This is a genomic window from Streptosporangium sp. NPDC020145, assembly GCF_040631275.1.
Classification (GTDB): Bacteria; Actinomycetota; Actinomycetes; order Streptosporangiales; family Streptosporangiaceae; genus Streptosporangium.
On sequence record NZ_JBEXZT010000019.1, the window covers coordinates 55,735 to 112,843 of the forward strand.

General features: G+C 69.6%; 52 protein-coding genes, 1 tRNA gene and 3 pseudogenes (1 of these 56 cut by a window edge). 27 read left to right on the forward strand and 29 right to left on the reverse strand.

The genetic code is table 11. The features are described 5' to 3' along the window. Nucleotides 1–266 precede the first annotated feature (266 nt). Entirely contained in the window at nt 267–1,313 is a 1,047-nt protein-coding gene (locus ABZ463_RS28330) for a methyltransferase (RefSeq protein WP_362780675.1), read from the reverse strand. Nucleotides 1,314–1,563: 250 nt separating this feature from the next. Here ABZ463_RS28330 and ABZ463_RS28335 point away from each other — a divergent pair, with 250 nt between their 5' ends. Together ABZ463_RS28335 and ABZ463_RS28340 are read left to right on the forward strand one after the other, a co-directional pair. Continuing rightward, nucleotides 1,564–1,794: a transposase gene (locus ABZ463_RS28335; RefSeq protein ID WP_362780678.1), complete on the forward strand. Its 231-nt coding sequence runs from the start codon at nt 1,564–1,566 to the stop codon at nt 1,792–1,794. A gap of 260 nt (nt 1,795–2,054) precedes the next feature. Next, on the forward strand, nt 2,055–2,408 hold the full coding sequence (locus ABZ463_RS28340) for a DUF6355 family natural product biosynthesis protein (RefSeq protein ID WP_362780681.1): 354 nt from the start codon (nt 2,055–2,057) through the stop codon (nt 2,406–2,408). 292 nt (nt 2,409–2,700) lie between these two features. Here the strand turns inward: ABZ463_RS28340 and ABZ463_RS28345 are convergent. From ABZ463_RS28345 to ABZ463_RS28355, 3 genes and pseudogenes are all read right to left on the reverse strand, one after another. Further along, a pseudogene (locus ABZ463_RS28345) lies at nt 2,701–2,829 on the reverse strand (transposase); the annotation flags it as partial. Continuing rightward, nucleotides 2,781–3,230 carry a transposase gene (locus tag ABZ463_RS28350; protein WP_362780683.1) on the reverse strand — a complete coding sequence of 150 codons (450 nt, stop codon included), beginning with the start codon at nt 3,228–3,230 and terminating at the stop codon, nt 2,781–2,783. The gene ABZ463_RS28350 and the pseudogene ABZ463_RS28345, both read right to left, overlap by 49 nt. A 77-nt stretch (nt 3,231–3,307) precedes the next feature. Beyond that, a pseudogene (locus ABZ463_RS28355) lies at nt 3,308–3,454 on the reverse strand (transposase); the annotation flags it as partial. Between the two features lie 307 nt (nt 3,455–3,761). Here ABZ463_RS28355 and ABZ463_RS28360 point away from each other — a divergent pair. Further along, nucleotides 3,762–4,181: a hypothetical protein gene (locus ABZ463_RS28360; RefSeq protein ID WP_362780685.1), complete on the forward strand. Its 420-nt coding sequence runs from the start codon at nt 3,762–3,764 to the stop codon at nt 4,179–4,181. Between the two features lie 234 nt (nt 4,182–4,415). Here ABZ463_RS28360 and ABZ463_RS28365 read toward each other — a convergent pair. Continuing rightward, nucleotides 4,416–4,500: transfer RNA gene (locus ABZ463_RS28365), tRNA-Tyr, on the reverse strand. A gap of 278 nt (nt 4,501–4,778) precedes the next feature. Here ABZ463_RS28365 and ABZ463_RS28370 point away from each other — a divergent pair. After that, entirely contained in the window at nt 4,779–5,273 is a 495-nt protein-coding gene (locus tag ABZ463_RS28370) for a YajQ family cyclic di-GMP-binding protein (protein ID WP_352010809.1), read from the forward strand. A 461-nt stretch (nt 5,274–5,734) separates the two neighbouring features. Here the strand turns inward: ABZ463_RS28370 and ABZ463_RS28375 are convergent, their stop codons facing one another. After that, a complete protein-coding gene (locus ABZ463_RS28375; RefSeq protein WP_362780688.1) occupies nt 5,735–6,130 on the reverse strand; it encodes a cupin domain-containing protein in 396 nt (131 codons plus the stop codon). A 330-nt stretch (nt 6,131–6,460) separates the two neighbouring features. Here ABZ463_RS28375 and ABZ463_RS28380 point away from each other — a divergent pair, with 330 nt between their 5' ends. From ABZ463_RS28380 to ABZ463_RS28395, 4 genes are all read left to right on the forward strand, one after another. Next, on the forward strand, nt 6,461–7,423 hold the full coding sequence (locus ABZ463_RS28380; RefSeq protein WP_352010811.1) for a helix-turn-helix domain-containing protein: 963 nt from the start codon (nt 6,461–6,463) through the stop codon (nt 7,421–7,423). 60 nt (nt 7,424–7,483) lie between these two features. After that, a complete protein-coding gene (locus tag ABZ463_RS28385) occupies nt 7,484–8,491 on the forward strand; it encodes a hypothetical protein (protein WP_362780690.1) in 1,008 nt (335 codons plus the stop codon). A 138-nt stretch (nt 8,492–8,629) separates the two neighbouring features. Continuing rightward, entirely contained in the window at nt 8,630–9,205 is a 576-nt protein-coding gene (locus ABZ463_RS28390; protein ID WP_362780693.1) for a pyridoxamine 5'-phosphate oxidase family protein, read from the forward strand. A gap of 79 nt (nt 9,206–9,284) precedes the next feature. Next, a complete protein-coding gene (locus ABZ463_RS28395) occupies nt 9,285–10,154 on the forward strand; it encodes a metallophosphoesterase (RefSeq protein ID WP_362780695.1) in 870 nt (289 codons plus the stop codon). Here the strand turns inward: ABZ463_RS28395 and ABZ463_RS28400 are convergent. Next, entirely contained in the window at nt 10,126–10,845 is a 720-nt protein-coding gene (locus ABZ463_RS28400; RefSeq protein ID WP_362780698.1) for a GntR family transcriptional regulator, read from the reverse strand. The genes ABZ463_RS28395 and ABZ463_RS28400 overlap by 29 nt on opposite strands. Nucleotides 10,846–10,968: 123 nt before the next feature. Between ABZ463_RS28400 and ABZ463_RS28405 the strand changes: the two genes are divergently transcribed. Together ABZ463_RS28405 and ABZ463_RS28410 are read left to right on the forward strand one after the other, a co-directional pair. Next, nucleotides 10,969–11,772 carry a tyrosine-protein phosphatase gene (locus tag ABZ463_RS28405; RefSeq protein WP_362780700.1) on the forward strand — a complete coding sequence of 268 codons (804 nt, stop codon included), beginning with the start codon at nt 10,969–10,971 and terminating at the stop codon, nt 11,770–11,772. Nucleotides 11,773–11,788: 16 nt separating this feature from the next. Next, nucleotides 11,789–13,057 (forward strand): MFS transporter, encoded by a 1,269-nt coding sequence (locus tag ABZ463_RS28410; protein ID WP_352010817.1) that lies wholly within the window; start codon nt 11,789–11,791, stop codon nt 13,055–13,057. Nucleotides 13,058–13,113: 56 nt separating this feature from the next. Here the strand turns inward: ABZ463_RS28410 and htpX are convergent, their stop codons facing one another. The 7 genes and pseudogenes from htpX to ABZ463_RS28445 form a co-directional block, all read right to left on the reverse strand. Beyond that, nucleotides 13,114–13,965 (reverse strand): zinc metalloprotease HtpX, encoded by an 852-nt coding sequence (gene htpX / locus ABZ463_RS28415; RefSeq protein WP_352010818.1) that lies wholly within the window; start codon nt 13,963–13,965, stop codon nt 13,114–13,116. A gap of 75 nt (nt 13,966–14,040) precedes the next feature. Beyond that, nucleotides 14,041–15,837: an NADH-quinone oxidoreductase subunit N gene (locus tag ABZ463_RS28420; protein ID WP_362780704.1), complete on the reverse strand. Its 1,797-nt coding sequence runs from the start codon at nt 15,835–15,837 to the stop codon at nt 14,041–14,043. Beyond that, on the reverse strand, nt 15,834–17,612 hold the full coding sequence (locus ABZ463_RS28425; RefSeq protein WP_362780707.1) for an NADH-quinone oxidoreductase subunit M: 1,779 nt from the start codon (nt 17,610–17,612) through the stop codon (nt 15,834–15,836). Before ABZ463_RS28425 ends, ABZ463_RS28420 begins: the two co-directional genes overlap by 4 nt. Before the next feature lie 187 nt (nt 17,613–17,799). After that, on the reverse strand, nt 17,800–19,683 hold the full coding sequence (locus ABZ463_RS28430; protein WP_362780709.1) for an NADH-quinone oxidoreductase subunit L: 1,884 nt from the start codon (nt 19,681–19,683) through the stop codon (nt 17,800–17,802). Between the two features lie 161 nt (nt 19,684–19,844). Beyond that, nucleotides 19,845–20,129 (reverse strand): annotated as a pseudogene (gene nuoK, locus ABZ463_RS28435) (NADH-quinone oxidoreductase subunit NuoK); the annotation flags it as partial. Between the two features lies 1 nt (nt 20,130). Beyond that, nucleotides 20,131–20,667: an NADH-quinone oxidoreductase subunit J gene (locus tag ABZ463_RS28440; RefSeq protein WP_352010822.1), complete on the reverse strand. Its 537-nt coding sequence runs from the start codon at nt 20,665–20,667 to the stop codon at nt 20,131–20,133. Between the two features lie 8 nt (nt 20,668–20,675). Then, nucleotides 20,676–21,710 (reverse strand): 4Fe-4S binding protein, encoded by a 1,035-nt coding sequence (locus tag ABZ463_RS28445; RefSeq protein ID WP_362780711.1) that lies wholly within the window; start codon nt 21,708–21,710, stop codon nt 20,676–20,678. 324 nt (nt 21,711–22,034) lie between these two features. Between ABZ463_RS28445 and ABZ463_RS28450 the strand changes: the two genes are divergently transcribed. Next, on the forward strand, nt 22,035–23,318 hold the full coding sequence (locus ABZ463_RS28450) for a protein kinase (protein WP_362780714.1): 1,284 nt from the start codon (nt 22,035–22,037) through the stop codon (nt 23,316–23,318). Nucleotides 23,319–23,414: 96 nt separating this feature from the next. Next, nucleotides 23,415–25,373, forward strand: a complete 1,959-nt coding sequence (locus ABZ463_RS28455; protein WP_362780716.1) for an AarF/UbiB family protein — start codon at nt 23,415–23,417, stop codon at nt 25,371–25,373. Nucleotides 25,374–25,386: 13 nt separating this feature from the next. Here the strand turns inward: ABZ463_RS28455 and nuoH are convergent, their stop codons facing one another. From nuoH to ndhC, 4 genes are all read right to left on the reverse strand, one after another. Continuing rightward, nucleotides 25,387–26,334, reverse strand: a complete 948-nt coding sequence (nuoH, locus tag ABZ463_RS28460; protein WP_362780719.1) for an NADH-quinone oxidoreductase subunit NuoH — start codon at nt 26,332–26,334, stop codon at nt 25,387–25,389. Beyond that, nucleotides 26,327–26,863, reverse strand: a complete 537-nt coding sequence (locus ABZ463_RS28465) for an NADH-quinone oxidoreductase subunit C (RefSeq protein ID WP_352010826.1) — start codon at nt 26,861–26,863, stop codon at nt 26,327–26,329. Before ABZ463_RS28465 ends, nuoH begins: the two co-directional genes overlap by 8 nt. Next, nucleotides 26,856–27,296: an NADH-quinone oxidoreductase subunit B family protein gene (locus ABZ463_RS28470; RefSeq protein ID WP_352011275.1), complete on the reverse strand. Its 441-nt coding sequence runs from the start codon at nt 27,294–27,296 to the stop codon at nt 26,856–26,858. Before ABZ463_RS28470 ends, ABZ463_RS28465 begins: the two co-directional genes overlap by 8 nt. 102 nt (nt 27,297–27,398) lie before the next feature. Continuing rightward, nucleotides 27,399–27,770 carry an NADH-quinone oxidoreductase subunit A gene (gene ndhC, locus ABZ463_RS28475; RefSeq protein WP_362780722.1) on the reverse strand — a complete coding sequence of 124 codons (372 nt, stop codon included), beginning with the start codon at nt 27,768–27,770 and terminating at the stop codon, nt 27,399–27,401. Between the two features lie 302 nt (nt 27,771–28,072). Here ndhC and ABZ463_RS28480 point away from each other — a divergent pair, with 302 nt between their 5' ends. From ABZ463_RS28480 to ABZ463_RS28530, 11 genes are all read left to right on the forward strand, one after another. Continuing rightward, entirely contained in the window at nt 28,073–29,443 is a 1,371-nt protein-coding gene (locus ABZ463_RS28480; RefSeq protein WP_362780725.1) for a polysaccharide deacetylase family protein, read from the forward strand. Nucleotides 29,444–29,588: 145 nt separating this feature from the next. Continuing rightward, on the forward strand, nt 29,589–29,678 hold the full coding sequence (locus ABZ463_RS28485; protein ID WP_352001834.1) for a putative leader peptide: 90 nt from the start codon (nt 29,589–29,591) through the stop codon (nt 29,676–29,678). A gap of 208 nt (nt 29,679–29,886) precedes the next feature. Continuing rightward, on the forward strand, nt 29,887–31,740 hold the full coding sequence (locus ABZ463_RS28490) for a 2-oxoacid:acceptor oxidoreductase subunit alpha (RefSeq protein WP_352010829.1): 1,854 nt from the start codon (nt 29,887–29,889) through the stop codon (nt 31,738–31,740). Next, a complete protein-coding gene (locus ABZ463_RS28495) occupies nt 31,733–32,779 on the forward strand; it encodes a 2-oxoacid:ferredoxin oxidoreductase subunit beta (RefSeq protein WP_352010830.1) in 1,047 nt (348 codons plus the stop codon). The genes ABZ463_RS28490 and ABZ463_RS28495 overlap by 8 nt, the downstream gene beginning before the upstream one ends. Before the next feature lie 292 nt (nt 32,780–33,071). Then, entirely contained in the window at nt 33,072–34,034 is a 963-nt protein-coding gene (locus tag ABZ463_RS28500) for an NAD(P)-dependent oxidoreductase (RefSeq protein WP_352010831.1), read from the forward strand. A gap of 93 nt (nt 34,035–34,127) precedes the next feature. Continuing rightward, a complete protein-coding gene (locus ABZ463_RS28505) occupies nt 34,128–34,793 on the forward strand; it encodes a polysaccharide deacetylase family protein (protein WP_352010832.1) in 666 nt (221 codons plus the stop codon). 153 nt (nt 34,794–34,946) lie between these two features. After that, nucleotides 34,947–35,870 carry a glycosyltransferase family 2 protein gene (locus ABZ463_RS28510; RefSeq protein ID WP_362780731.1) on the forward strand — a complete coding sequence of 308 codons (924 nt, stop codon included), beginning with the start codon at nt 34,947–34,949 and terminating at the stop codon, nt 35,868–35,870. A 35-nt stretch (nt 35,871–35,905) separates the two neighbouring features. After that, nucleotides 35,906–36,991, forward strand: a complete 1,086-nt coding sequence (locus ABZ463_RS28515) for a GNAT family N-acetyltransferase (protein WP_362780734.1) — start codon at nt 35,906–35,908, stop codon at nt 36,989–36,991. A 147-nt stretch (nt 36,992–37,138) separates the two neighbouring features. Further along, on the forward strand, nt 37,139–38,455 hold the full coding sequence (locus ABZ463_RS28520) for a nucleotide sugar dehydrogenase (protein ID WP_362780736.1): 1,317 nt from the start codon (nt 37,139–37,141) through the stop codon (nt 38,453–38,455). Next, nucleotides 38,445–39,623 (forward strand): glycosyltransferase family 4 protein, encoded by a 1,179-nt coding sequence (locus tag ABZ463_RS28525; RefSeq protein WP_352010836.1) that lies wholly within the window; start codon nt 38,445–38,447, stop codon nt 39,621–39,623. The genes ABZ463_RS28520 and ABZ463_RS28525 overlap by 11 nt, the downstream gene beginning before the upstream one ends. Nucleotides 39,624–39,657: 34 nt before the next feature. Continuing rightward, nucleotides 39,658–40,437, forward strand: a complete 780-nt coding sequence (locus ABZ463_RS28530; RefSeq protein ID WP_352010837.1) for a methyltransferase domain-containing protein — start codon at nt 39,658–39,660, stop codon at nt 40,435–40,437. 34 nt (nt 40,438–40,471) lie between these two features. Here the strand turns inward: ABZ463_RS28530 and ABZ463_RS28535 are convergent, their stop codons facing one another. Beyond that, on the reverse strand, nt 40,472–41,332 hold the full coding sequence (locus tag ABZ463_RS28535) for a glycosyltransferase (protein ID WP_362780739.1): 861 nt from the start codon (nt 41,330–41,332) through the stop codon (nt 40,472–40,474). A gap of 35 nt (nt 41,333–41,367) precedes the next feature. Between ABZ463_RS28535 and ABZ463_RS28540 the strand changes: the two genes are divergently transcribed. From ABZ463_RS28540 to ABZ463_RS28550, 3 genes are all read left to right on the forward strand, one after another. Continuing rightward, nucleotides 41,368–41,943 carry a dTDP-4-dehydrorhamnose 3,5-epimerase family protein gene (locus ABZ463_RS28540; RefSeq protein ID WP_352010839.1) on the forward strand — a complete coding sequence of 192 codons (576 nt, stop codon included), beginning with the start codon at nt 41,368–41,370 and terminating at the stop codon, nt 41,941–41,943. Between the two features lie 2 nt (nt 41,944–41,945). Further along, on the forward strand, nt 41,946–42,839 hold the full coding sequence (locus ABZ463_RS28545; RefSeq protein WP_352010840.1) for a hypothetical protein: 894 nt from the start codon (nt 41,946–41,948) through the stop codon (nt 42,837–42,839). Nucleotides 42,840–43,112: 273 nt separating this feature from the next. Further along, on the forward strand, nt 43,113–44,972 hold the full coding sequence (locus tag ABZ463_RS28550) for a DUF4082 domain-containing protein (RefSeq protein WP_362780743.1): 1,860 nt from the start codon (nt 43,113–43,115) through the stop codon (nt 44,970–44,972). Nucleotides 44,973–45,060: 88 nt separating this feature from the next. Here the strand turns inward: ABZ463_RS28550 and ABZ463_RS28555 are convergent, their stop codons facing one another. The 3 genes from ABZ463_RS28555 to ABZ463_RS28565 form a co-directional block, all read right to left on the reverse strand. Further along, the gene (locus ABZ463_RS28555; RefSeq protein WP_362780746.1) at nt 45,061–46,503 is read right to left on the reverse strand and encodes an O-antigen ligase family protein; all 1,443 of its coding nucleotides are present in this window, start codon (nt 46,501–46,503) and stop codon (nt 45,061–45,063) included. A gap of 3 nt (nt 46,504–46,506) precedes the next feature. Next, entirely contained in the window at nt 46,507–47,298 is a 792-nt protein-coding gene (locus tag ABZ463_RS28560) for a hypothetical protein (RefSeq protein WP_362780749.1), read from the reverse strand. Between the two features lie 122 nt (nt 47,299–47,420). Continuing rightward, on the reverse strand, nt 47,421–48,353 hold the full coding sequence (locus ABZ463_RS28565) for a hypothetical protein (RefSeq protein ID WP_362780751.1): 933 nt from the start codon (nt 48,351–48,353) through the stop codon (nt 47,421–47,423). Nucleotides 48,354–48,660: 307 nt separating this feature from the next. Between ABZ463_RS28565 and ABZ463_RS28570 the strand changes: the two genes are divergently transcribed. Continuing rightward, complete coding sequence (locus ABZ463_RS28570; protein ID WP_352011276.1) at nt 48,661–49,770, forward strand: acyltransferase; 1,110 nt, start codon at nt 48,661–48,663, stop codon at nt 49,768–49,770. A 28-nt stretch (nt 49,771–49,798) separates the two neighbouring features. Here the strand turns inward: ABZ463_RS28570 and ABZ463_RS28575 are convergent, their stop codons facing one another. From ABZ463_RS28575 to ABZ463_RS28605, 7 genes are all read right to left on the reverse strand, one after another. Beyond that, on the reverse strand, nt 49,799–50,695 hold the full coding sequence (locus ABZ463_RS28575) for a hypothetical protein (RefSeq protein ID WP_352010845.1): 897 nt from the start codon (nt 50,693–50,695) through the stop codon (nt 49,799–49,801). A 66-nt stretch (nt 50,696–50,761) separates the two neighbouring features. Then, nucleotides 50,762–51,661, reverse strand: coding sequence for a glycosyltransferase family 2 protein (locus tag ABZ463_RS28580; protein ID WP_352010846.1), 900 nt, complete (start codon nt 51,659–51,661; stop codon nt 50,762–50,764). Nucleotides 51,662–51,678: 17 nt separating this feature from the next. Further along, nucleotides 51,679–53,226, reverse strand: a complete 1,548-nt coding sequence (locus ABZ463_RS28585) for an oligosaccharide flippase family protein (protein WP_362780754.1) — start codon at nt 53,224–53,226, stop codon at nt 51,679–51,681. Nucleotides 53,227–53,282: 56 nt separating this feature from the next. Continuing rightward, entirely contained in the window at nt 53,283–54,323 is a 1,041-nt protein-coding gene (locus ABZ463_RS28590; RefSeq protein WP_352010848.1) for a hypothetical protein, read from the reverse strand. Nucleotides 54,324–54,328: 5 nt separating this feature from the next. Beyond that, nucleotides 54,329–55,642, reverse strand: a complete 1,314-nt coding sequence (locus ABZ463_RS28595) for a DUF4910 domain-containing protein (RefSeq protein WP_362780758.1) — start codon at nt 55,640–55,642, stop codon at nt 54,329–54,331. Then, on the reverse strand, nt 55,632–56,675 hold the full coding sequence (locus ABZ463_RS28600; RefSeq protein ID WP_352010850.1) for an SDR family oxidoreductase: 1,044 nt from the start codon (nt 56,673–56,675) through the stop codon (nt 55,632–55,634). Before ABZ463_RS28600 ends, ABZ463_RS28595 begins: the two co-directional genes overlap by 11 nt. Nucleotides 56,676–56,680: 5 nt before the next feature. Continuing rightward, nucleotides 56,681–57,109: the 3' portion of a PIG-L family deacetylase gene (locus tag ABZ463_RS28605; RefSeq protein ID WP_362780761.1), read on the reverse strand. The gene runs 222 nt beyond the window's last position; 429 of the gene's 651 nt are visible here — the last part of the coding sequence; its start codon lies off the right edge, out of view; it ends in the stop codon at nt 56,681–56,683.

The following is a 57,109-nucleotide window of genomic DNA, read 5'->3' on the forward strand; positions in this document are numbered from 1 at the left end:
GTTGAAACCTGGGACGGCCCGGAGCGCTTCGAGCACCACCCTCTCCCCGCGACGTGCGGGATCCGGGAGAAGCTCGCTGACCGCTCCCGCCTGCCGGGAGACGGACCGACCGCCCCCCTGTCCGTACGACGGAGACACCTGGAACGCGCGCCGGTGCCCGTTGACGTCGTCGCTCAGGCAGATCGACTCGACCCCGCGGGGCGGTGGCGGCGGGCAGCCGCACAGGAGTTCTCACCCGCTCGCCGGAGGCTCGGCGCGGGCCGGGATCAGCCGTCCGGGTCCTTCGGAGTCGCCTCCACGACGGACAGGACGGTACCGGTGGGGACGACGCGGGACAGCTGCAGATCGGCCGCCTCGAAAAGCTGTGAGAACTCCTGCGCCGTGCGCTCACGACCGACGAGAGAGGCCATCAGCAGAAGGTCGACGAGCTTCGCCTGGTGCGGGGCGTTGCCGGGGGGAACGACCGCGTCGATGACCAGGATCCGCCCGCCCGGCCGCATCGCCGTACGGCAGTTGCGCAGAATGGCCACGCACTGGTCGTCCTCCCAGTCGTGCAGGATGCGCTTCAGCAGGTAGACGTCTCCTTTGGGGACCTCGGTGAAGAAGTCCCCCATGGCCAGTTCCCAGCGGCCACGGGTCTCCGCCACGTCCAGCAGGTGGTCTCGCAGGACGTGCTCGGCGTCGAAGAGCACGCCCCGCAGGCCGTCCCTCCGGCCCAGCACCTCCCGCAGCAGCCCGCCCTGGCCACCACCGACGTCGACGACGACTCCCGATTCGGGGAATTCGCAGGCCGCGGCGATCGGCGCGTTCTCCTGGGCGGACATGGCCGCCATCCCATGGTGGAAGATCGCCGCCGTCGCCTGATCTTGTGCGAAATGGTCGAAGAACGGCATGCCGAAGATGTCGTCGAACGCCGGACCGCCCTGCTGCAGGCAGCGTTCCATCTCGCCGGCGGGCCGCCACATCGACTGGTCCGTGAGCATCAGTACGGCCGACCGCGCCGACAAAGGCGCGTCCGTGCGCAGCGCGTCCCCCGCAGGGGTGAGGCGGAACCGGCCGTCGTCCAACTCCTCGAAGATCCCGCGGGTCGCCGACACCCGCAGGGCCCGGTACAGGCTCCGCGCGTTGACACCCGTACGCCGGGCCAGGTCTTCGACGGTACGCGGACCGTCCGCGAGATGATCTGCCACGCCGGTCGCGGCCACGGCCCGCAGGGCGGCCGGGTAATAGAACATGAGCGCTTCGTCGATCAGGAAGGACGCCGACGTTCGGCCGTCGGCGGTCGCACTGTCCTGTTCGTGGCGGCCTTCCATCGAGGTGCCTCCCCTGGTGGGATCTGCGTGTCCTTCGCCGGCGCGGCGGAACACGCCGTCCGCCGACGCTGCGGTGTGGGACCTCGTTCGAGCCTATGGGCCTGCCGGATCTTCAACCATTGGTCCGGGGGGCGATATACGGCTGCACCACGAGTGAGCATAGTGTCGCGCGAGTCACCGTGGGTGCTCAACGATTTCCAGACAGTCAGGCGCATAACCTGACAGAGAGCCTGGAAGAGATAGGCACGCGATGCGACGTCGCAGGCGGTTCTCGCCCGAGTTCAAGGAGGAAGCCGCCCACATGATGCTGGACGGCCCCCGCACGGTCGCCTCAGCGGCCCGCGAGTCCGGCATGAACCCCACCACCCTCGGTAGCCGGGTCAACATGCACAAAACCATCCACCCCTCGGCCGGCCGCACCGGCGTCCGCTGCGACAACGCGATGGCCGAATCGTTCTTCACCGCGATCAAAACCGAGTAGCCGGACCGGTTTGTCTTCTTAAAGACCAGCACCGACCGGCAAACCGCACATCGGCGACGGCTCCACCGTTGGCGCCGAGACAGGAACAGGCACCGATACCCGGTGAACGCCCTCATTGCCTGGGATGCCGTCAAGCGAACCACCGCTCCGAAGACGTTAGTTCTCACAGGGCAGGGGCAACACGGCCGAGGGACTTTGGCAGAAAACCTTGACTGTTTGGCAGGAATCACGGTGGAGCAACCCAAATCCCACTGGATACTGTGGATGAAATTACGCACGACGCGAAGGGAAGTGAAATACGAATGCTTACCCGGATCCTCAAGACGGTTGGCGGCACGCTAGCCGCCCTGGCACTGACCACTGCTCCGGTATACGCCAACGCCATCACGACCGCCGGCGAATCGGGCGGCGCGGGGGCGCTCGTCGAATGCGGTTACGACGAGGTCGGCGGGAGTGCCTACTACACCCACTGCAACTCAGATGTCAATGTCCTTATCCGCGTCGAACGGCACTGGGAACTGCCCGGATACGACCAGTGCGTACGTCCGGGGTCAACCTTCCTTGGCCTTACATACGAGATCAAGTTCGCGTGGTACAAGGGCGTTCTTTGCTGAACCGGTCATTGAGGTGATCTCAGCGAAATAGCTCGAACGACTGGATTTATTGGACGCGGACTTCCGGCCTTCGAGAGGTATTACCGAAGGCCGGAAACAGGTACGGAGCCCGAGTCAGAAGAGGGTCGTCTTCACTGCTGCCCGGTTGATGACGGCCTTGGAACGCATCGCCCCACTCGTACGCCTTGTCCACGTCGATGCCGTAGTTCTGGGCGACGATCACTGGGTGTTCGAAAAGTCATGATCGCTGTGTTCCGAGGCGGTGTAGGAGCAGCATGCAGGTGGCTGTGATCAGGTACTCGTAGTCGCGTGACAGCCGCCGATAGCGGCCCAGCCAGACGAAGGTTCGCTCCACGACCCAGCGGCGCGGGATCACCCGATGCGCGGTACCTCGCGTGGCGGTGGGTCGTTCCTGGCCCAGGTGGAGCGCATGCCGCCGTCGCGGCGCACCATGATCTGCACGGCCACGTCGAGCGCCTCCTGCGCCCAGCCGATGAACCGGATTCCGCGATAGCCCTGATCGGCCCACACATGATGCAGCCGCGGGAAACGGTCGATGCTGCGCGACAGCACCGCCATCGCGCCGTCCCGGTCATCAGCGTTGGCCGGGCTCACACAGGCGCCCAGCACGATGCCGAGCGTGTCGACCAGCAGGTGCCGCTTGACGCCCAGGACCTTCTTGGCGCCGTCGTAGCCGTGCAGACCGCCGCGTTCGGTACCGCGCACGCTCTGACTGTCGATGACCCCGGCGCTTGGTGTGGGATCGCGGCCCTGGCCGAGTCTTTTCTGCTCCCGTAGCCTGGCCAGGACGTCTTCCCACAAGTCGGCGATCCGCCATTGGCGCCAGTAGTGATAGACCGTCTGCCACGGCGGGAAGTCGTGCGGCAGCAGCCGGCCCGCAGCCAGTAGGAGATGGCGTTCACGATCTCCCGGCGCGGGTGCACCGCTGGGCGTCCGTTGTGCTTAGGGGCTGGAATCAGCGGCTCCAGCAGCGCCCACTCAGCGTCGGTGAGATCGGTTGGATAAGGGCGTCGGGGGTCGGGCATGGGGCCGGCAACGCGCACCGACAGACCACCGGACAGTTACGCGAACGCCAGCTTTCAGACACCCTCTGAGACCGTTGACCCTCGCGTGGCGGTCAATCCGCGGCGGGCTCAGGAACTCCTGACCATGGTCACCCACGTGGGCGGTCGCGGCCGGGGTCGGCGGCTCATGGCGCTGTTCGCGTACATGTGTTACGCGGCCCTGCGCCCGGCCGAGGGCGGTCGGCCTGCGAGTGCAGGGCTGCCACCTCCCGCTCAAGGGCTGGGGGCGGCTGACGGTCGACGTCTCCCGTCCCGAGGTCGACACGCGGTGGACCGACAGCGGGGACTCAAGCATCGAGGGCGTGACGACGTACGGCCGGTGCCGATCCCGCCGACGCTGGTCGAGATCCTCCGGGAGCACATCGCCGAGTACGGCACCGGCCAGGACGGGCGGCTCTTCCGGAGTGAGCGCGGCGGGGTGGTCGCCTCGACGGCCTACACCGAGGTCTGGCAGGAGGCCAGGAAGCTTGCTCTCACTCCTGCCCAGGTGGCCTCTCCCCTGGCTCGCAGGCCGTACGACCTGCGGCACGCGGCGGTGTCGCTGTGGCTCAACGCGGGTGTCCCCGCTCCCGAGGTGGCCGAGCGGGCCGGGCACAGCGTGGACGTCCTGCTGCAGGTCTACGCCAAGTGCCTCGGCGGGCAGAAGGACGTGGCCAACCGGCGGATAGACGACGCGCTGGCCGCGTGAGCCGCATGCCGTACGACCAGGACCCCGGAGACCCCGGGGTCCCTTGGCGTTTCCGGAGGCCGGTTCCCGTCCCCGCATCGCCCGGAAACCCCGGCTCCACCTGGGGAAACACCTTCAAGATCATTGCACGTATGTCGGTGGAGCGGTGACATACGGCTGCTCCTGGCCGCGTACGACCGCATGTCCCGGAAAAGCAAAAGAGCCCCTCGCGGGGCTCTGAGCTGCCGTTTTGGCTGGTGGCAGGTGCAGGACTTGAACCTGCGTAGGCTGAGCCGACGGTTTTACAGACCGCTCCCTTTGACCACTCGGGCAACCTGCCTTGTCCTCCGCCTGCGGCGGCGACAGGAAGAAGAATAGCGGACTTCCGGGTGTGACGTGACATCGGCGGAGACTGCCTACCGAAAGCCCGCCGTACCAGGACTTTTGCCGCCCGCGCCATGGGGGTACCGGCTGGGAACGAAGGGGATGACGGTTCACGTGGGGTGCCGGGCCCGGCCGTTTTCGACACCGTTGTCGTGGTGTTGGTGGTCACGTTCATCATGAGCCGACAGGTGAGGCGCTAGGGTCGGCAGGAGAGCTAGAGAGGACAGTCGACGCATGGCCGACAGCAGTTTTGACATCGTCAGCAAGATCGACCACCAGGAGGCCGACAACGCGCTGAACCAGACGGTCAAGGAGGTCGGGCACCGGTTTGACTTCAAGGGCACCGGCGCGACCATCGCTTGGTCGGGCGGGCAGAAAGCCATCGAGATCAAGGCCAACAGCGAGGAGCGCGCCAACGCCGTCCTTGACGTGTTCAAGGACAAGTTGATCAAGCGGGGGCTCTCCCTCAAGATCCTGGACGCCGGTGAGCCGAAGCTGTCCGGCAAGGAGTACCGGCTTGTGGTCACCCTCAAGGAGGGCATCGACCAGGAGTACGCCAAGAAGATCTCGAAGATCATCCGGGATGAGGGCCCCAAGGGCGTCAAGGCCCAGATCCAAGGTGACGAACTGCGGGTGAGCTCCAAGAAGAGGGACGAGCTCCAGGAGGTCATCGCCCTCCTCAAGGGCAAGGACCTGGAGATCGCGCTGCAGTTCACGAACTACCGATAGCGCCAACGGGTATGCCAGGGGCACATGGCCGAAGGCCTGTGCCCTGACCCGACGAAATCTCCGATCCGGCAGAACTCCGGCCCCACGGAGCCCCGCTTCGGCAAACCCCGGTCCGGCGGACCGGGACGCGCCCATCTGGACCGGTGTACGGCCTCAGCCGCGGGGAGATGGTGGCGCAGCCTCCACGCATTTCCTCCGGAAAGAAACCCGGCACGCCCGAAGAGAGGCCGCCGCGCCCTAAAGAGGTGTGGTGTGCGTCCACGATGACGAGGCCCCCGTACGGCGACCGTGTCCGTTCCCGGGAAGAAACCGCCCGACGAGAAGCCTGGCGTGCGTCCACGGCGACGAGGCCCGAAGTGGAGCCCCGTACGGCACCCCGCCCTCCCCACGACGGCGGCCGTGTCCGTGTGATGCCGGCCCCCGAAGGTTGGCGGTGCTGTGCGGCATCACGGGTCTTCTGGTCAGGTGCCGAGGGGGTGGCCCGTCGTGGCGTCGATGTGGGCGGGGATCTCGGTTGGCCGGTCACCGACCGACGAGGTCCCGGTCGGCTCGAACATGAGGATCGCGGCGCCGGTGGGTGCCGACGGCCGGTGCTCCGTGCCACGGGGGACGGTGAACACCGAGCCGCGCGGGAGCCGTACCGTGCGTTCTCCGGTGGATTCGCGCAGGCCGATGGTCAGTTCCCCGTCGAGCACCAGGAAGAACTCGTCGGTTTCCTGGTGGACGTGCCAGATGTGCTCGCCTTCGACCTTGGCGATCCGAACGTCGTAGTCGTTGACGTGCGTGACGACGCGGGGACTCCAGAGGGCGTCGAACGAGGTCAGGGCCTCGTCGAGGGCGATGGGTTCGTTGCTCACAGGTGAATCCTGGCCCACCGGTACGGCCGGGGCGAGTGCTAGGAATAGCACATGGCGCAAGAATCCTCGCACGCAGAGCAGCCAGCACGCACAACCTGCGAAGCGCACACAGAACGGGTGGCGCACACGGTTCGAGAAGCGCGCACGGAACAGGCGGTGCATACGGCCCGCGAAGCGCATACGGAGCAGACAGCGCGCGCAGGACAGCCAACGCGCATAGTCCGTAGAGCGCACACGGAACAAGCGGCACACGCAGCTCGTGAAGCGCACATGGAACAGGCGGTGCGCGCGGTCCGCGAAGCGCATGCGGAGCAGGGCAAAAGACGAGCGGTGGGTGCGGGGGAGGCGCTGCACCGGGTTGTCGTGATCGTGGACGAGAACTCCAACCCGTTCGAGCTGGGGTGCGCGACCGAGGTCTTCGGTCTGCGCAGGCCGGAGCTCGGGCGTGACCTCTACGATTTCCGGCTGTGCTCGCCGGAGCCGCGTACGCCGATGCGGGACGGCTTCTTCACGCTCACGGGCGTCGCGGGCCTTGAGGCGGCCGAGACGGCGGACACGTTGATCGTCCCCAACCGTCCCGACGTGGAGGTTCCCCGGCGGCCCGCCGTACTCGCGGCCATTCGGCGGGCGCACGCACGGGGCGCCCGGCTGGTCGGGTTCTGCAGCGGTGCCTTCACCCTTGCCGAGGCCGGGGTCCTCGACGGACGGCGGGCCACGGCGCACTGGCAGTGGGCGCACTCCTTCCGGTCCCGTTTCCCGTCGGTACGGTTGGAGACGGACGTGTTGTTCGTGGACGACGGCGACATCCTGACCGCCGCGGGGAGTTCGGCGGCGCTCGATCTCGGTCTGTACATCGTCCGGCTCGACCATGGCGCGGAGGTCGCCAACGCCGTGAGCAGGCGGCTCGTCTTCGCCGCGCACCGCGACGGCGGGCAGCGGCAGTTCGTGGAACGGCCGGTTCCCGACGTACCGGACGAGTCCCTGGCGCCCCTCCTGGCCTGGGCGCAGGAACGGCTGGACACCGCGCTCACGGTCTCCGACCTGGCGGCGCGGGCCTCGGTCAGTCAGGCGACGCTGCACCGCCGTTTCCGGGCGCAGCTGGGCACCACGCCGCTGGCCTGGCTCACCGGGGAACGGCTCGACGTGGCGTGCCGGATGATCGAGCGCGGCGAGTCGCGCTTCGAGGTGGTCGCGCGGCGCAGCGGGCTGGGAACCGCCGCCAACCTGCGCGCGTTGATGCGCCGCAGGATCGGGCTCACCCCGCTGGAGTACCGGAACCGGTGGTGTGGCTGATCCGTGACAGAACCTTTCGCCCGGAGGAGGCATCTACCTCGGTGACGAAAGGAAGACGCGATGTCCTCGATCCGCGGCCTGGCCGTACTCGCGCTCGGCACCGTGACAGCCACCGTGGTGGCCATGGCCATGACCGTTCCCCCGGCGGAGGCCAGGACGGACGACCTGGTCCGGTACGCGTGGATCAAGAGCTGCGCCAAGGGAGACCACACGGTCCCCTGCGGGAAGTGGACGTTGACGCTGCGCAGCGGCAGGACCGTCAGGCTCGACGACGCGCGGGTCAATCCCCGGCGGGCCAACGGCACCGTGGACAAGGACGCGGGCACGACCTTCGCGGTCAGCGGTGACGGCCGGGTCGTGAACTACCTCAGGGGGGACGTCCTCGTCGTTCGTGACGTCACCAGTGGGAAGGTCGTCCCGCTGCCGGGAAGGGCCGCGACCCTGCCCAAGGGGCTCGACCAGGCCAGCGTGGACACCATGCTCTCCGAGGACGGATCGGCCGTCGTGATCGACTACCTCGACGAAGAGGAGCGACTGCCGTCCCTGCTCGTCGACCGTGAGAGCGGGAAGATCGCCACGCTTCCCGCGAAGATCAACGTGATGGGCTTCAGCCCGGACGGACGGCACGTGCTCACCAGCCGCTACACCGATGACAGCACCACCGAGTTCGTGGTCTTCGACGGTGCGGGGCGGGTGACGGCCAGCCGGGTCGTGCCGCAGATCCTGGCCAACAACTCCCCGGTCGCGCTGGCGAACGACGGCACCACGACGGCGTTCGTCGTCACCGGGGCGATGACGAAGAAGGCTCGGCTGCACACCTACAGCCTGACCTCGGACACGGTCTCGGCGGCGGTCCGGCTCGGCGTCTCGGTCAACGACGGCGCGCAGCGGCTCTCCTGGAACCCGGCGGGCACGCTGACGCTCTGGACGAGCTTCAGCGAGGCCCACGGCGGACAGGTCACCTCGGCGGCGAAGCGTACGGTGAACGCGAGGACCGGCACCGTCCACACGGTGGACTCCTTCCCGATCAAGAACGCCCCGTGGAGCTGGTGGCTACCCGGCGAGTGATCCAACGCCTGGCCGATGCCCCAGGCCCGGCAATCGGCCCAGAGCCCGGCTGATGGGTCGAGGCTCGCTGATGGCCGGTGGTCTGGAACCCGGCGGGTGCGCCAAGGCTCGGCGGGTGGGAGGACATATCTTCTCTTCATGGGGAAAGTCCATGAAAAGCTCAGTGATCGGTTGCGTGCGTTCATCGAGGCGCAGCCGGTCTTCTTCGTCGCCACCGCTCCCGAGCAGGGTGGTCACGTCAACGTCTCCCCCAAGGGATACGCCGACACGTTCTCCGTGATCGACGACACCACCGTGGCCTACCTCGATCTGGACGGCAGCGGTGTGGAGACCATCGCCCACCTCCGCCAGAACGGGCGTATCACGATCATGTTCTGCGCCTTCTCCGGTCCTCCGAACATCCTTCGCCTGTACGGCACAGGCCGGGTCGTCACCCCCGGCGAGGCCGAGTTCTCCGGGCTGCTCACGAGGTTCGGGTCGCATCCGGGTGTCCGGTCGATCATCGTCGTCGACTGTGAGCGCATCGCCGACTCCTGTGGTTTCTCGGTGCCGTTCATGTCGTTCGACAAGGACCGGACGCTGCTCGACGAGTGGGCGGAGCGCAAGGACGTGCAGCAGCGACGGACCTACCGGGCGAAGAACAACCGGGAGAGCATCGACGGCATCGCCGGCCTGGCCCCCGAGGAGACGGACCCGGTCACCCAGCACTCCTGACCGGTGCGCCGCGAGCCGTACGGCCGTAATTCATATAGATGACCGGTCACGTTCAGTGGCGTGGACGACCGTTGTGGTCATGAAGCGTTACACCCTCATCCATCTCACCGACGTTCACGCCGTCGCCGACGGCCTGCTCCACGGCCACGTCGACTCGACCACGGCGTTCAGGAACGCGCTGGACACCGTGGTCGCCGCGGGGCAGCCCGTGGACGCGATCATCCTGTCCGGCGACATCGCCGACCAGGGGGACGAGCCCTCCTACCGGCTGGTCGCGCGGGCGCTGGAGAAGGCCGCCGGTGAGCTCGGCGCGGCCGTCGTGGTCGCGATGGGCAACCACGACGAGCGGGGCGCCTTCCGTTCGGCCCTCGTCAACGACCAGGCGGACGGCCGAGAAGGTGACCGTACAGGCGACCAGGTGGGCGGTGAGCCGTACGACGTGGTGACCTGGGTCGGCGGGTTGCGGATCGTGACGCTGGACAGCACCGTGCCCGGTGAGCACCACGGCGAACTGTCCGCCGACCAACTGGAGTGGCTGGCCTCGGTGCTGGCCGAGCCCGCGCCCGACGGAAGCGTGCTGGTGCTGCACCATCCGCCCATCCCCAGTGTGCTGCCGCTGATGGACGGGATCGGCCTGCGGGAGCCGGAGAGGCTGGCGCGGGCACTGACCGGCTCCGACGTACGGATCGTCCTCGCCGGGCACACGCACAGCGCGTCCGCGGGCGCACTGGCGGGCATCCCCGTCTGGATCGGTCCCGGCGGGGCCTACGCCGCCGACACCATGGCGCCCGCGGGAAAGACCAGGGGCATACCGTCACAGGCCTTCAGCCGGGTGGACGTCACCGAGGACGGTGTGATCACCACGGTCGTCCCGATGACGTCGGCTCCCCCGGTCTACGAGCTGGACACCGAGGCGCTGCTCAGTCACCTGGCCGGTCATAGCGGGTGACGAAGGAGACGAGGTCGGCCCGGCAGCGCCGTTCGACGTGACACAGGGGCTCGTCGCCGTGCATGACGAGCCCCTCACGCACCAGTACGGCGGCGCCCGCGTCGAGCGCGAGGGCGGACTGGTCGGCGAGGTCGGCGAGGTCCGCCGAGATCGCGTGCCAGGTGTAGCGGTAGGAGACCCCACCGGCCTCCAGAGAGCCGAGCACGCCGAGTTCGGGGTCGCAGAGCAGGTCGGCGCGCTCCGGATGGAGCCGGTAGCGGCTCAGCACACATGGCGCCCCCTCGGACCTGAGCAGGGTGGTGATCTCGTAGACCTCCTCACCCGCGACCCTCAGGTGCCGCGCCCCCGCCGGATGCTCGACGAGCCCCCGGCCGAGGATCTCCTCTCCCCCGGCGAAGACCGTCGCCAGCCCCTCCAGGTCGGCCCGCCGGTGCCTGCGGGTCGCCGGGTCGATGGACACCTCGATCCGGCGCGGGACACGCCTGACGAAACTCCCCAGACCGTGCCGTGTCTCGACCAGCCCGGCCCTGCGCAGCTCGACCATGGCCTGCCTGGCGGTGAGCCGGTGCACGCCGAACCGCTCGGCGAGCGCGTCCTCGGTCGGCAACCGCTCACCGGGGGGCAGCTCACCGGACTCGATGCGCCGCCCGAGCTCACGGGCGATCGCGCGGTAGCGGGCTTCTCTGGGCATCTGGACAACTGTACGGCTCCCGCCTTCCGGGCCCCGCCGATGATCCAGGGATTGCCCGGCCGTTCATCGCGAATCCATCTTTTCGCCGCGTTCACGCAGGTCAGCCAGTCATATATATGACTCATGCCGCTCTTGAACCTCCGTGACGTCGCCGAAGGCGCCGGAACTCCTGTCCGCTCCGGGATGCTGCTGCGCTCGGCGCAACCCCACCGGCTGACCGCCGCCGACACCGACCGGTTGGCGGATCTCCTCGGTGGGCGGCTCGAAGGACTACGGCTCGTCGCGGACCTGAGAAGCGAGGCCGAACTCGCCGGGGACGACTGGACCCTCCTGACCGACCTCGGTGTCAGGGTCACCCGCCTCGGCACCTCGGGATCCCCCGCCGACCTGTCCGCCCTTCCGCCGGGAATCGACCTCGGCGACCTCTATGTGCTGATGCTCGACCACCGCACCGCCTGGTTCGCCTCCGTCGTGGCGGAGATCGCCGACGGGCTGCCCGCCCTGGTGCACTGCGCGGCGGGCAAGGACCGCACCGGCCTGGTCGTCGCCCTGATCCTCGATCTGGTCGGGGTGGATCACGAGGCGATCGTCCGCGACTACGCCGCGACCGTGACGCACCTCCCCCAGATCATGACGATGCTCGGCCTGACCACCCCACCCCCGGCCGCTTCGCCTCTGGCCGTTCCGTCCCCGGCCGCTTCGCCTCTGGCCACCCCGCCCCCGGTCGCTCTGTCCCCGGTCGCTCTGTCCCCGGCCGCTTCGGTCTCGGTCGCGGGGGCCGTGTCCGGGTTGCTCGACGCCCCCGAGACCGCCATCCGTACCTTCCTGACCGCTCTCGACGCCCGCGGGGGCGCCGAACGGCTGCTCACCGCCCACGGTCTGACCGAGGGCCACGTCCAGCGGCTGCGCGCCGCCCTCGTCGGCTGACCAGAAAGGCGACCCCGTGTCCCTCACCCTTCCCCGGGAAACCGGCGCACCCCAAAAAACCGGCCGTGGGCTGGTCGCGGCCATCGGTGTGGCCGAACTCTTCTACGCGGCGGCCGGGGCCCTGCCGCTGATCCTCGGTCTCGGCCTCAAGGTCCAGGAGATCGCGCCCGCCAACAAGGAGGCCGTACTCGGCTTCGTCGCCGCGCTCGGCGGAGTGGCCACGGTGATCTCCAACCCGCTCAGCGGCCACCTGTCCGACCGCACCACCAGCCGGTACGGCATGCGCAGGCCGTGGATCCTGGGCGGTTCCCTGCTCGGCCTGGCCGGGCTGATCCTCCTGGCGCTCGCCGGGTCGATCGCCCTCGTCGCGGTCGGCTGGATGGTCGCCGTCACCGGCTACCAGGCCATGGTCGCCGGGCTGACCGCGACGGTCGTCGACCAGTTCCCCGTGGAACGCCGCGTCCGGGTGGCGGGCGTGTTCTCGATGTGCAACATGCTCGGCGTCGTCCCGGCCATGGCGCTGTCCCAGATGTTCAAGGGCGAGTTGCTGCTGCAGTTCACGATCTGCGGTGGACTCGCCGTGACGGCCGCCGGCGTGCTCTGCGCGCTGTTGCCCGACCGTCGTCTCGACCCGGCCGAGCGACGCCCGGTGAACGTCGGCAGTCTCGCCTCGGCGTTGCTCGTACTGCCCCGGCACGCCCGTGACTACCGGCTGCTGTGGGTGCAGCGGCTGCTCGTCAGCATCGGCTTCGCGTTGATCTCGTCCTACTCGCTCTACTACCTGCAGAGTCGCATCGGCATGCCGACCGCCGAGGCCGTCGCGCTGGTCGGGCTGACCACCATCGCCAGCACCCTGCTGTCCGGTCTCTTCGCCTATCTCGGTGGCCGCTGGTCGGCCCGGATCGGCAGGGGCCGTCCGTTCGTGCTGTGGGCGACGGCGATCCTGGGTGTGACGCTGCTGCTGAAGGCCGCGACCGCCAGCGTCGGCGTGGTGATCGTCGTAGCGGTCATCAGCGGCGCCGCCACCGGCGTCTACTACGCCGTCGATCTCGGCCTGGTCACCCAGGTGCTTCCTGACGAGCGGGACGCGGGCCGCTATCTCGGCGCCTTCGCGATGGCCAAGCACCTGCCCAGCGCTATCGCCCCGGCGCTGGCTCCGGTCCTGCTCGGCCTGGGGTCCGACCCCTTCGCCGAGGGGCCGAACTACTTCGTGCTCTTCTCGGTCTGTGGCCTGCTGACGCTGGCCGCCGCCCCGCTGGTCGGCCTGCTGAGAGACGTACGGTGACCGGCGGCGAGGTGTGTGCCGGGCATACGTGACGGCCGGTCGGGCTACCGCCCCGCTCAGCGGCGGTAGCCCGCCATCCGCTCCAGACGGGCGATGCGCTCGGCGGTCGGCGGGTGGGTGGAGAACAGCCTGCCGATGCCCGCGCCCCGGAAGGGGTTGGCGATCATGAGGTGTGAGGCCGAGGCGAGGCGGGCGTTCTCCGGGAGGGGAAGCTGCCGGGCGCCCATCTCGATCTTCCGCAACGCGGAGGCCAGGGCCAGGGGGTCTCCGGTCAGCCGGGCCCCCGACTCGTCCGCCTGGTACTCCCGGGAGCGGGAGACCGCCATCTGGATCATCCCCGCGGCGACCGGGCCGAGCACGATCATGAGCAGCGCGCCGAGGAAACCGGGCCCCTCGTCGTCGTCTCCCCCGCCGAAGAACAGGCCGATGTATCCGAGGTAGGTGATCATCGTGGCCAGCGCCCCGGCCACGGAGGAGATCAGGATGTCGCGGTTGTAGACGTGGGACAGCTCGTGTCCGATGACCCCGCGCAGCTCGGACTCGTCGAGCAACTGGGTGATGCCGTAGGTCACGCAGACCGCGGCGTTGCGGGGGTTGCGTCCGGTGGCGAAGGCGTTGGGCTGCATGGTCGGCGAGACGTACAGCCTGGGCATGGGCTGACGGGCCTCGGTGGAGAGTTCACGCACGATCCGGTACAGGGTCGGCTGCTCGACCTCGCTCACCGGACGGGCCCGCATGGCCGACAGGGCGATCCGGTCGGAGAAGAAGTAGGCGAAACCGTTGGTCAGCAGGGCGGCCAGAACCCCGATCTGCAGGCCCACGCCACCGCCCAGCCACGCCCCGACGGCGATGATCGCCGCGGACAGTGCGCCAAGGAGGACGGCGGTACGCAGACCGTTGTGGTGCACTACATCCCCCTTGTCGGTTGATGCCGATTCACCTTCTCCAACGTCTCCGGCCTGGCCGAACGTTCCCGAAAACGTTCACCTCCCGATGCCGGAGCCCCCGGGGAGGAGGTCGAGCACCACCTGTGGCGCGACCGAGAACACCAGGGCGACGACAACGGTCAGTCCAATCGCGACGACGACCGGCAACCACCCCCTGCGACCGCCGCCCGTTTCCTCCCCCGAGCCGACCGGATTTTCCGGGGCCGTCACGACCCCCGGAGCCGATATATCCGGCATATCCGAAACAACCCCCTGGCTGGCTCCGCGCGGGGCCGGGGTGAAGATCCGTGCCGCCCAGGCCACGTAGTAGTAGAGGCCGATGACCGTGTTGACCGCCATCACCACGGCCAGCCATGCCACGCCGCCACCGACGAGCTCGCGGAACACCACGATCTTGGCGAACAGACCCGCCAGCCCCGGCGGCAGGCCCGCCAGGCAGAGCAGGAAGAACGCCAGCGCCGGCCCGGCGGCCGGGTCGCGGAAGGCGAGCCCCCGGTAGTCGTCCAGTTCGTTGCGTGCGGCGCGCCGCGAGACCAGCATGACCACCGCGAACGCCCCGAGGTTCATCGCCGCGTAGAACACCAGATAGGCGATCGACGCGCCCGTCGCCTCGTCGTCACGGACGGCGAGCGGCGCCAGGATGTAGCCCGACTGCGCCACCGAGGACCAGGCGAGCAGCCGTACGGCGTGGCGTTGCCGTAGCGCCAGGAGGTTGCCGACCGTCATGGTCAGCGCCGCGACGAGCGCCACCGGTGGGCCCCAGGTGCTCGCCTCGCTCCCCAGCGCCGTGACGAGGATGAGGATCAGCCCGGCGAACCCGGCCGCCTTGGAGATCACCGAGAGCAGCGCGGCCACCGGGACCGGCGCCCCCTGGTAGACGTCACCCGCCCAGGCGTGGAACGGCACCGCGGCGACCTTGAAGGCGAACCCGGCCAGCACCAGGACGACGGCCACGGCCAGCACGGACGACAGGTCGGGAGGCGGCGAGTCGTAGGAGAGGTGAAGCGCGGAGACGTAGGCCTCGGTGGTCCCGGTCACCTGGGGCAGCGCGTCACCGGCCGCCTGGCCGGGACCGGGGACGGCGGGAACGGCCGCGCGTTCACGCAGGACCTGGGCCAGCCGGTCGAGGTGGACGGTTCCCGTCGCGCCGTACAGCAGGGAGACGCCGAAGAGCGTCACCGCCGTCGAGACCACGGAGACCAGGAAGAGTTTGACCGCCGCCTCTGAGGCACGGCCGTCGTGGCGTCTGAGCCCGGTGAGCGCGAAGACCGGCAGCGAGACCAGCTCAAGCGCGACGACCAGCATGATCAGGTCTCGGGAGGCGGGCAGGGCGACGGCGCCGGTGAGCGTGCACAGCAGCAGGAAGTGCCACTCGCCGACGGGGATCTCACCGGAGGCGAGCAAGGTCATGGACAGCAGCACCACGACGATCCCGGCGGCCAGGGCGAGCCCGGCGAAGACCAGGGTGAAGTCGTCGACCACGAACGAGCACGACGGTACGGCCCCCGTCTCAGGCCCGGAGGCGGCGACCGCGATCGTTCCGGTGGGTTTCCCCGTCGTCGGCCGCACACCCGGTGGGAGGGCCGGGACGATCCTGGGCGCGGTGGTCAGGCCCTCGGGCACGCAGAAGGTCCGGAGGGCCTCCCCCGAACGCGACGCCTGCGCGACCACGAAGCCCAGGGCGGTGAGCACCCCGGCCAGCGTGACCACGCAGAGCATCGGCCTGACGTACGGCCTGCGCGGCAGGAAGGCGTCCAGGAGCAGCACCAGCCCGGCGGCCAGCGCCAGAACCAGTGGCGGCGCCACCGCGAAGTAGTCGATCGACTGGATCATGGCGTCCCCAGCAGGCTGTGGACCACCGGGTCGGTGAGGGACAGCAGTGCCTTCGGCCACAGACCGAACAGCAGGATCAGGGCGACCAGCGGCACCCAGGCGGCCAGTTCGTGGGCGGTCACGTCCCGCGTGCGCCCGCTCCCGGCTCCTCCGGTGCCTCGGCCGCTTCCGGTTTCTCCCGCGCTTCCCGAACCTCCGGCTCTCGCGGTCGTGTCCGGCGGGCCGCCGCCCGCCATGGTCTCCTCGACCACCTGTTCGGCGTCCGCGGTGACCTTCTCCGTCACCCGCTCCGCGGCCACCATCGCCTCCTGAGCCTCCCGGGCCTCCTGGGCCGCCTCACCCGCCTCCGGCGTCCCGGTGGCGCCCGCCGCGGTGAGCAGGGGGGCGTGGACGGTCTCGGTCGGACGGCCGTGGGTGACCCTGGACAGCATGACCAGGAAGTAGGCCGCGGTCAGGACGGTGCCGACCCCCGCGACGACCATGAAGAGCAGGAAGAGCGGCCGGGACAGACCCGGCGCCGGGTCGAAGGCGCCGAGGAGGGCGAGCATCTCCCCCCAGAAACCCGCCAGACCGGGCAGACCGAGGGAGGCGAAGCAGGCGAAGGTGAGCAGGGACGCGAGGTGCGGCAGGCGCGCCAGCATGCCGCCGCCGAGTGCCGGGATGTCGGCGGTGCCGTAGCGCTCCTTGATCGCTCCGGCGACGAAGAAGAGCAGCGCGGTGATCAGGCCGTGGGCGATGTTGCCGAAGAGCGCGGCGTTGAGCCCGACCGGGGTGAGCGTGGCGAAGCCCAGGAGCACGAACCCCATGTGGCCGATCGAGGAGTAGGCGATCATCCGCTTCAGGTCACGCTGGGCCAGACAGGCCAGGCAGCCGTAGATGACGCCGATCACCGCGAACGCGCCGAGCCAGGGGGCGACGGCCGCGGCGCCCTCGGGCAGGATCGGGATGGCGATGCGGGCGAAGCCGTAGGTGCCCATCTTCAGCAGCACACCCGCCAGGAGCACCGAACCGACGGTCGGCGCCTCGGTGTGGGCGGCCGGCAGCCAGGTGTGCAGCGGCCACATCGGGGCCTTGACGGCGAGCCCGACGCCGATGGCGACGAAGGCGAGGATCTGCGCCGGGCGGGACATGCCCGCCCCGTGCGCCGCGGCGAGGGAGACCATGTCCAGAGTGCCGGTCCCCGCCCAGACGAACAGCAGGCCGATCAGGAGAACAACCGAGCCGAGCAGCGTGTAGAGGATGAACTTGGTCGCCGCCGCCCGCCGGGCACGACCGCCCCAGATGGCGATCACGAAGTACATCGGGACCAGGACGACCTCGAAGAACACGAAGAACAGCAGCAGGTCGAGGGCGAGGAAGGTGCCGACCATGCCGACTTCGAGGAGCAGGAGCGTGAACACCAGTGCCCTGGCCCGCTCCGGCCCCGGCCTCCCTCTCGGCAGCCGGTCCGTTCCGCCGGCGCCCCCACGGCACAGGTAGACGAAACACAGGAACGTCAGCAGCGTGGTCAGCACGACCAGCGGCAGGGAGACCCCGTCGACGCCGAGGTGGAACCTCAGGTTCAGCCAGGGGACCCAGGCCAGGTCGGTCTCCAGGCCGATGCCCGTCGCGCCGCCACGGACGTACGTGACGGCGGCCACCAGGGAGAGCGCGAACGTCACCCCGGAGACCGTCAGCGCGTGCGCCCTGAGCAGCCGCCCCCTCCCGTACGGCATGAGCAGCGCCACGGCCCCGGCCAGCGGAACCGCGAGCATCGCCACCGGCACCCAGCTCATCTCCCGGCCCCCCTCTCCTGGGCCGGGACGGTGCCCCGGGCGGTGAGATCACGGTGGGAATCGCGGCGGGAACGGTCGGCGGGAGAGACCTGGCACGCGGGGCCGTGGCGGAGGCGGCTGGTCATCCGAGGACCACCGCCTGGATCACGGCGACCAGGGCGCGGCGCTCGGCGTTGGAGATGGCCGGTCATCCGAGGACCACCGCCCCCACCGCGAGAAGGAGGACACCCGCAAGGACGGCGGTGACGTAGAGCTGGGCGTTGCCGTTCTGTGTCGCCCTGACCAGGCCGGACAGGCTCAGTGTCGCCCTTCCCGAGCCGCGGACGGCGCCGTCGACCACCCGGTCGTCGGCGCGGGCCGTCAGACGGGCCAGGCGCAGCACCGGCAGGACGAACAGCGCGCGGTAGAGGGAGTCGACGAAGAAGGCCCGTTCGAACAACACCCGGAAGGGGCCGAGCACCCGGGCGGGGTCGTCCAGCGGGGCGCCGCGCCAGACGACGTAGACCGAGGCGGCCCCGAGCAGCGCCAGCAGGACGCTGAGGACGGCGGTGCCCCAGTGGACGTCGGCGGCACCCGCGAAGCCGACGCCCGTGAACCCGAGGAGCAGCGTGGGCACCGCGAGCACGACGACCGGCCAGAGCATGCTCGCCGGAGCCTCACGGGAACCGCCGGTGTGCGGAGCGGCGGACACCGGAAGCGGTACGGCCCGGCGCTCGCCGAAGAAGGTCCGCAGCCACGCCCGGGTCGCGTAGGCACCGGTCACCGCGACCGTGGCCAGGGCGCAGCCGTACAGCAGGAGGGCGGCGGCGTCGGTGAGCGGCCCGGTGGACAGGGCCCGCTCCATGGACACCAGCACCTCGTCCTTGCTGAAGAAGCCGCTGGCCGGGGGCAGGCCCATCAGGGCGGCGAAGCCGACGGTCATCGCGGCGAAGGTGACGGGAAGCCTTCCCCGCAGGCCGCCCATCGCGCTCATCAGGTTGGAGCCGACCGTGTGGATGACGACCCCCGCGCACAGGAAGAGCAGGGCCTTGAAGGCGCCGTGGGTGATCAGGTGAAGGATCGCGGCGTCGTCCGACCCGGCGGCCAGGACTCCGGCCATGTAGGCGAGCTGGCTGATCGTGGAGTAGGCCAGGACCCGTTTCAGGTCGTCCTGCGCCAGGGCCGCCAGCGCGGCGCCGAGCATGCCGAGCGCGGCGGCCACGGCGAGCACGTCCAGGGTGGGACCCGCCCCGGCGAAGACCGGGTGGAGACGGGCGACGAGGAAGATCCCGGCCGCGACCATGGTCGCGGCGTGGATGAGCGCGCTGATGGGGGTCGGGCCCGCCATCGCGTCGGGAAGCCAGGTGTGCAGCGGCACCTGGGCGCTCTTTCCCGCGACCCCGGCGAGCAGCAGCAGGGTCGCGGTGACGACCGTGCCCGAGGACATCAGCGGGACCGCCGCGATGACGTCGGCGATCCTGAAGCTCCCGGCCGCCGTGCCGAGGACGAAGACCCCGAACAGGAAGCCGACGTCGCCGACCCTGGTGACCAGGAACGACTTGATCGCGGCCCGGGAGTTGGCGCGGTCTTCCCACCAGTGGCCGATCAGCAGGTAGGAGCACAGGCCCATGACCTCCCAGCCCACGTAGAGGACGAGGAGGTCGGCGGCGTGGACCACCAGGAGCATGGCACTGGTGAACAGGCTGACGAAGGCGCTGTAGGAGGGGTAGCGCCGGTCTCCTGACAGGTAGCCCACCGAGTAGACCTGCACGGCCAGCGCGACCACGGTCACCAGCACCGCGACCGAGGCGGACAGGGGGTCGACGAGGAGGCCGACCGAGATCGGCAGTGACCCGGTGGGGATGACGTCGAGCGTGCCCGTTGACACGCCCCCGCCGGTGAGGGCGGTGTAGGCCGTCCAGAGGGCGAGCAGGGCGGAGAGGGCGGCCGGGACGACCGCGATCAGGGCCGCCCTGCGGTTGGCGGCCAGGTCGGCGGCCCCGCCCCTGGCTCCCCCGGGCAGTCTGGAGCCCAGCAGCCCGGCGACGGCGGCGAGGAAGGGCAGCAGGATGACGAGGGCGACGGCGGTCACGGCGTGACCTCCGGGGGGTCGTCCCGGCCCGGCGGGTGGGTGGGAGCCGTGACGACGGCCGCCCTGGCGGTCTGCCCCGCCGCGCCCTTCCGCGGCCCTCCCGAAGGGCTCCCGGTGGGAGTCTCGGCGGGCGGGTCGGGGGACTCGGCCAGGGCGCGGAGGCGGTCGAGGTCGACGGTCGCGCGGTTGCGGTAGAGGCCGAGGACGATCGCCAGCCCCAGACCGACCTCCGCCGCGGCGATCACGATGACGAACAGCGTGAGCACCTGGCCGCTGTGCAGCCGGTCACGCAGCCACACGTCGAACACGACGAGGTTGAGGTTGACCGCGTTGAGCATCAGCTCGACCGACATCAGGACGAGGATCGTGTTGCGGCGGGCGAGCACGCCGTACACCCCGATGGAGAACAGCAGCGCGGAGACGACCGCCGGATAGACGACGTGCACGTCATCTCCTCCCACGGATGTCGGTGCGGGACAGGACGATGGCGCCGACGAGGGCGGCCAGCAGCAGGACCGAGAGCACCTCGAAGGGAAGCACCCAGGTGCGGAAGACGCTGGAGCCGATCTCTCTGGCGGACCCGCCACCCGGCTCAAGGGGGGCGTAGGCCGTACGGAAGCCGTCGACGACCACGGTGACCAGCACGACCGCGGTGGCCGTCGCCACGACGGCGGCGACGGGCCGGTTACGGCTGTCGAGATCGGCGGCCCTGCCGATCGGGGCCCGGGTGAGCATCAGGCCGAACAGCAACAGGACCACGACCGCGCCGACATAGATCAGCACCTGGACCCACGCGACGAACTCGGCGGTCAGGACGAGATAGCCCCCGGCGAGGGCGCCGAGACAGACGACCAGCCACAGGGCCGCGTGGACGAGCTGTCTGGTCGTCACCACGAGCAGCGCCGCCCCGACCGCCACGACGCCGAGCAGCAGGAAGACGATCTCCTGCCCCGTCGGTGACAGATAGGACGGCACGTCGGCCACGTCTCCTCCTAGGACTCCCCGGGCTCCTCAGGCCTCTGAGGCCCGCTGTTCGGTTCCGTGGCAGAAGTCTGCTCCGTCGCGCCCTCCGCCGGTGGCACGCCACCCCCACCTGTGGACAACTTCTCACCGGCGGGCTCGCCTGTGGAAAACTTTCCCCCCGCTTCCTCCTCGGGAGGCGTGTCCTTCTTGGGAAGCGCACCCGGCGGCCTGATCGCCCGGACATTCGCATGCCCCGCCGAAGCACGCCGCGCGGGCCTGCCCCCGGCCGAGGCCCCGGAAGCCGCAGAAGGACCCGAAGCACCCGAAGCACCCGAAGGATCGGAGGAAGACCCGGAGGCCCCCGAGGCGTCCTGTGCAGGAGGCGTGTCCTTCCCGGGAAGCGCACCCGGCGGCCTGATCGCCCGAACATTCGCATGCCCCGCGGAAACACGCCGCGCCGGCCCGTCCCCAGCCGAAGAACCCGGTGGTCCGGAAGCGTCCCGAGGCGGCCGCGCGCCCGAGTCTCCGGACTCACCTGAAGGAACATCCGGGGAGTCGCCCGGAGCCACGGGACCGTCCCCCGCCGTACGGCCGCCGCCGGGCCTTGACGGCGGGGTGCGGGTCGGCCGGGACCCGGCGGCCAGTTCCTTCGGCGGTTCGGCGTTCGGCTCGTGCGCGGGCGGCGGGGGCACGGTCTCCGCCCATCCGGCCAGCCTGTCCTTCTCGTGCAGGAGGTTGCGGATGTCGCCCTCGGCGTACTCGAACTCGGGGGACCAGAAAAGCGCGTCGAAGGGACAGACCTCGATGCAGATGCCGCAGTACATGCACAGGGAGAAGTCGATCGCGAAGCGGTCGAGCACGTTGCGGGCGCGGGGCCGTCCTCCCTCGGGGGCGGGGAGCGTCTCCTTGTGGGAGTCGATGTAGATGCACCAGTCGGGGCACTCACGGGCGCAGAGCATGCAGACCGTGCAGTTCTCCTCGACCAGGCCGATGACGCCTCTGCTACGGGCGGGCAGGTCGGGCCGCACCTCGGGGTACTGCTGGGTCACCGACTTGCTCAGCATGTGGCGAAGGGTGACGGAGAGCCCCTTCGCCAGCCCCACTCCTGGTATCCGTGCCACCTCAACATCTTGACATCCCCGTCCCTCACGAACGAGAACCCGTGCGCGAGAACCTCGCAAAACACAACACGTCCGCCGATCATCCCAAGTTATCCACAGCCGTTATCCACAGACTGTGTGTTCGAGTGTCGCCTTCCGCCGAAGAATCACCCTTGAAGAGGACTGCAAGACCAACCAGAAATACGTATTCTTCGCCACATGTCCCACCAGTACGGTGCCCCGTGGCACAACCAGCCGCCACCTCCTCGATCGAATACGGGGCTGAGTGTGGTGTGGGCACTGGTCCCCCTGTTCACCTGTGGCATGGGGACGCCCCTGATCATGGCGCACGCCGCCCGCAGACTGCGCAGCCCGCTCCACGCCCTGGCCGCGGTCCTGTACGCCCTGGGCATCGGGGTGTTCATCGTCGCGATCTCCGTCTACGACGACACCGACCTGATGCCGGGCTGGCTGGACGCCGTCACGACGATCGGGCTCTTCGGCAGCTGGCTCGGCGGCATGGGGCACGCGCTGATCATCAGAGGATCGGTCTTCAGGCAGGACCCCCACAACGCGCAGGGCCCGCGGAACATGCCGAACTACGGCGTGCAGTCCTTCAACGCGCCCCCGCCCCCCGTCCATGCCGTGCCGTACCCGACCGCGCCGACCGTCGCCTCGAACGTCCACCCGCCCGCCCACCGGCCGGTCCAGCACGCCGTACGGCCTCAGCCCCAGCCTCACCTCCAGCACTCCCAGCCGTCCCGGCCGCAGCCGGCTCCCACCCAGCAGCAGAACCCGACCAAGGGCTGGCTGGGGCCGTACCGGCTGATCGGGGAGCTGGGCAAGGGCGGGCAGGGCACGGTCCACCTGGCCCTCACCCCGCAGGGGCAGAAGGTCGCGATCAAGCTCCTGCACCAGCACCTCACCGGCGACCAGATGGTCAGGGAGCGGTTCCTGCGGGAGGTCGAGGCGACGCGCAAGGTGGCGACCTTCTCGACGGCCAGGGTGCTCGACGTGAACATCACCGACGACCAGGCCTACATCGTCAGCGAGTTCGTGGACGGCATCTCGCTGGAGCAGCTCGTCCGCGACCAGGGTCCCCGCAACGAGGACGGCCTGACCCGGCTCGCCCTGGCCACGGCGGGCGCGCTCGCCGCGATCCACCGGGCGGGGGTCGTGCACCGTGACTTCAAGCCCGCGAACGTGCTGATCGGCCCGGACGGCCCCCGGGTGATCGACTTCGGCATCGCCCGCGCCCTCAACCAGGTCACCGCGACCTCGGGCAACATCATGGGCACCCCCGCCTACATGTCCCCCGAGCAGCTCGCCGGGGGGAACATCGGCCCGGAGACGGACGTGTTCAGCTGGGCGGCGACCATGATCTTCGCCGCGTCCGGGCGCGTGGCCTTCGGCGAGGACACGATCCCGGCGATCCTCAACCGGGTGATCAACCAGCATCCCGACCTGTCGGCGCTGCCCCAGTCGTTGCGCCCGCTGGCCTCGGAGTGCCTGGACAAGCAGCCGGGCAACCGGCCGACCGCCGCCGACATCATGCTGCGCATCGTCCAGTGAACACGGCGCCGGGCATACCGATCTATGTCCGGAAAACGCATTAGGGTTGCGCCATGGCACCCGGGGACGGCCCGAACGGCGGAGACGGATACTGACATGTCCAACCTGATCGCTGTTTTCGCCACCATCGTCAACGCCTATCTCGTCGCGCTCTTCGCCAGAAGGACGCTCGGGGTGCCGGTCGGCTGGCCGCGTGCCCTCGTCATGGGCGTGGTCCTGGGCCTGAGCGTCGCGTGGGCGGCCACCGAGGTCGGCACGATGACCGGCGTCTACGCCAACGGCAGGATCAGCGCCCCGCTCAGCGTGGTCTTCGTCGTCACGGCGCTGGTCACCGCGTGGACCTTCGTGATCGGCCTGATCGTCCTGGTCCTGCTCGAACTGTTCGTCCCGACGGGCACGCTTCCCGCGCCCTCGGCGTTCCTGCGCGGCTGGAAGGCCCGCAGGAGCAGGGCCCGGCGCTACACCCAGGTCATGCGGATCGCCGCCAAGCACGGGCTCGGCGGTTACCTCGGACGGCGCAGCAGGGCCGGGGAGAGGCCCGCCGCGATCGCCCGTTCGCTGCGTGACGCGCTCAACGAGGGCGGCGTCACCTTCGTCAAACTCGGGCAGATGCTCTCGACCCGGCGCGACCTGCTGCCCGAGGTCTTCGTCGACCAGCTCGCGACCCTGCAGACCAGGGCGGAGCCCGAGCCGTGGGAGCAGATCGAACGGGCCATCGAGGAGGAGCTCGGCAGGCCGCTCACCGAGGTCTTCCAGACGGTCGATCCCACCCCGCTCGCCTCGGCCTCGGTCGCGCAGGTCCACTCCGCCCGGCTGCTCGACGGCAAGCCCGTCGTGCTCAAGGTGCAGCGTCCCGGGGCGCGCAAGCAGGTCACCTCGGACGTCGAGATCATCCTGAGGCTGGCCGCGTGGCTTGAGCGGACGACGCCGTGGGGCAGGTCGCTGCGGGTGTCCCGGCTGGCCGAGGGCTTCGCCGCCTCCCTCGACGAGGAACTCGACTACACCGTCGAGCTGGACAACCTGCGGGGCGTCGCGGCCACCCTGGGCGACGGGATCAGGGTGCCCGTCGCCCACGAGGGGTACTCGACCGGCAGGCTCCTGGTCATGGACCGCCTCGACGGCACCCCGGTCGGTGAGGCGGGCGAGCTGCTGACCGCGCTGCCCCCGGCGGAACGGGAGGCGATCGCCGGACGACTGCTCGGCGAGATCCTCAGGCAGCTCGTGCACACCGGCGTCTTCCACGCCGACCTGCACCCGGGCAACATCCTCCTCACCGAGGACGGCAGGCTCGGGCTGCTCGACTTCGGCTCGGTCGGCCGTCTCGACCAGTCGACCCGTAACGCGCTCGGCATGCTGCTGCTGGCCGTCGACAACAACGACGCGATCGGCGCCACCGACTCCCTCATCGAGATGCTCGACCGGCCGGACGGGCTGGCCGAACGGGAGCTCGAACGCGACCTGGGCCAGCTCATGGTCCGCTACCGCTCGGGGTTCGGCAGGAACGGCAGCGCGGGCCTGTTCGCCGCGCTGTTCAAGCTGATCCACGCGTACGGCTTCGCCGTACCACCGCAGATCGCGGCCGCCTTCAGGGCGCTGGCCGCGCTCGACGGCACGCTCACCCTGATCAGCCCCGACCTCGACGTGGTCGGCGCGGTCAGGAAGCAGGGCAGGGAGATGATGCGCGAGTCCCTCTCGCCAGAGTCGGTGCGCGCCGACCTGGAGAGCCGTCTCGCCGGTTTCCTGCCGATCCTGCAGCGGCTGCCCAGGCGGCTCAACAAACTCACCGAGGACCTTGAGCACGGCAGGATCTCGATCAACATCAGGCCGCTGGCGGACGAGGGGGACCGGCGTTTCCTGACCGGCCTCGTGCAGCAGGTGGTCGTCGCCGTCCTGGCCGCGGCGGCGACGCTGGGGGCGATCGTGCTCATCGCGGCGGACTCGGGGCCGATGGTGACGCCCGAGCTGCGGCTGTTCGCGCTGGTCGGCTTCGCGTTGCTGCTGGTCGGCTTCGTGCTCGCGCTGCGCTCGCTCGCGCTGGTCTTCCGCCGGGAGTGACCCGGCCGGCGCGTCAGAGGACCCTGACGATCCCGGTCAGCGCGAGCTGGAGCAGCGCCAGCGGCACCAGGGCGACCCAGGCGAGCCGTTGCAGCTGGTCCTCACGGAGTCTGGGGTAGCTCACCCGCACCCAGATCACCACGAACACCAGCAGGGCCGTCTTCAGCAGCGTCCACACCGGCCCGGGCAGCAGGGGGCCCTGCCAGCCGCCGAGGAACAGCACCGTGGTCAGCGCGCAGAGCACGATGATCCCGGCGTACTCGGCCAGCATGAACAGCGCGAACCGCATGCCGGTGTACTCGGTCATCGGGCCCATGATGATCTCGGAGTCCGCGATCGGCATGTCGAACGGCGGGCGGCGCAGTTCGGCGAGCCCGGCGACGAAGAAGACCACCGCGCCGATCGCCTGCCAGGGCAGCCACCACCACTGCCAGGCCTCCACGATGCCCGGCAGGGAGAGCGTGCCCGCCGCCATCGCGACGCTGGAGGCGGCCAGGACCAGCGGCAGCTCGTAGGCCATGAGCTGGGCGGCCGAGCGCATCCCGCCCATGAGGGAGTACTTGTTGCCCGAGGACCACCCGGCCATGATCGAGCCGAGCACGCCGACCCCCATCACGGCCAGCGCGAAGAACAGGCCCGCGTCCAGGTCGGCCCCGACCAGGCCGGGACCGACCGGGATGACGACCATGACCAGCAGGTACGGGATCAGTGCGACCGCGGGCGCCAGGCCGAAGACCCGGCGGTCGGCCGCGGCGGGGATCACGTCCTCCTTCTGGGCGAACTTGACGCCGTCGGCGATCAGCTGGGCCCAGCCGTGGAAACCCCCGGCGTACATGGGGCCGAGGCGGGACTGCATGTGCGCCATGACCTTGTGTTCGGCCTGACCGGCGACCAGCGGCAGCACCAGGAAGGCGGCGACGACCAGGACGAGCCTGAGGGCCGCCTCCAGCACCTCAGCCATCGCGCCCCCAGTCGGCGGGCACGCCGGGGGGAAGCGTCTTGCGGCGGCTCGGCGAGCCGTGGTCGGACTCGCCCGGCTCCTTGGCCCCCGGCCACGCCTTGGCGACCCTGGCGGCCAGCACGAAGTCCTTGCGCAGCGGGTGGCCCTCGAAGCCCTCGGGCAGCAGCAGCGGGACGAGGTTCGGGTGCCCGTCGAAGACGACGCCGAACATCTCGAAGGTCTCCCGTTCGTGCCAGTCGGCGCCCCTGAAGACGCCGACCGCGCTGGGCAGGCGGGGGTCGGCGCGCGGCACCCGGGTGCGGGTCAGCAGCCGCCGGTGCGAGACGGGGTCGAGGAGGTGGGCGACGACCTGGAAGGCGTCCGGCGGGTCGTCGACCGCGGTGAGCCAGTCGAAGAACTCGTACCCTCCGGCGCGGGCGAAGGCGAGCAGGTCGAGCCAGTCGCCCGGCTCGACGTCGGCCGTGGTCTCGCCGAAGGACTCCGAAAGCCGCACGCGCGGGCCGTACCGCTCCACGAGGGCCTCACGCACGGTGGTCCTCCATGCCCTCGGCGGCGATCTTCTCCTGGAGGAGCATGATGCCGTTGAGCAGCGCCTCGGGGCGGGGCGGGCAGCCGGGCACGTAGACGTCGACCGGGATGATCTGGTCCACCCCCTTGGTCACGCAGTAGGAGTCCCAGTAGGGGCCGCCGGAGTTGGAGCAGGCGCCGAAGGAGATGACGTACTTGGGGTCGGGCATCTGCTCGTAGAGCCGTTTGACGGCCGGGGCCATCTTGTCGGTCACCGTGCCGGAGACGATCATCAGGTCGGCCTGTCGCGGGCCGTTCGCGAACGGGATGACCCCGAACCTGATGAAGTCGTGGCGGCTCATCGAGGTCGCGATGAACTCGATCGCGCAGCAGGCGAGCCCGAAGTTGAACGCCCACAGCGAGTAGCGCCGCCCCCAGTTGAGGATGAAGCGCATGGGTTTCGGGGCCAGCCGTGAGGCCGGTCCGACGGTGGGTGCCCGGGTGGGCATCGGAAGGTCCGCCATGTTGTTCATTGTCCCCCACCTGCCCGGCGGTTCTCAGGCCCAGGCGAGCACGCGTTTGCGCCAGGCGTACAGCACGCCGAGCGCGACGAAGCCCAGGAAGACGAACATCTCGGCCAGCGCGGCCGTACCGAAGCCGGGGTCGGCGAAAACCGTCGCCCACGGAAAGACGAAGACGGCGTCCACCGCGAAAACGACATAGAGGTAGGTGAAGACGTAGTAACGCACCTGGGACTGCGCCCAGCCCTCGCCGACCGGGTCGACGCCGCACTCGTAGGTCGCCAGTTTGTCCGGGGTGGGACGGCTCGGGCGCAGGAGGCGGTTGACCAGCAGCGCGCCGGACACGATCACGACGCCCAGCGCGAGCAACGCGCCGACCACCGCGTAGGGGCCGTAGTAACCGTGCATGACTCCCCCTCTCCACGGGGTTTCCCGAAGTCTCTCCGCGTACGGCGAGGCCTTCCCCACCAGCTATAGCAGCACCGCCCTCCCCCGTCATGCGGCCCTGCCGCCAATCCCAAACTCTGCACCCTTTAATACCAAACATCCGTAAATACCACTATTTTTCAAGTAATGTGCCGTTTATGCCTAAAATCCGGTTTTCCGGAGGGATCGCGCTTATCGCCGTGCTGGCCGCAGGGTGCGGCACCGCGACAGCGACACCCAGGGCGCAGGAGCCGATCCCCTCGGAACCCACACTGATCGATTCCGTGGACCCGGCCGACGTCCCCGGACTCACCATGCACACCGTCACCGAAGGGGAGACCGGGGGCCTGCGCGCCCACGCCGTCTACCCGTCCGTCAGCGACGCGCCACGCCTGACGGAGAGACTGCACCGCACGATCACCGAGCATCTGCGGTCGTTCAACCAGGCCAACAGGGGCGGCACGGAAACCGGCCGGCCCGGGCCCGAGTTCAATGTGGACTGGCAGCTGCCGACGGTCTCGACCCAGATGATGGGCGTGAACCTCACCATCGGCAGAACCGTCGACTCCCGCTGGTCGGAGGAGCACACCACCGTCTGGTACGACCGGGTGGACAGGCGTGTCCTCGACTCCGCGGACCTGCTGAAGGACAAGGCCGCGCTGGGCGAGCTCGCCAGGCTCACCCGTGACCAGCTGGGCCGGTCGGGATCCGGGATCGACCCCGAGGCGATCACCGCCGACGCGAGGCTGTTCGACTCGCTGGCCTTCAACCGCCGCGGCGACCTCGTGGCCGAGTTCGACGACCAGCAGGTGGGAGCCGCCTCCCTCAGCAGGGTCGCCGTACCGGCGGCGAAGGTGAAGGGGCTGCTGTCCCCCGCCGGTGAGCGGGCACAGCGCTCCGCGGTCGAGTTCGGCGCCGGGGTCGACCACCGGGCCGAGCGGATGGCCAAGTACAAGGAGTACGCCGCCCTGCCGGTCGCCGAGAGCACCGCCTACGGCAGCGTGGACTGCGCCAAGGTCAAGTGCGTCGCGCTCACCTATGACGACGGTCCCGGCCCGGGCACCGGGAAGCTGCTGGACGCGCTGAACGCCCAGCGCGCCAGGGCGACGTTCTTCGCCGTCGGCACCAACTCCATCGCCCACACCGCGCTGCTGCGGCGGATCATGCGGGAGGGTCACCTCGTCGGCGACCACACCTGGTCGCACCGTGACCTGACCACCCTGGACGACAGCAGGATGGGCGACCAGTTCGGCCGCGCCCAGTGCACGCTGGGACGGGCCGTCGGACGCCATCCCGGCCTGGTGCGCCCGCCGTACGGGGCGGTCAACGACCGGGTGCCGCCCGTCGCCAGGCAGTACCGCCTGGCCCTGGTTCGCTGGAACGTCGACGCCAAGGACCTGCAGACCCGGGATCCCAAGGCCGTCGCCGACCGGGTCGTCTCGCAGACGAGGCCCGGATCGATCGTCCTCATGCACGACGTCGGCGGCACCGCCGCGAAGGCGACTCCCGAGATCCTGCGACGACTGCGCGACAAGGGCTACACCTTCGTCACCGTCCCCGAGCTGTACGGCAAGGCCGGCATGAAGCCGGGCGAGGTCTACGACTCGGGTGAGGGACCGCGCGAGATGATCTCGGCCGACGGCTCACAGGGCTGAGGAGCTGGGCGAAGACGCCCTCCGCGGGACGCGAGAACCGGCGTCCCGCGGAGGGCGTCTCCATGTCACCCCATAGCCGCCGGCTATGAGTACATAGCCACCGGCGATGAGGCCGCCTCCCTGGTGGGACATATAGTTAGGCATCGTGACCCTTACCGTCCTGTTCGGCCGCCTGCACGTGGATCTGTGTCGGCTTGCCGCCGGGCTGTGTCGGGCCTGCCGCTCGCGATCATGACCTCCTTCACGGCCGCCGCCAGGCCGCCACGCGCGTCTTCACCGCGCCCGGATTTCGACTCGGCCTCCACCGAGGGATCTGCGACATGCGTCACACTCCTCCGCCGAGTGGAACGCGAAGCCACTACGGGTTATCCCCAGGGATCTAGCATGGAACTGAGAACATGCCACCATCAACGGCGCCTTTTCGCGTCGAGGAGGACTGAGCTGTGACCAAGCAGGTTCAGCAACTCGATCGCGTCATCATCCGCTTCGCCGGTGACTCCGGCGACGGTATGCAGCTGACCGGTGATCGCTTCACATCGGGCACGGCGGAGTTCGGCAACGACCTGTCGACCCTCCCCAACTTCCCGGCGGAGATCCGCGCCCCCGCAGGCACCCTGCCGGGCGTTTCGAGCTTCCAGCTCCACTTCGCCGACCACGACATCCTCACCCCCGGTGACGCGCCGAACGTCCTGGTGGCGATGAACCCCGCCGCGCTGAAGGCCAACCTCGGCGACCTGCCGCGCGGGGCCGACATCATCGCCAACACCGACGAGTTCACCAAGCGCAACCTGCAGAAGGTCGGCTACGACGTCAGCCCCCTTGAGGACGACTCGCTCGCCGAGTGGCGGCTCCACCCGGTGCCGCTGACCTCGCTGACGGTCAAGGCGCTTGAGGGCTTCGACCTGTCCAAGAAGGACGCCGAGCGCTCCAAGAACATGTTCGCCCTCGGCCTGCTGAGCTGGCTCTACCACCGGCCGACCGAGACCACGATCAAGTTCCTTGAGACCAAGTTCGCCAAGCGGCCCGACATCGCCAAGGCCAACATCGCGGCCTTCCAGGCGGGCTGGAACTACGGCGAGACCACCGAGTCCTTCTCGGTCTCCTACGAGGTCAAGCCCGCCCAGCTGCCGCCGGGCGTCTACCGCAACATCTCCGGCAACCAGGCGCTCGCCTACGGCCTGATCGCCGCCTCGGTCCAGTCGAAGCTGCCGCTGTTCCTGGGGTCCTACCCGATCACCCCGGCCAGTGACATCCTGCACGAGCTGTCCAAGCACAAGCGCTTCGGCATCCGCACCTTCCAGGCGGAGGACGAGATCGCCGGTGTCGGCGCGGCGCTCGGGGCCTCGTTCGGCGGCGCCCTCGGCGTCACCACGACCTCCGGGCCGGGTGTCGCGCTCAAGGCCGAGACCGTCGGCCTGGCGGTGACCACCGAGCTGCCGCTGATCGTGGTCGACGTGCAGCGGGCCGGGCCGAGCACCGGAATGCCCACCAAGACCGAGCAGACCGACCTGCTGATGGCCATGTACGGCCGCAACGGCGAGTCGCCGCTGCCGATCGTGGCGCCCGCGACCCCGTCCGACTGCTTCGACGCCGCGATCGAGGCGGCCCGCCTGGCGGTGAAGTACCGCACGCCGGTCATGCTGCTGTCCGACGGCTACCTGGCCAACGGCTCCGAGCCGTGGCGGGTGCCGGGCAGCGCCGAGCTGCCGGACATCTCCACCGAGTTCGCCGACGGCCCCAACGGCGAGGACGGCGTGACGTTCCTGCCGTTCAAGCGCGACCCGGAGACCCTGGCCCGTCCCTGGGCCATCCCGGGCACCGCGGGTCTCGAACACCGCATCGGCGGCATCGAGAAGGCCGACGGCACCGGCAACATCTCCTACGACCCCAACAACCACGACAAGATGGTCCGGCTCCGCCAGGCCAAGATCGACGGGATCGCCCAGGACATCCCGCCGCTCGACGTCGACGACCCCGACGGCGACGCCCGGGTGCTCGTTCTCGGCTGGGGCTCGACCTACGGGCCGATCGCGGCGGCCGTACGGCGGATCAGGAGGGCGGGGGGCAAGGTCGCCCAGGCCCACCTGCGCCACCTCAACCCGCTGCCCGCCAACACCGGCGAGGTGCTGCGCGCCTACGACAAGGTGCTGCTTCCGGAGATCAACCTCGGCCAGCTCGCGCTGCTGCTGCGCGCCCGTTTCCTGGTCGACATCATCAGCTACAACCGCGTGCGCGGGCTTCCGTTCAAGGCCGAGGAGCTGGCCGGCGTGATCCAGGACGTGATCGACAGTGAGTGAGATCCAGAACGGCAGGGGCCTGTCCCTGGTGCCGAAGTCCGACGTCAAGCTGGGGATGAAGGACTTCAAGTCCGACCAGGAGGTCCGCTGGTGCCCGGGGTGCGGTGACTACGCCATCCTGGCCGCGGTCCAGTCCTTCGTTCCCGAGCTGGGCCTCAAGCGCGAGAACATGGTGTTCGTCTCGGGCATCGGCTGCTCGTCCCGGTTCCCGTACTACATGAACACCTACGGGTTCCACTCGATCCACGGGCGGGCCCCGGCGATCGCGACCGGCCTGGCCGCCTCCCGGCCCGACCTGTCGGTCTGGGTGATCACCGGTGACGGCGACGCGCTGTCCATCGGCGGCAACCACCTGATCCACGCGCTGCGCCGTAACGTCAACCTGAACATCCTGCTGTTCAACAACAGGATCTACGGTCTGACCAAGGGCCAGTACTCCCCGACCTCCGAGGTCGGCAAGATCACCAAGTCCACCCCGATGGGCTCGCTGGACAAGCCGTTCAACCCGATCTCGCTGGCTCTGGGCGCCGAGGCCTCCTTCGTGGCCAGGACCATCGACTCCGACAGGAAGCACCTGCACTCGGTGCTGCGCCAGGCCGCCGAGCACAGGGGCACCTCGCTGGTCGAGATCTACCAGAACTGCAACATCTTCAACGACGGGGCCTTCGACCAGCTCAAGGACCCCGACCAGCGTGACTCCATCACGCTGCGCCTTGAGCACGGCCAGCCGATCGTCTCGGCGACCAAGGCCGTACGGCGCAGGCCGGACGGCGGCATCGAGGTCGTCCCGCGCTCCGAGGCGAGCGAGGAGGAGATCCTCGTCCACGACGTCAGCCGGCCTGACCCGACGCTGGCCTTCGCCCTGTCCCGGCTGGACGAGCCCGCCTTCGAGCACGTCCCGATCGGCGTCTTCCGCAGCGTGGACCGTCCCTCCTACGACGAGCTGATGGCCGGCCAGCTGGCCGAGGCGACCGGCAAGGGCGGCCCCGGTGACCTGGACGACCTGCTGCTCGCGGGAGACACCTGGCGCATCGGCTGATCACGACGACCGACCCCGACTCCCGGGATCTCCCGGACGGGGCCGTACCGGAAAGCCCGGAAAGCCCGGAAAGCATGGCAACGGGGTCGCTCGCCCGAGCGACCCCGTTTGCTTTTCCGGAAATCCAGGTTAGTTTCAGGTGAAGTTGATATCTTCCACATTCGCCTGTCAGGCGAGGTATGGGGACAAAGACCCGCACACAACGTGTCACCGTGTTTCGGGAGACATACCCTATGTGGCAGGGTCTGACGGAAAGCATCCGACGAACTCGTCCCATGCGAGGAGAACGCCAATGCTCACGGTTCCGTTAGCCGGAGATCGCCTCACCTCCGGGCAGGAGGATTTCAGCCGGTACAGCGGATCACGCGTCCTGGTCACGGGTGCGAGCGGCTTCATCGGGACCCATCTGGTGCGGCGCCTGGGCGAGCTGGGCGCGCGGGTGCACGCCGTGAGCCGTACCCCGAGGCAGGACTCCGACGACCCGGCGACCTGGCACGTCGCCGACGTCGGGGACGCCGAGACGATCGGCGCCCTCATCGCCTCCCTGCGCCCCTCCGTCGTCTTCCACCTGGCCAGCGAGGTCACGGGCACCCGGGATCCCGGCGTCGTGCGCGCGATGCTGGACAGCAACCTGGCCAGCGTGGTCAACCTGCTGACGGCGGTCGCCGAGCACCACCCGGAGACCCGGACGGTGCTGGCCGGGTCGCTTGAGGAGCTCAGGCCGGAGGAGGGCGGCAAGGCTCCCTCCTCCCCCTACGCGGTCGCCAAGTGGGCGGCCAACGGCTACGCGAGGATGTTCCACCAGCTGTGGGACGTGCACGCGACCACCCTGCGCGTCGGAATGGTCTACGGCCCCGGGGACATGAACCACCACAGGCTGGTGCCGTACGTCACTCTCTCGCTGCTGCGGGGCGAGGAGCCGGCCATCGGCAGCGGGACGCGCCTGATCGACTGGGTCTACGTGGACGACGTCGTCGACGCCTTCCTGGCGGCGGGCAGGAGTCCGGGCTCCGCGGGCCTGAGCCTGGACGTGGGGACCGGGACGGCCACCTCCATCCGTGACACCGTCGAGGCGCTGGTGCGGATCACCGACAGCCCGCTGCGTCCCCGGTACGGCGCGCTCCCCGGCCGCCCGCTGGACGGCGCCAGGATCGCCGACATCGTCCCGACGACCGAGGTGCTCGGCTGGCGTCCCACCGTCGGCCTTGAGGAGGGACTGGAGCTGACCGTGGAGTGGTACGCGAAGCATCTGTAACGGTCCAACCAAAAATACGATATCCACCAAGACACCGGACATAAGTCAGCACCCTTCTACGATCAGGGTGCCGAATCAGAAACGAGGAAGTTGGTGCATTCGGTCGTCAATCTCACGGTGCACGGCATCGGTCCGACCGACCGTGAGCTCGACCCCGGCGAGGACCAGACCTGGGTCAGCGTCGAGCAGTTCGAACAGGTGCTCGACGCCGTGGTCGGCCGGGAGGACGTCCGCATCACCTTCGACGACGGCAACGCCTCGGATCTGGAGATCGGCCTGCCCCGCCTGCTCGAACGCGGCCTCACCGCGGAGTTCTTCGTGCTGGCGGGGCTGCTCGGCGAGCCGGGAAGGCTCGACGAGGCCGGGGTGCTGGAGCTGCAGGCCGCGGGCATGCGGATCGGTTCGCACGGCTGGGGGCACCGCGACTGGCGCAAGCTCGACGCCGAGCAGGCCGTCCAGGAGATCACCGAGGCCAACCGGTTCCTCGGCACGCTCACCGGACGGCCGGTCTCGCGGGTCGCGATCCCCTTTGGCTCCTACGACAGGCGCGTGCTCAGCAGGCTGCGGCAGGCGAACGTGACGCGTGCCTACACCAGCGACGGAGGCCGCGCCAGGCCCGCCTCCTGGCTCCAGGCCCGCAACAGCCTGCGCCACGACATCGACGCGACATGGGCTCCTCGTGTCCTGGACGGGACCCCCCCTTTGCCTGTTCGTGCGCGCCGCATAGCCTCTCGGACATACAAACGCGTTCGCGGCTGAACACGTCTGTAAAGGTCGTCTACTGACGATCTGAACGTGAGTGCGAAAAGGGGAATCCGGCTGCCAAAGTAGGCGCCGGGCCAGGTGCCGGACAGGCGGGAGCGTGATTTGGAACGTAGTAACGGCGTCACGCCGGTCGACGATGACCCGTGTATGACGCCTGGTCCCCCCCGGATCGCCATAGTGATCGTCACCTACAACAGCGCCCAGGTGATCGAAGGCTGTCTGCGGTCCCTCGGTGAGGGCGCGCGCGGCGTCAACCTCGTGCACGTGATCGTGGCCGACAACAACTCCAAGGACGACTCCCTCAAGGTCGTCGGCGAGGTCACCGACCTTCCCGTCCAGGTCGTCCAGGTCGGAAGGAACGCCGGATACGCCGCGGCGATCAACGCGGGCGTCGAGGTGCTGGACGTCGCCACCCTCGACGCCGTCCTGGTGCTCAACCCCGACTGCAGGCTGCGCCCCGGCTCCCTGCTGCCGCTCGCGGAGTCGCTGCGGCGGCCGGGGCGCGGCATCGCCGCCCCGCTCCTGGTCAACCCGGACGGCAGCCTGCAGCCCTCGCTGCGCCGGATGCCCGCCGTCGGCAGGGCCGTGGTCGAGGCGGTGATCGGAGGCAACCTCGCGGGCCGGATCGGCACGCTGGGCGAGATGGTCACCCACCCGCGTGAGTACGCCAAGGCGGGCGAGGTGGCCTGGGCGACCGGCGCCGCCATGCTCATCTCGACCGACGTCATCAAGGAGATCGGCGCCTGGGACGAGTCGTTCCTGCTCTACAGCGAGGAGACCGAGTTCTCGCTGCGCGCCCGCGACCACGGCTGGATCACCTGGTACGAGCCCGCCTCGGTCGTCGAGCACATCGGCGGCGACTCCGCGATCAACCCGATGCTCGCCTCCCTGCTCATCGTGAACAAGGTGAAGCTCTTCCGCAGACGCAGGAGCACCCCCGCCTTCCTCGCCTACTACCTGGCGGTCGTCCTCGGCGAGGCGCTTCGCGCGCTCATGGGACGCCGCATCTCCAAGGCCTCGGTGGTGGCGCTCCTGCGCCCCTCACGCCGCGTCCACAAGCTCGCGGACTGACCCCGCCGCCTTCGAGAAGAGAGACCACGATGAGCATGCCCGCGAGCACGGAGCCCGCGCGGGTGCACGCCGTACGGACGGTCCGCCTCGACGCGCTCACCGCGCAGGAGCTGGAGACCTGGCACCGGCTGCGGGAGACCAACCCCGCCCTGGACAGTCCCTACTTCCACCCCGGCTTCGCGCAGGCCGTACACGCCAGCGGGCGGCAGGTGACGGTCGCCGTCGGCAGGGACGGGACGGGCGCGGTCAGGGCGCTGCTGCCCCACCACCGTGAGCGGTCGCTGATCAGGCCCGCGGGCTGGCCCGCCGCCGACTTCCAGGGGCCCGTGCTCGCCCCCGGCACCGGTTTCCCGCCGCTCGGGCTGCTCACCGACGGGGTACGCGGCTTCGCCTTCGACCACCTCGTCGAGGACTGCGCGGACTTCGAGCCGTGGATCGAGTCCCGCAGGCCCTCGCCGTTCCTGGACGTCTCCGGCGGCCTCGACGGCTATCTGGGACGCGCCTCGCGCAGCGGCAAGGACAACATGGGCCAGGCCCGCCGCCGCGCCGCCAAGGCCGAGCGGACCCACGGCCCGCTGCGCTTCGTCGCCGACAGCACCGACCAGGACGTCCTGGAGCGGGTGATCGAGCTCAAACGCGCGCAGTACGCCGCGACCGGCGCCAAGGACTACTTCGCCGCGCCCGACCGGCACAAGCTGATGAGCGGGCTGCTGCGCACCCGTGGTACCTCCTTCGCGGGCGTGCTGTCCACGCTGCACGCGGGCCCGCACCTGCTCGCGGCGCACTTCGGCATCCGCTCGGGCTCGGTGCTGCACTGGTGGTTCCCTGTCTACGACCCCGACTTCGGCAACCTCGCCCCCGGCTGGATGCTGCTGCGTGAACTCGCGATCGCCGCCCCGGCGATGGGAATCACGCGTATCGACCTCGGACGAGGCGACGATGAGTACAAAAGGCGTGCCAAAACCGGCGAAACGCTGGTATGCCAAGGAATGGTGACACGTAGCTCGGCCCGGCAGACACTGCGGCGGGCGCGCGACTCCGTGGTCGAGACGGCGAAGTCGTCCGCTCTCGGCCCCGGCCTGCGAAAGATCGTCCACGGCCTCCGGAACCTGAACCGCTAGCCACGCCGGGACCCTGACGATGAACCACCACACAGAACGCAACGACCACAAGGAATCATCCGGCCGTCGGGTGAGTCGGGCGAGGCTTGGCAAGACGCCCCCTGCCTCGCGCCCGGCCGCACATGACGCGATGGAGGCAGCGCACAAATGAGAATCAGCGTGTTCGGGCTCGGCTATGTGGGTTGCGTGTCCGCGGCCTGCCTCGCGGCCAGCGGGCACGAGGTGGTCGGCGTCGACGTCAACCCCGTGAAGGTCGACCTCATCTCCCGGGGCAACGCCCCGGTGGTCGAGGAGCGGATCGGCGAGCTGACCGCGGAGGTCGTGGCCAGTGGCGCGCTGCGGGCGACCACCGACGTGGCGGAGGCCGTCGGCGCGACCGACATCTCCCTGATCTGCGTCGGCACCCCCTCGGCCCAGAACGGCAGCCTGTCGACCGTCTACCTGGAGCGGGTCTCCGAGGAGATCGGCCAGGCCCTGACCGCCAAGAACGGGCGGCACACGATCGTCTTCCGCAGCACCATGCTGCCCGGCACCTGCACCGACCTGCTCGTCCCGATCCTGGAGAAGGCCTCGGGCTACCGGGCGGGCGTCGACTTCGGCGTCGCGGTCAACCCGGAGTTCCTGCGCGAGGGCACGAGCGTGCGCGACTTCTTCGAGCCGCCGAAGACCGTCATCGGCGAGTTCGACGCCGCCAGCGGTGACGCGGTCGCCGCGCTGTACGAGGGGCTTCCCGGCGAGGTCTTCCGGGTGCCCGTCGCGGTGGCCGAGATGACCAAGTACGCCGACAACGCCTTCCACGGTCTGAAGATCAGCTTCGCCAACGAGATCGGGGCGATCTGCCAGGCGCTGGGCCTCGACTCGCACCGGGTCATGGACGTCTTCCTCGCCGACCGCAAGCTCAACGTCAGCACGGCCTACCTGCGCCCCGGCTTCGCCTTCGGCGGCTCCTGCCTGCCCAAGGACCTGCGCGGCCTGGTCTACGCGGCCAGGCGGGCCGACGTCTCGGTGCCGCTGCTGTCGCACGTGCTGCCCTCCAACGAGGACCACCTCAGGCGCGCCTTCGACCTGGTGACCGCCGCGGGCAGCCGCAAGGTCGGGCTGTTCGGGCTGTCCTTCAAGCCCGGTACGGACGACCTGCGGGAGAGCCCGCTGGTCGAGCTGGCCGAACGGCTCCTCGGCAAGGGCTACGACCTGCGCATCTACGACGCCAACGTCACCCTGTCGCGGCTCATGGGCGCCAACAGGGAGTACATCGACGGCAGGCTCCCGCACCTGGGCGACCTGCTGACCAACTCCGTCGAGGAGGTGCTCGCGCACGCCGACGTCTGCGTCGTCGGCTGCAAGGACCCCGCGGTGCTGAGCGCGCTCGACAACGCGGGAGACCGCACGATCATCGACCTCGTCCGCCTTCCCGACGCGGAGACGCGCCGGGCGCACCCTGGATACGTTGGCCTTGGCTGGTAAAGCACTCATCCTCGTCGAGAACCTCTCCGTCCCGTTCGACAGGCGGGTGTGGCAGGAGAGCACCACGCTGCGCGACGCCGGGTGGGACGTGCACGTCATCTGCCCGCAGGGCACCAAACGCGACACCGAACCGTACGCCGAGATCGACGGGGTGAAGATCCACCGCTACCCGCTGAAGGCGGCGACCGGCGGCCCCCTCGGCTACGTCCAGGAGTACGGCTCGGCGCTGTGGCACACCTTCCGGCTGGCCAGGCGGGTCGGCCGGGTGGACGTGGTGCACGCCTGCAACCCGCCCGACCTGCTCTACCTCGTCGCCAAGCGGCTCAAGCGGCAGGGCGCGCGGTTCGTCTTCGACCAGCACGACCTGGTGCCCGAGCTGTACCTGTCCCGCTTCGACCGGGGTGAGGACTTCCTCTACCGGGCGGTGTGCAGGCTCGAACGGCTCACCTACCGGACCGCCGACGTGGTGATCGCCACCAACGAGAGCTACCGCGACGTGGCGGTCAGCCGGGGCGGCAAGCGGCCGGAGAAGGTGTTCGTGGTGCGCAGCGCGCCCGCGGTCGAGCGCTTCCGCCAGGTCCCCGTCGAGGAGGGCCTCAAGAAGGGCAAGCCGTACATGCTGTGCTACCTGGGGGTCATGGGGCCGCAGGACGGCGTCGACTACGCGCTGCGAGCGCTGGCCAAGCTCCGCGACGAGGTCGGCCGTAAGGACTGGCACGCGGTCTTCCTCGGCGGCGGCGACACCTTCGACGAGATGGTCGCGCTCTCCCACCGGCTCGGCCTGTCCGACCAGGTGGAGTTCACCGGGCGGATCTCCGACGAGGACCTGCTGCGCTACCTGTCGGCGGCGGACGTGTGCCTGGCCCCCGACCCGCTCAACCCGCTCAACGACGTGTCCACCATGAACAAGATCATGGAGTACATGGCGATGTCCCGCCCGATCGTCTCCTTCGACCTGAAGGAGGCCAGGGTCTCCGCCGGGGAGGCCGCGCTCTACGCCCCGGCCAACGACGAGTCGGAGTTCGCCAAGCTCGTCGCGCACCTGCTCGACAACCCCGCCGAGCGCAGGCGGATGGGCGAGATCGGCAGGGCCCGTGTCGCGGGCCCGCTGTCCTGGGAGCAGTCCTCCAAGGCGCTCCTGGCCGCCTACGAGGCCGCCGTCTCCTGACGCCGGGAAAGACAACGAGAGAGGAGCGCCCCCGATGAGCGGGCTTCTGCTGAGCGTCACCACCGGTGAACTGGCCTCCTTCGTGGAGGCCGTCACCGAGGCCACCGTCGAGGTCACGGCCGGGGCCGGCGCCCTCCTCGGCGGGGTCGCCGGTGGGTTCAGGCGCCACTACCGGTCGCTGCGCAGCGGCGCCGTACGGCTGCTGTTCGAGCGCCGGTACGGCGTGCGGACCTCCGACGTCGTGAGCCTGGAGAAGTTCGGGCTCGCGCACGAGGAACGGGTCTACTACTCGGCCGCGAACTGGCAGACCCTGCGCCGCACGCTCCCCCGCGACGCCGTCGGCCCGGACGACGTGTTCGTCGACCTCGGCTCCGGCATGGGACGCATGGTGCTTGAGGCGGCCTGGCGCTACCCCTTCAGGAAGGTGATCGGGGTCGAGCTGTCCGCCGAGCTGAGCGAGATCGCCAGGCAGAACGTCGCGGGCACCCGGCTGCGCCTGCGCTGCGCGGACGTCGAGCTGGTCAACTCCGACGTGCTCGACTACGAGATCCCCCGGGACGTCACGGTCGTCTTCCTCAACAACCCCTTCAGGGGCGAGACCTTCGCGACCGTGATGCGCAGGCTGATCGCCAGCGTGGACGACAACCCGCGCGAGGTCACGGTGATCTACTTCAACCCCACGGAGGACGAGTTCCTGATGAGCACCGGGCGCTTCCGGCACCTCAGGACCGTCAACCGGGGACGCCGGGACAAGCAGGAAGGGCCTTTCGGCACGATCAGGATATACACCATCACCGAGCGTGCCGGTGCCTGACGGGCCGCGCCGTACGGCGGGGCGGCCCGTCCGGCTACCCCGCCTCGGAGCGGCTGCCGGTGTCGGTGCCCCACTGCACCTGGCCGCCCCGCGAGGTGCGCGCCCTGGTCATGGCACGGTCCATCACCAGGACCGCGAGGTAGCAGCCCGCGTCGAGCGGGCTCACCTTCCCCCCGGTCAGCAACGCCCCCAGGGAGCCCAGGCGCAGGCGCCCCTCGGGGGCGGAGCGGCCGAGTGCGGCGAGCTGGCGGTTGCCCAGGCGTACCCGCACCCGCCGCTTCAGGTGCGCGGACACGGTCCTGGCCGGGCGCACGAGCGACCTGGCCTGCGGCACGACGACCCGCTCGTGGACCGTGAAGCTGCCGTGTGCCCAGCCGTCGTCGGACAGCACGTCCGGGATGGGGAAGACCTTGGCGTGTCCCTCCTCGGTGAGCACGTAGACGCCGACCCCGGCCAGCGCCCTGAACGGGGCCACCAGCTCGTTGTGAACCTTGTGCATGCGCCTGGCCACCCAGCTCACCCCCGTCATGTCCCACACCGGGACGGGGGCGCAGGCCAGCACGCCGGGACGGTCGAGGGCGGCGACGAGCGCGCGCACGGAGCCGGAGTCGAGTTCCACGTCGGCGTCCAGGTAGATCCTGGGGAAGGTCGCGCAGAGCTCGTCTCCGAGGCGCAGCGCGTTGGCCTTGCCGGGGACGGGGGTCTCGACGACACGCACGCCGGGCCGTACGGCCACCTCGGCGGTGCGGTCGGAGCAGGCGTTGGCCACCACGATCACGTCGAACTCGCCGGGTTCGGTGCCCGCGAGCAGCCGGTCGAGGTTGCCCGCGAGGACGGCCTCCTCGTTGTGGGCCGGGACCACGATGCTCACGATCGGCCTGGTGACGTCGTTCACCGGCCCGCCTTCCGCCTCTCGAAGGGATTCACAGCATGAGAGTAGAACGAACCGCCATCGACGGGGTGTTGTTGTTCATTCCGACGCCACACCGTGACGACCGGGGGCTGTTCACCAGGACGTTCGACAACGCCGTGGCCGAGAAGGCCGGACTCGACCCGGCCCGCTTCGTGCAGGACAGCCAGTCCCGCTCACGGCAGGGGACGATCCGCGGGATGCACGGCCGTTCCGGGCGGGGAGAGGCGAAGCTGGTGCGCTGCGCCCGCGGCGCCGTACAGGACGTGCTGGTCGACGCCCGGCCCGGTTCGCCGACCTTCGGCGAGCAGGTCTCGGTGCTGCTCGACGACGAGACGTTCGTCACCCTGTACGTGCCGCCGGGCATGCTGCACGGTTTCCAGGCGCTGACCGAGCAGACGGACGTCTGCTACCGCATCGACAGGGAGCACGACCCCGCCGAGGACCTCTCCGTCCGCTACGACGACCCCGACCTGGGCATTCGCTGGCCGCTTCCGGTCTCATCGATCAGCGGGAGAGACCTTTCCGCCGGTTCGTGGGCACAATTGCAGAGGCGGCTCATCGGCCCTGACGTTGCCCCTACCGCGACGGAGTGAAGATGCGACGGCTCGTCCCGCTCGGTGTCCTGTCGGCGGCCGCGCTGGCCCTGGTGACGGCGTGCAGCACGTCGGGGGACACCCCGGGAGCCGCCTCGCCGACTCCCAGCGACCTCTCCCGCCCCGTGGCCCGCTGCCCCGGCCATCCCACCCCCGCCTGCACCGGTGTGCCGCCGGGCACCAAGCTGGAGAAGCTGACGCTGACCGAGCCCGGCGCCTACCGCGTCACCGAGCCCGGGAGCGTGCTCGACGGCGTGCACATCACCGCCGACCTGCTGGTGGCCGCCAACAACGTGACGATCAGGAACAGCCGGATCGACGGGCTGGTCATCAACGCGATCGGCCCGAAGACCTTCAGATACACCATCGTCGACTCGACCGTCGGCCCGGAGACCGGCTGCCAGTCGCTGCCCGGCGTCGGCCAGGACAAGTACACCGCCCTGCGGCTGCACGTCCGCAACCACGGCGACGGCTTCCGGGTCGGAGGCGACGACGTCGTCATCCGCGACTCCTTCGTACGGCTCTGCTCCAACCCCGACGACCACTCCGACGGCATCCAGACCTACGGCGGAGGCAAGGGCCTGGTCTTCAGCCACAACACCGTCGACCAGCGGGGCGTCAAGGACATCACGGCGCCGATCTTCCTGACCGACCCGAAGATCGTCGACGCGGTGGTCACCGACAACCTCGTCATGGGCGGCACCTACAGCATCCAGCTGCGTAACGGACGGGGCAGGCTCGTGATGCGGGGCAACAAACTCGTCGACGGGTCATGGGTCTACGGGCCGGTCGACTCCGAGTGCGAGAAAATCGACTGGGCGGACAACACGCTGGTCACGATCGACTCCGAGTACCGCGTCACCTCGACCGTCGGCCCGCTGAAGTGCGTGGGGTGACCGTTTTCGATCTTCATTTTCGGTCCCTGCCGTATACACGAAAAATTTGATCTTCGCATCGCCATCAGACCGATATGTCATAACACTTACGGATAATCATCTGAAAATGATGCGTATCTCTGGCCTCTGTCGTAACAATGTCCTCTGCACGAGGACCAAGCAGACATGTCGTCGAGCCGACCTCAGGTCGGTGCGGAGGTCAGAGAGATGGCCAGTACACACCCCCCTCGCCGGGGTGGGGAACCCCAGCACGGCTTATCCCCTCGCAAACGGATGCGTCCCGGCCTGGTGGCGGCCCTGGTCGTCGCCCTGGTGGGGGTGACCGTTCCGGTCGCCTGGGTCGTCACCCACAACGACGAGGTCACCGTCACGCCCGCGGCGGCGGCCGGGCCCGCCGCCTCCGAGGAGCCGGAACAGCCTCAGGAGACCAGTCTCTGGTCGTCGGAGGAGACGGTGAAGGCGCCCACGCACACCGACCGCTCCCCTGTCGAGCTCGGCACCCGCTTCACCGCCGCCAAGAGCGGCTCGGTGACCGGCGTCCGCTTCTACAAGGCCTCCGGCGAGAAGGGACGGCACACCGGCAGCCTCTGGGACTCCCGGGGCCGCCGCCTCGCCCAGGTCACCTTCCCCAAGGAGACCGCCTCAGGCTGGCAGGAGGCCCGGTTCGCCTCCCCCGTGCAGCTGCGGGCCGGCCAGGTCTACACCGTCTCGTACCACAGCACCAACGGCACCTACGTCGGCTCCCAGGCAACGGGACCGGCCACTTCCGGCCCGCTCAGCACGACGTCGCGCAACGCCGGGGTGTTCGGGTACGGCACCAGCGCCTTCCCCAAGCGGTCCAACCCCAAGGGCTACAACTACTGGGTCGACGTCGTCTTCCGCTGGCACGAGCGGCACCGCAGGCCGACCACCCCGAAGCCCACCTCCACCCGCTGGCCGTCCTCCTCCCCCACGTGGACGCACTGGCCGACCAGCAGTCCCACGGACCTGCCGACGGACCTGCCCACGGATCTCCCGACGGACCTTCCGACGGGCCTTCCGACGGGCCTGCCCACGCACAAGCCGACGCCGACCGCGACCTTCACCCGGACGCCCACGCACCGGCCGACCCCGACGCCCACGTGGACCCGCTGGCCGACCTCGGAACCCACCGACGAGCCCACCGAAGAGCCCACCGCGACGCCCACCCGGAGCAACACCCCCACCCCGACCAGGACCAGGACGGCTGAGCCGACCCCGACCAAGTCCCCCACCGGGACCCCGGAACCGACGCGCTCCCCGAAGCCGACGGACTCCCCCGAACCGACGGACTCCCCCGAACCGACGCACTCCCCCGAGCCGACCAGGCCCCAGGAGCCGGGCGACCGTAGCTGCGACGGCCACCCCACCCCCGACTGCACCGGTGTCCCGCCCGGCACGAGGCTGACGACCAAGAGCCTGAACGACGGGCACAGCTACCGGGTCACCACGGCGGGGGCCGTGCTCGACAGCGTGCGCATCCCCGGCGACCTGGTGATCACCGCCAACAACGTGACGGTCAGGAACAGCCAGATCGACGGGAGGGTCATCAACGAGTACGGCCCGAACACCTACAGCTTCAAGATCTTCGACTCGACCGTCGGTCTTGAGAACAAGTGCCAGAGCCTGCCCGGCGTCGGGGAGAGCAAGTTCGCCGCCGAGCGGGTGCTCGTCAGGAACCACGGCGACGGCTTCCGGGTCGGGGGCGACAGCGTCAGCATTCGCGACTCCTTCATCGACCTGTGCTCCAACCCCGACGACCACTCCGACGGCATCCAGACCTACGGCGGAGGCAAGGGCCTGGTCTTCGACCACAACACCATCGACCAGCGGGGCGTCAAGGACATCACGGCGCCGATCTTCCTGACCGACCCGAAGATCGTCGACGCGGTGGTCACCGACAACCTCGTCATGGGCGGCACCTACAGCATCCAGCTGAAGAACGGGCGCGGCACGCTGATCGTGCAGGGCAACCAGATCGTCGACGACAGCTGGCAGTACGGCCCGGTCGAGGCCGACTGCGACAGGATCAGGTGGAAGGACAACTCGGTCGTGACGATCGACAGGAACTACAACGTCACCTCCATCGTCAGACCGCTGCAGTGCGAGGGCTGACACTCCTTCATCCGGCGTGAGAACGGGGCGGGCGCGCACGCGTCCGCCCCGTCGTCGTGTCGGGCCTCCGGGCGCCCTCTCCCGGGGCTCAGCCCTGCGCCGCCGAGCGCCCCGACCGGCCGAACAGGCGCCGCATCCCCAGCTGCGCGGCCTCCCGCCAGGTGAGGCGGTGCGTGCGGGGCCGTGGTACGGCGGTGCTCACCGTGGCGCGCAGCAACGCGCCCGTCGCGCCGATCAGCACGAAGGACAGGCCGGTCACCGTGGCGAAGGACATCAGGTCGAAGGTCGCGGCCCCGATCAGCGGGACCACCAGGCAGGAGGCCAGGGTCAGCGCGAGGTCCCTGACCGCGGGGTCGGTGCTGAGGTGGCGGGCCCTGAGCGCCGAGTAGATGCCGCACACGAACATCGCCACGACCGCCCCGATGCCGAGCAGTCCCGTCTCGACCGCGGACAGCAGGTACTGGTTGTCGAAGACCTGGTGCTTGGGGGCGTACCAGGTGCCCATCCCCCGGCCCAGCCACAGGTGCTTGGCCAGCTCGTAGGCGGCCACGTCGTAGTCGTGCGTACGGTACTGGATGCTGTCGTCGCTGCCCGCGTTGGCGAACAGGTTGTAGAAGGTGTTGATGAGGCCGGGGACCGCGATCCGCATGCCGACCAGGAACACCAGCGCGACCAGCACCGCCTGGACACGCCGCCTGGCGGGCCAGCCGAGGAACAGCACGAAGGCGACGCCCGCCAGGCTCAGCACCGCCGAACGGGAGACCGAGAACATCAGGCCGAGCGCGATCAGGCCCGCGCACGCCCACCAGCGCAGGGCGGGCTGGGCGAGCTGACGGGCCTTGAAGCCGTAGTGGGCGGCCAGCGGCAGCACCATCGCGCAGATGACGCCGAACTCGATGGGGTGGCCGGTGGTCGCGGCCACCCGGCGGAACTCGGACCTGGCGATGATGGAGGCGTCCTCCGAGGTGTACCGCAGGCCGGGCAGCGCGAGATAGCGGGTGAGGTCGAACTCGATCAGGAACTGCAGGGCGCCGACCAGCGCGACGGCGGCGCCGGTCACCACGACGGTCTTCAGCACGAAGTCCAGGCGGTCGGCACCCCGGACCCCGTCGCACATCATCAGCCCGATCCCGGCGTTGGCCACCAGCAGGATCAGCGCGTGGTCGGCGAGGTTGAGCTCGTCGGAGGGCAGGTAGCCGTACGTGGAGTAGCCGAACGTGGCGATCATCGCGGTCAGGAAGACGAACAGCGCGGTGCGCACGGGGGTTCGTCCCTTGGCCATCCCCAGCGTGGTGGTGAAGTGCGCGAACATCCAGCAGAAGACGGCCAGCAGGGCCATGAAGTTGGCCGGGGTGAGCGAGAGCGGGATGCCGCGGAACACCAGGCGGGCCGGGATGATCGTCAGGGAGACGACGAAGAAGCTGACGAGGGTCGCGCCGTCGGCGTGCCTTGGCAGCGGCGGGGCGAGGTCACGGGAGACGGCTCGCGCGCTTGCGGTGGAGCCTCTGGTGGAGGTCGAGGAGGACGCCACGGGTCACGGCCTCGTGACCGGGGAGCCCGCGGGCAGACGGCCGTTGAGCCGGCCCGCCACCGGCTCCGCGGGAGGCGTCGCCTTCCTGGAGGTCCCCGGCGGGGTGCCCGGGTCTCCTCCGGCCTTCGCCTCCGCCTCCTCACGGCGCCGCCTGCGGTTGGTGACGAAGCTCTCGACGGTGAACGCCATGAACAGGCTCGCGATCACCCCGACGCCCGCCGCCGCGGCGACGGCGCGCATCTTGCGTCCGCGCTGGGCCAGCGGCTCGGTCGGCGGCACCGCCTCGTAGGCGCTGATGTAGGTCGCCTTCGGCGCCTTCACCGCCTCCTGGCGGTTGATCAGCTCAAGCTTCGTCTTGGCGATGACCCTGACCACGATGTCCTTGGCGGCCTGCGGCGTCGAGCTCTCCCCTTCGATGAACACGTACGGCCCGGTGGCCAGCGACTCGATGTTGCTGCTGCCGTTGTTGACCTTGAAGGCCGTGTCGCCGCCCTCTACCGCGCCCAGCTGGGTCGCCATGTCGGGGGTGCCCATCGCGGCGATGAGGATGGAGGCCGAGATGCTCAGTCCCCGGTCGAAGTTCAGCATCGGGTTGGTCAGGCCGTTGGGCATGCGGGGGTTGGTCGGCAGGCTGCCGCCGGTGGTCGGCGTGGTCAGGATGAGGACGGCTGAGGAGGTGTAGGTCGTGGGAACGGTCGAGTAGATCCCCGCCGCCGCGACCAGCGAGAGGACGAAGGTCGGCAGGACCACGTACCAGCGCCGGAACAGAACAAGGACTGTTCCCCAGAAGTCCACGCGCGCCTCCCCGAACCGGATCGCGGCCGCCGTGACCGTGATCCGTCAATGTCATCGCCCGCACCGGCGGGCCGTTACTGTCCCGGCCTGCCGTACGGCGGGGCCCCGGGCTTCCGGAGATGTCATTTCCGCTCGTCCCGCCAGCCGACCCGGGTGAAGACAACCGTGTCCGAGGCCTGGTCGTGCTGGTCCTCGTCGTCGACCACGACCACCAGACCTGCGGACTCGTCTTGGAACGGTCCTTCGCCGGAGTCGGAGACGACGGGTGCGTGCGGCACCATCACGGGCGGGTCGGCGGCCGGGGTCCTGCTCTCACGGCCCGCTCCCGCGGCCTCCCAGGCCTGCTCCTCCTGGGCCTCGCGCTCGTCGCGCGCGGCACCCGCGGAGTCCTGCGGAGGACGCCTGCGGCCTCCCCTGATCTGGGTCACGCCGTACACGATGCTCAGGCCGCCGAGGAGCACGAGGAACATCGTCGCGCCCGCGGCGGTGAGCTTGCCGGAGATCTTCGCCGTCGGGACGGAGGAGGGCACGACGTCGACGACCGTGATGAAGGTCGAACGCGGGGCCTTGAGCGCCTGCTGACGGTCGGCGAGTTCCTTGCGGATGCGCTGCTTGGCGCGCAGCACGACGTCCTGGGCCGCGGCGGCCGACCTGCTCTGCACCTCGACGTAGACGAACGGGCCGTTGGTGCTGATGCCCAGCAGGTCGGGGTTGGTCCGCCCGTCGTTGATCACGATCTGGGTGGGGCCGTTCGGGACGACGCCGAGTTCGGCCGCGACCTCGGGGGTGTTCATGGACAGGATGAGAATGCCCGAGGTGACGCGCAGGCCGTCACTGAACTGCAGGAGCGGGTTGGTCAGGCCCAACGGCTTGGTCGGGTCGGCTGAGAGCGTTCCACCGGTGGCCGGGGTCGTCAGGACCATCGACGCCGTGGACACGTAATAGGTCGGCAGCAGGAAGAAAACCAGGCTCGCGGAGATGATGGACAGGACCGCCAGGGGCGGGCCGATGGCCTTACGTCTGGCGAGACCGAAAATGGTCTTCCAGAAGTCCATATGCCTCCGCCCCTCATTCACACCGGGGCACAGCGAACCCCCGAGACAACACAGTTACCCATCGCCGAGTGCGCTCTTCCTGTTACATGATCGAAAGGAGGCCGAGCCTTCGGCGCCCTCTGGGGATGTTACGTCTGGGGACCATACAGCGATAGACCCGTTGATAGGCCAAGATAGGGTAGAAATCAGGAGCCCGTGAGGGCCCGAGACGGGAGTTGATCGGATGGGGTCGTCCCACCAGGACGCCCAGGAAAGCCGGCCAGAGACTCCCGCTGAGACGCTCGCGGGTCGCGGCAGGCTCGCGGGACTGGACGGTATCCGAGGCGTGGCCGCCCTGTTCGTCATGCTCCACCACTGCTGGCTGATGGCCTTCCCGGGATTCCCGGCAAGCGCCGGGCCGGTTTGGCTTGGTTTTCTCCTTTACGGACACTTTGCCGTAGTGGTGTTCATTGTACTGTCCGGTTTCTCTCTCGCGGTCTCCCCCGCCCGGTCCGGATGGCGGCTGGGCAGCCTGCGGAGATTCGCCCGGCGACGCGCCTGGCGCATTCTGCCGCCTTACTGGGCGGCCCTGGTCTTCAGTCTGGTGATCGCCTGGACACTGGCCGCCCAGCCGGGTGAAGGAGCGCCGACCGCCAAGTCCGTCCTTGTTTACGGTCTCCTGCTGCAGGACGTTTTCGGCGCGCCGAGCCCCAACGGGGCCTTCTGGTCCATCGCCGTCGAGGCCCAGCTCTACCTGCTCTTCCCGGTGATGCTGATCCTGCTGCGCAGGGCGGGCGCGGTCGTGATGCTCGCCGCCGTCACCGCCGTCGTCGCGGTGATCGGGCTGCTGGCGCCGAGCGTGCACGTGGTGAGCATGCTGCTGCGGCTGACCCCCCAGTTCGCGGTGCTGTTCGCGATCGGCGTCGTGGCCGCGGGCGTCCTGGCCGCGGGCGAGCGGGTACGGCGGCTGCCCTGGCAGTGGCTGGCCCTGGCGGCCGCGCTGCCGGTGCTCGCGGTGATCCTCGCTCGCGGCTCGGTGTGGACGGTCGGGAACTTCTTCTGGATGGACATCGCGCTCGGCCCGGCCGTCGGCCTGACACTGGCCGCGATCGCCACCGGCCGGGCGAAACTCCTGATCAGGCTGCTCGACCTGCGGCCGATCCGGAGCCTCGGCTCCTTCTCCTACACGCTCTACCTGATCCACGCGCCCATCGTCGTGACGGTCTTCCTGCTGGTCGTCGCCCCGAACGTGCCCACGGGGCTGCCCGCCTTCCTGGTGGGCACGGCGCTGGTCGTACCGCTGTCGCTGGTCACGGCCTGGCTGTTCGCGGCGGTCTTCGAGCTGCCGTTCCAGCGTCACCGGAGCTGGCCCGCGCTCCGTACGGCGATGCGGGCCAGGATGTCGCGGACGCGCGCGGAGGTACGCCCCGCGCCCTGACGGCGGGGGCGTACGGTCGGCGCGGTCCTCAGCTCACCCGGGCGAGAGCCTCGGCCTCGTACGCCAGCGCCAGTTCCTCGGGCATCGGGTCGAGGTCGGCACAGCGCACGAAGTCGCGCAGGGTGGTCCCGGTGCAGGCGGCGTCCACGTTCACCGCGCCCCTTCGCGCCCGGACGTCGTCGATGTTCACGGTACGGAAGTCGATGCTGAAGCGGGTCCTGCCGGAGGTGTTCGGGACCGTGGAGTGCAGTTGGGCGCCGGAGAACAGCATCACCCCGCCCGGCTCGGGCACGACCCGTACCTGCGGGTCGAGCTCGATCGGCTCCTCCGGCTTCGGCTGTTCCCTGGTGTCGCTGCGCACGTGCTGGGCCGCGGAGAGCCTGCTGCTGCGGTTCCACTCGGCGTAGTCGTAGCGGGCGCTGCCGTTGCGCACGGGGGCGTCGAAGTAGGCCGGGTGGAAGGCCATCACGTTCTCCGGCACCACCGGGTAGATCGGGATCCACCAGTTGACCTGGTTGAACGGCGCCGAGTACCAGCAGTCCCGGTGCGGGTGGAAGGCGTAGGAGATGCCGGAGGTGAGGTAGTCGTTCGAGGTCGAGGTACGCATCCTGGGGACGTCGAAGTAGGTCCGGTCGAGCCGGCAGCCCAGCTCCTCCAGCACGGCCGGCAGGAGCTTCTTGCACTCCGGGTGGTGGATGAACCGGGGCTTGAGGTCGGCCAGCAGCGCCGCGAACTCCTCGACCTGCATGTCGTACTGGGCGGTCTCCGGGTCACGGTCGCCGAAGGCGTCGGCGATCAGTTCCTGGGCGAAGGCGATGAGGTCCCTGGAGGCGGGCGTCGAGGAGTAGACGAACACCTTCCCCTCGTAGAGCAAGCCGCGCCGGGTGTCGTCGTCCACCACGCTGTTGGAAAAGACGGTGGTCATCCTGTGCTCCTTGTCCGCGACGTTAGGGGCTTACGGGGGTTGGCTGGGGTTGGGGTCTCACGGTGGTCAGTTCCCGGGCCTGAGCGCCCCGGTGGCCAGCCGTACGAGCTTGCGGCTGCGCCGGGACACCACCCGCCGCTGGCGGCGGGTGTACATCTGGCGGGCGGCGGCACGCGCGCGGCGCCGCTGTTCCTCGGTCAGCCCGAGGTCGGCCTCACGCAGCCAGTGGAGGATCTCCATGTACTGCAGGGTCGTCGAGAAGTGCACCTGCCAGCCGGGGACGCCGAGACGGCCGCTGATCACGTTCATGCTCTCGTGCTTCCAGTGCCGGTGGGCGAGCACCTCGTGCACGTGGCCCCACGGCCCGGCCAGCGCGAGCTTGGTGGCGAACACCTCGTCCTCGCGGAGCATGTTCCGCCGGGGGATGGACATCACGGGCTCGCGGCGCATGAGGCCGTACAGCGGATCGATCAGCAGGTGGCTCTCGTTGAGCAGGCGCAGCATCTCGGCGAACCGGTCGACCGGGTCGTCGGAGAGCAGCCCGCTGCCCTCGTAGGCGCTGGTACTGGTCGTGCCCTCCGGGTCGGTGTAGGACATCTGCGTGGTGACGAGGATGAGCCGCTCGTCCGCCGCGAACGCCCTGAGCGTGGTGGAGACGTAGTGGGACTCCAGCCGGTCGTCGTCGCCGATCCACCGGAAGAACGTCCCCCGCGCGTTCCTGCCCGCGTACATGAAGTTGTTGAGCAGCCCGATGTTCTCCGGGTGCCGCCGGTAGACGATCCGCTCGTCCGAGCGGGCCAGTTCCCTGCAGAGCTCCTCGGTGCCGTCCGTCGAGGCGTTGTCGCAGATCAGCAGTTCGATGTTCCGGTGGTCCTGCGCCAGCACCGACCGGATCACGCCTTCCAGCCGATCGGCGCCGTTGCGCACCGGAAGTCCGATGGACACCAGTGTGTCGGAATCAACCATCCGATTTCCTTCTCGGGTCAACGTGAACGTGCCGGGATCAGCCCGGTCACCCGGCTGCCCAGTTGCTTGAGTACCGCCTGCGGTACGACGACCAGGACGTAGACGAGCAGCCCCGCGCCGCCGGCCACGGCCAGGTGGACGAAGGGGATGCCGTCGCTGATGACGGTGACGAGCGTCACCGTGACGGCGGCGCAGAGCACCCCGCCGAGCATCGGGCGCCCCAGGGCGGAGACGACCGGGCCCAGGACGACGCCCGCGCGGCGCATCGTCAGCACGGAAAGCGGTACGGCGACCACCAGCGCGACCACCGCGTGGGCGATCGCCGCGCCGCGGATGCCGCCCACCTGGGCGCCCAGGATCAGGCTGGGAATCAGCGCGACCGCCCAGCCGAGGTTGAGCCACATGGTGGCCTTGGTCGCGCCCATGGCGGCCAGGATGTCCACCACCAGCGCCGTCATCATCCGCACGACCATGAGGACCGACAGGAAGCTCAGCACCTCGGCGGCCGGTTCCCAGCGCGGGATGTACAGGAAGCCGATCACCGCGGGCGCGAGCACGCCCAGCAGGACACCGAACGGCAGCACGATGGACAGCAGCAGCGGTATGGCCCGCTGCACCCCCTCGGAGACCGAGTCACCGCCCTGCTCGGCGAGCCTGGAGAAGCTGGGCAGCGCGACGTAGCGCACCGCGGTGCCGACGAGCCCGGGGACCCAGCTGGAGATGTTGAAGGCCAGCAGGTAGAAGCCGAGTTGCTCGGCGCCGAGGGCGTCGCCGACGATGACGGAGTCGACGTTGAGCAGCAGGCCCTCGATGCCGAGGGTGACGCACAGCGGCAGCCCGAAGACCAGCAGCTTCTTGGCCATGGCGCGGTCGAGGCCGAAACCGACCTTGACCCTGGCGTACAGGACGACCAGCACCCCGGTGGCGACGGCGCCCAGGAGCTGACCCCAGGCGAAGCTGTAGGCCCCGGCGCCGTTGGCGGCAAGGGTGATGGTGACCGGCGCGGTCACCAGGAAGCCGACCAGGTTGGCCTTGGTGAGCTTGTCCTGCTCGAACCTGCGCAGCAGCGCCGCGCTGCGCACGGCGGTCAGGCCGTAGACCAGGTTGACCGCCGTGAGGACCCGGATCACCCCGGTCGCGCTCTCGCTGCCGGACATCTCAGCGAAGTAGGGGGCGAAGACCCAGAAGAACGCGTACAGGAGGGTGCTCGACGTGATCGCGACGACCGTCGCCGTCGGCGCCATCTCCTCAAGCTTGCCCCGCCACTGCACGGTGGCCGCGATGATGCCCGCGTCGTTGATGTAGATGACGAACTGGCTGGCGGCCAGGGCGATGGCGAAGATGCCGAACTCCGCCGGCACGAGCAGCCGGGCCATGACCAGGCTCATGGCGAAGGAGCCCGCCTTCATCACCATGTTGCCCAGCACGCTCCACCGCAGCCCCCGGCCCGCCTGGCGGCCGATCTCCCCGAGCTGGGAGGCGGGCGTGTCCGGCCCGCCCTCCGGATCGGGGGCCCCGGACTCCGCCTTCGTCACGACCGGCCCGGAGTCCCGCGTGTGTTCCATCTCTTACCTTTCACCGTTCGCCGCCGAACCGCCGTCGCCGCAGCGTCCCGGTCCGATCAGGCGGGCTCGTGGACCCGCTCAAGCCAAATCTCCCGCCAGAACGGGAGGAACTGCCGGGGGCAGCTCACGCTGTACGCGCCCGCGCAGACGATGTCCTCAAGGATGATGCAGGGGCTCTTCATCGTGAGCATGCGACCGGTCTTCTCGTCGATGCACCGGTCGACCCGGGACAGGACCCGCGCGGTCTTCCCGCAGTACCGCGACATCTCCTCCTCGAACCCCATCCCCCGGTTGAGCAGGTCCTGGTTGAGGGTCTTGAGGATCTCCTCCTTGGGCTTGATCCGGACGAGCTCTCCCGGCTGGAGGTCGAGCGTCATGCTCGGTGTCGCCCCGGTGAGCCGCCCCTTGACGAAGCCCCATTTCAGGCCGCCCCTGATCTGCAGCCACGACGGCAGGAACCGCCGGCTGCGCTCCTGGTAGCGGTTGAACAGGCCGACCAGGAGCGCGCGGAGCGTGAAGAACACACTCGCGTTGCCCGTCTTCACATCCGTGACGTACTGCCCGAACTCCTTCAGCGGCAGGCAGGTCGGCGCGGCGCGCAGCAGCTCGGTCGCCTGGCAGGAGTAACGCTCCTGCCCGTCCTCCCCCGGCTCCTTCCTGGACGCCACCTCCAGGATGGGCAGCAGCGCGCGGCCCTTCGCCAGACCCCCTCCTGACCCCTCGGCCTCCTTGGCCGGTTCCGGCTCCGGGGAACCGGGATCGACCCGCTTGAGCCAGGACTCCTTCCAGTACATCAGGCAGGCCGTCTGGCATCCGCCGTGCGCCGACCCGTCGCAGCGCGCCCCGGTGAGGTGTACGGCACGCTCCATCCTGCGCATGCCGCTGCGGCTGATGGTGTCGCACAGTTTGTAGGCGACCTTGTGCACGGTGAGCCGCTTCCCGCAGAAAGCCAGCATCTCCGGCATGAAGGGCAGCTCGTCGAGCTCTCCCCTCTCGTCCAGAGTGGCCATGATCTCGGCCTCGCTCAGGACCTCAACCGTCTCCCCCACCCGGAGGTTGAGCACCCCGGGCTCCGTGACGGCCTGCAACCGCGTCATCTCCACTACTCCTTGAGGAGTCCTGCACCACGCAGGGCCTGTGCCGCTTCCGCCACGACGGCGAAGGGCAGGTCTGACTTTTCGGCGATGTCGAGCAGGGTGTGCTCCCCGTCGGAGAGGTTCAGCACCCACAACATCGCCATCTGGGCCTGCTTGGTGTCGCTACGGCCCCCCAGCGAGCCGTACAGTCCCCGCCGGCCGAGCTGCGGCTCGCCGTACGGGCTGAGGTTGAGGTAACGGCGGTTGCCTTCGAGCACCCGCGTCACCTCCCAGCAGGTCTCCAGCGTGTCGGCCATCGCCTCGGGCGAGACGAAATCCGGGTTGTCGCCCGAGGTGTGGTACTCCGGGTATCCGGCGTACGGCGTCCTGGTGAGGGAGCCGACGGGCAGGTTGAATCCGGGCGAGCAGTACTGCCGCTCGTCGTAGCCGTACGGGGAGAAGTCCAGGACCGTGTGCTCACGCCCCGAGGAGCGCAGAACGTGCCGGACCGCCCTGTCGATCTCGGCGTCGGCCCGCCTGCTGCGCTTGTAGGTCAGCGATCCGCTGTCGCCCGCGCAGGCCAGCACCAGGCCGTGCTTGACGCGCCCGGCGCGCTCCCTGTTGCGCGCCAGCCAGGTGATGGCGCCGATGGTGCCCGGCGCGAACACGAACCGGTAGGTGTAGTGCGGGTCGCTCTTCGCGAGCCGCCGGGCGAGGCGGGTGGCGACCGCGACGCCCGCGAGGTTGTCGTTGGCCAGGGAGGGGTGGCAGACGTGGCAGGAGATGAGTACCTCGTCGGTGCTGCGCCCCGGCACGACGTGCTCGCCGTAGGTGAGGTGGCCGTCGGCGAGCGTCGAGTCGATCACCACCTCGTACGGCCCCGGCCCCATCGCCGCCAGGGTGTTCTCCCTGAGGCAGAAACCCCAGGTCTCGGCGTAGTAGCTGGTGCGGTACGGAACCAGGTCCGGCTGTTCGGGCAGGGTGTGCAGGTGCCCGCGCAGCTCGTCGAGGGTCATGGTCGCCGAGACCGGCACGCTGTAGCCGACCACGTGCAGGTTCGACGCGGCGAAGTCGATCACCCGCTCGCCCGAGGGATCCTTGACGTAGGCGTCGCGGATGTTCCACTCTCTGGGCACGGTCCAGTCGAGGACCTCGGTGCCGGTCGGCACCTCGCTGACCTCCAGCGGGATCTCCCCGGAGACGATCTCCAGCGTACGGCGCAGCCCGTCGCCGGTGATGCTCCTGCAGAGCGGGTAGAGCCGCTCGACCAGGGCGTGCATCTCACGGCCCTCGGTCTCGCGGCTCTCCCCTGCTGCCGTCTGGGGGGCGTCAGTTGTCACCGACGCCCGCCTCACGCGGTCTCATCGTCTCGTCCACGGTGCCGTCGGCGCTCCTGGCGGCCAGCTTGGCGAGCCGGGTGAAGCTGTTCTTGAACAGGTCCTCGGTCATCCCGAACCTCCGGTAGGCGTCGACCAGCTCGGCCGCGCCCGCCTTGACGCTCCAGCTCGCCTCGTAGCCGGGCAGCGCCGCACGGATGCGGGAGAAGTCGACCCGGTAGGAGCGCGGGTCGGCGCCCGCCTCACCGGTGATGACGAGCTTGGAGCCGGGAACCGCCTCCACGACCTCGGCCGCGATGTCCGCGACGGTCACGTTGTTCTGCTCGGTGCCCACGTTGAACGCCCTGGCGTGTACGGCCTCCCGCGGGGCGGCCAGCGCGAGCACGAACGCCTCGGCGATGTCCTTGGCGTGGACCAGCGGGCGCCAGGGGGTGCCGTCGGACAGCACCCGCACCTCGTTGGACAGCAGGGCGTGGCCGACCAGGTTGTTCAGCACGATGTCGGCGCGCAGCCTGGGCGAGAACCCGAAGGCGGTGGCGTTGCGCATGAAGACGGGGGTGAAGTCGTCGTCGGCCAGCGCGGTCAGGTCGTCCTCGACCCGGACCTTGGACTCGGCGTACGGCGTCACCGGACGCAGCGGCGCCTCCTCCCCGACCAGCTCGTCGCCGCCGGAGGCGCCGTAGACGGAGCAGGTCGAGGCGTACAGGAACCGCCGCACCCCGGCGTCCCTGGCCAGCCTGGCCAGACGCACCGAGGCGTGGTGGTTGATGTCGTAGGTCAGCTCGGGTGCCAGCGACCCGAGCGGGTCGTTGGACAGCGCGGCCAGGTGCACGACCGCGTCGATCCCGGCCACGTGCTCGGCGGTGACGTCACGCAGGTCGACCCGGTGCCCGGCGGGGTCGGCCGGAGCGGGCCCCAGCAGGCAGTCGGCGAACAGCCCCGAGTCCAGGCCGATCACCTCGTGGCCCGCCTCGGTGAGTGCCGGGGCCATCACAGTTCCCAGGTAGCCCTGGTGCCCGGTCAGCAGCACGCGCATCCGGTTCATCCTCCAGCCAGGTCGAGAGTCATCTTGCTTGTGTAGAACGCCTCCGCGTAGCGCGATTGGCACTCGATGCCGCGGATGCGGGCCAGCCCCAGGAAGGCCTCACGGTCGTACCAGGGGCGTTGCCGTTGTGAGGGGTAGTGCTGTTGGAGCAGGGTCACCTTGGCCTCGGCCACCTCGGGCGTCAGCGGCTGGTAGACCGAGGGCTGCCCGAGGTCGCCGTCCCATTTGACGATCTCGTAGCCGAGTGCCTGGTGACCGCGGAAGGCGGTCGGCACCAGCTTGGCCAGGCCCCGGTGGTCCTGGTGGGCGTCGGCCGGGTTGGGGGCGAGGACCAGGTCGGGATCGGTCCTGGAACGCAGGTCCTCCACCGCGGCCTTGGCCTCCTCCCAGTTGGCCGGCAGCCGCCCGTCGGGCATCTTGAGCAC

Excerpts from the sequence above, each read along its gene's own strand:
- ABZ463_RS28390 (WP_362780693.1), top strand. The coding sequence starts at position 8,630 with ATGGGGAAAGTCCATGAAAAGCTCAGTGATCGGTTGCGTGCGTTCATC.
- ABZ463_RS28590 (WP_352010848.1), bottom strand. The coding sequence starts at position 54,323 with ATGACGCGGTTGCAGGCCGTCACGGAGCCCGGGGTGCTCAACCTCCGG.
- ABZ463_RS28330 (WP_362780675.1), bottom strand. The coding sequence starts at position 1,313 with ATGGAAGGCCGCCACGAACAGGACAGTGCGACCGCCGACGGCCGAACG.
- ABZ463_RS28420 (WP_362780704.1), bottom strand. The coding sequence starts at position 15,837 with ATGATCCAGTCGATCGACTACTTCGCGGTGGCGCCGCCACTGGTTCTG.
- ABZ463_RS28585 (WP_362780754.1), bottom strand. The coding sequence starts at position 53,226 with ATGGAACACACGCGGGACTCCGGGCCGGTCGTGACGAAGGCGGAGTCC.
- ABZ463_RS28530 (WP_352010837.1), top strand. The coding sequence starts at position 39,658 with ATGAGCGGGCTTCTGCTGAGCGTCACCACCGGTGAACTGGCCTCCTTC.
- ABZ463_RS28600 (WP_352010850.1), bottom strand. The coding sequence starts at position 56,675 with ATGCGCGTGCTGCTGACCGGGCACCAGGGCTACCTGGGAACTGTGATG.
- ABZ463_RS28445 (WP_362780711.1), bottom strand. The coding sequence starts at position 21,710 with ATGCTGAGCAAGTCGGTGACCCAGCAGTACCCCGAGGTGCGGCCCGAC.
- ABZ463_RS28550 (WP_362780743.1), top strand. The coding sequence starts at position 43,113 with ATGCGTCCCGGCCTGGTGGCGGCCCTGGTCGTCGCCCTGGTGGGGGTG.
- ABZ463_RS28565 (WP_362780751.1), bottom strand. The coding sequence starts at position 48,353 with ATGGACTTCTGGAAGACCATTTTCGGTCTCGCCAGACGTAAGGCCATC.
- ABZ463_RS28515 (WP_362780734.1), top strand. The coding sequence starts at position 35,906 with ATGCCCGCGAGCACGGAGCCCGCGCGGGTGCACGCCGTACGGACGGTC.
- ABZ463_RS28580 (WP_352010846.1), bottom strand. The coding sequence starts at position 51,661 with ATGGTTGATTCCGACACACTGGTGTCCATCGGACTTCCGGTGCGCAAC.
- ABZ463_RS28470 (WP_352011275.1), bottom strand. The coding sequence starts at position 27,296 with ATGCGCTTCATCCTCAACTGGGGGCGGCGCTACTCGCTGTGGGCGTTC.
- nuoH (WP_362780719.1), bottom strand. The coding sequence starts at position 26,334 with ATGGCTGAGGTGCTGGAGGCGGCCCTCAGGCTCGTCCTGGTCGTCGCC.
- ABZ463_RS28400 (WP_362780698.1), bottom strand. The coding sequence starts at position 10,845 with ATGCCCAGAGAAGCCCGCTACCGCGCGATCGCCCGTGAGCTCGGGCGG.
- ABZ463_RS28455 (WP_362780716.1), top strand. The coding sequence starts at position 23,415 with ATGTCCAACCTGATCGCTGTTTTCGCCACCATCGTCAACGCCTATCTC.
- ABZ463_RS28575 (WP_352010845.1), bottom strand. The coding sequence starts at position 50,695 with ATGACCACCGTCTTTTCCAACAGCGTGGTGGACGACGACACCCGGCGC.
- ABZ463_RS28405 (WP_362780700.1), top strand. The coding sequence starts at position 10,969 with ATGCCGCTCTTGAACCTCCGTGACGTCGCCGAAGGCGCCGGAACTCCT.
- ABZ463_RS28520 (WP_362780736.1), top strand. The coding sequence starts at position 37,139 with ATGAGAATCAGCGTGTTCGGGCTCGGCTATGTGGGTTGCGTGTCCGCG.
- ABZ463_RS28540 (WP_352010839.1), top strand. The coding sequence starts at position 41,368 with ATGAGAGTAGAACGAACCGCCATCGACGGGGTGTTGTTGTTCATTCCG.
- ABZ463_RS28545 (WP_352010840.1), top strand. The coding sequence starts at position 41,946 with ATGCGACGGCTCGTCCCGCTCGGTGTCCTGTCGGCGGCCGCGCTGGCC.
- ABZ463_RS28370 (WP_352010809.1), top strand. The coding sequence starts at position 4,779 with ATGGCCGACAGCAGTTTTGACATCGTCAGCAAGATCGACCACCAGGAG.
- ABZ463_RS28395 (WP_362780695.1), top strand. The coding sequence starts at position 9,285 with ATGAAGCGTTACACCCTCATCCATCTCACCGACGTTCACGCCGTCGCC.
- ndhC (WP_362780722.1), bottom strand. The coding sequence starts at position 27,770 with ATGCACGGTTACTACGGCCCCTACGCGGTGGTCGGCGCGTTGCTCGCG.
- ABZ463_RS28335 (WP_362780678.1), top strand. The coding sequence starts at position 1,564 with ATGCGACGTCGCAGGCGGTTCTCGCCCGAGTTCAAGGAGGAAGCCGCC.
- ABZ463_RS28510 (WP_362780731.1), top strand. The coding sequence starts at position 34,947 with ATGACGCCTGGTCCCCCCCGGATCGCCATAGTGATCGTCACCTACAAC.
- ABZ463_RS28500 (WP_352010831.1), top strand. The coding sequence starts at position 33,072 with ATGCTCACGGTTCCGTTAGCCGGAGATCGCCTCACCTCCGGGCAGGAG.
- ABZ463_RS28385 (WP_362780690.1), top strand. The coding sequence starts at position 7,484 with ATGTCCTCGATCCGCGGCCTGGCCGTACTCGCGCTCGGCACCGTGACA.
- ABZ463_RS28425 (WP_362780707.1), bottom strand. The coding sequence starts at position 17,612 with ATGAGCTGGGTGCCGGTGGCGATGCTCGCGGTTCCGCTGGCCGGGGCC.